Origin of the sequence: Streptomyces sp. 3214.6, from assembly GCF_900129855.1 — a bacterium.
Lineage (GTDB): Bacteria > Actinomycetota > Actinomycetes > Streptomycetales > Streptomycetaceae > Streptomyces > Streptomyces soliscabiei.
In genome coordinates, this window is record NZ_LT670819.1 from 2,113,057 (window position 1) to 2,170,727 (window position 57,671).

Sequence of the window (57,671 nt, forward strand, 5' to 3'; positions counted from 1 at the left end):
CGCGCGTCGAGGTAGACCACTCCGCCCAGGGTCCCGAAGGCGGCCCTGGGGACGGGGATTTCGAGATGGCTCTCGGCCTCGTCCAGGTTCCCCATCGCCGTGGCGGTGAGGACGAGGAGCGAAAGCGGGAGGACCACGGCCACTCCCCAGCCCTCGCGCGGCATCAGCGCGAGCGCGGCCTGTGCCTGTCTCCTGGCGTTCGGCAGGTCTCCGAGGCGGTAGTGGATCTGCGCCCGCGCCGACGTGAACATGGCGTTCCATACGAGACCGTGCGTCTCCCCCAGGGAGGCGAGAAGGGCATCGCACCAGGCCGACGCCTTGTCGAGGTGGTCGGCATAGACCAAGACCATGAGTGAGGCGAGCGACGACGCCGGGCTCGCCGCCCCGGCCAGGGCCTCCCGCAGGACGAGTTCCGCGGCGGGGACGGCTCCCTCCTCGTCGGCGCCCCGCAGGACCGCGCCCAGTGCGGCCGCGGACCGCTGCTCGGGCGTGCCGAGGCCGGCGTCGAGGGGGGCCGCCTCCTCGAATCCCAGGGCGGATGCGATTCCCGGATATGTGAGCGGAAGCCACAGGTGCAGCTGCTCGGCGTACGGGCCGGCGTCCGCACCCACCTGCGCGTGAGGATCGTCGCCGAGGCACGCCATCACGCGCGTCGCCTGCTCCACCTGGCCGTTCCACAGCAGGCTGCGGACGACGGGGAGCGACTGCCGCACGGAGAGCTCGCCCTGCTCGACGGCCGTGACCAGATCGGGCAGGTAGCTCTTCACCGCTGTGGGGTCGTGCCGCCAGGTGACGTCGGCGAGCTTCGCCGCGATGTCGATCCGCTCCCGCCCCTCCGCACACTGACGATGTGCTCTCTCGAGGTAGCGGACGGCCGCTTCGTGGTCTCCCCCGGCGAGGGCGCGGTCCGCTGCCTCGCACAGCACCTGTTTCGCCCAAGGAATCGTCTCGTCGATACGCATCAGGTGTTCGGCCGTCACCAGGGCGGGGGCGCCCTCCTGGTACAGCAGGCGGGCGACGCGAGACCGCAGGGCGTGGCGTTCTTCCTGGGGGATGCTGCCGAGCACGGCCTCACGCACGCTCGGCTGCCCGAGAAGGTCATGGTCCAGCAGTCCACCGACGCCGGGAGAGCCGGCGACCCGCGCGACGGTTTCCGAGTCCATGCCGCAGAGTCGCGCGACCACGGCCGCCGACCGGAACTCCCCCAGCGCGGCCCTCGCCCGCGCGATCTCGAGCACGACGGGCTCGGCCCGGTAGAGGCAGCTCAGGACGGCACGGCCGAAGGCTGGGCCGGCCAGTGGCCGCCGCGGCGCGGCCGGGACCGATGCGCTGTCGGCATGGTCCTCGGCCATGGCGTGCACCAGCAACGGCCGGCCGCCGCTGAGCTGCCTGCAGTCGGAAGCGATCCGGCCCGCCGCCTCAAGGGTGAAATACTCCTCGAGCACCGTCGCGACCCCCGTCTCCGAGAGCGGCTCGAGTTCCAGCTGGGTACAGTTCGGCATCCTGAGGATCTCGGCCTGGAGTATGCGCTGAACGCTGGTCCGGCCCATGTCGGGACAGTAGGTGAGGACGATCGATATCGGCGCGCTGCCCATCCGCCGCATGAGCGCGAGCAGGCTCTCCAGCGACTCGACGTCCATGAAATGCGCATCGTCGATGCAGAGGACCAGCGGCGGGCTGTGGGTCAGGTACTGGAAAGCACTGTGCAGCAGACCGAGGACCGACGGGGAGATCTCGCTGTGCGCGCCCGCTCCGCCGCCGCTCTCCAGCACGGCCCGGACCTCGAGTTCCGCGCTGTGGGAGTAGAGCCGACGCCCCCGCAGAAGCTGATCTATGATCCCCAGCGGCCGGTAACGCTCGAGACTCGAACCGGTGGCCTCCAGGACGGTCGCGCCCGCGTCGGCGGCGTCGTGGGCGAAGGAGTCCAGCAGGGCCGTCTTTCCGCTGGCGAGCGGTCCGCCGATGGCGACCGTCCGACTGCGGCCCAGCGAACACTCGCTCCAGATCTGGACCAGCGTCTTTTCTGCCTCGTCCCGTTCGACCAGCATCCCCATCACCTCTCACCTTCCGCGGCACAGGGACAGGTGTGGATCGACACCCGGCGAACACGGGGGCCGTGCGGGTGAGAGGTCGCGAACAGTTCCGCGCTGTGCGGACCGGTGCCGGGTCGCTCGGCGCAGACACCGTCTCCCGCCCGCGGTCGGTCGTGGTGGGATCGTGGGTGTTCACCGGCGCGCCGGCCATGGCCGGCCGCAGGGCGTCGGAACCGCCCCGCCGCACCGTCGCGTCGCCCGCGGCGGCCGTCCCGCCGATTCCGCACCCGAGGAGCCCGGCGACCGAGGCAGTGCAGGTCCGGTGCGGTCCACGGCGCGCGGTGACCCATGTCCCGGCCCGCCGCGAGCACGGGTGCCACCGGAATCTCACTCGACGCCACGACGCAGAAGAGGAGCGGGAGGGAACGGCGGTCGGTCCGCCGACCGTCCACGGCAGCGGGGCGCTGCGCCCCTGGGGCGATGCCCGGCATGAGGGGCGTCGCCTCGCCGGGTAAGAGGTGAGCTGTCGAATCGCCCGGGAACATGCCGCGCAGGCTCGTTCCGACGATGATGCCCACTGCGATCCGGCCGACCGCGGTCGGCTGCCCGATCCGGCGCGCGAGTGCGCCGAGCAGGCTCGACACCCCGAGCGCGAGGGCTAAATTGCCGATGACGTCGGCCGTCACCCCATCCATGGTCATAACCAACCCCCAATTGGTCGATGAAGTCGGCGAGCAGGACTTTCAAAGCCAGTGCGCATCCCTGGCGATCCGCAAGGCGTCGATGCGGTTACGCGCGCCGAGCTTCGCCACCAGGGACGAGAGGTAGTTGCGCACGGTCCCCTCGGAGAGGTGCAGCCGTGCCGCGATCTCGGCGATCGAGTCCCCGCGGGAGAAGCGCTCCAGCACCGCGAGTTGACGCGACGTCAGCGGGCAGCCGGCGTTGGACATGGCCGCGACCGTCAGATCGGCGTCGAAGACGCGTTCGCCCTGATACACCCGGTGCAGGGCCTCGAAGAAGCGACTGGCCGGCATGCTTCGCTGCAGCATGCCGTCGACCCCGCCGGAGAAGGCCTGGCGGACGATCGATCGGGTGAAGCACTCGGCCAGGACCAGGCTCCGGCACCCCGGAAGACTCGCGATCTTCTCGGCAAGGGTGATCGCACTGGTGTCGGCCCCGTCGAAGCTGATGATCGAGATATCGGGGTGATGAATCTCGGCGAATTCCAGCGCCTCCGCATCTCCGCCGACGGCCCCGACAACCTGGAGATCCTCGCGCTTCTCGATCAATGCGGCGAGCGCGCTTCGGGAAAGTAATAAAGCATCCGACAGCATCACTTGTATTCCCATTGTTCCCCCATGGCGTGAAAAACGCCCCACTGATAGTTGAGAACAGTTATGACCGAATATCGGGGCAGTAGTTCAATCCGCGATTACTGCGTCCAGCGCGAGGTCCGGTCCACCGACGCCGCCCGGGTCGATCCGAGGCCCGGCCTGACCAATGGCCGGACGGTGACCCGCGCCGCTCACCGCCGTGATGAGCGCCTCGGCCGTCCACGTCCCCGACGACACGCGAGCGACCCGCCGCCGCGCCGTAGCGTTGCCGACGCGGCGGGCGCCGGACGCCGTCCCGCACCCGGCGACCATGTCCGCCGTGAAACCACCGGCGAGTCGACCGATCTGCGGGTACCCGCCCGGCGACACCCCGATGACCCCGGTGACCTCGGTGAACCGGGGGGCGAAGGCGCCCGGACCGGAGCAGGCGGCGGCTTCGGCCACGTCACCGGCGCCTTGCTGGACGCACGAGGAGAGCAGCCGACGTCGCGCCTGCTCTCCTCGTACGGCCAGCAGAAACCCGCCAGGGACCAGTCCGTTCTCTTGGCGGAAAAAGCCGGCCGCGGGACAGGCACCGAATCTCGCCATACGCCTTAAGCGGGCGATTGACAAGTTGTTTTCGACCATGTGAATGCGCACAGCGCTCAGCCTTCCCCCGTTTTGAGCCGCGCATGACGATCAATGAACATAGCCAGTCCCGCTGCGACAGGTCAAGAAGCCCGGGTCAGAGGGCTGCGGCACCGAACTGATCAAACAGCGCGATGTGGCCGATACGCCCCGGGCCGTGCACTGGAGACGTCCATCGGAATACCAAGTCCCAGTCAAAAGCAGTACAACGCCGATGCGTGAATTGCCGTGGTCGATTCACCTCCGGCCACCACGGAGGCGAGGATTCCGCTCGGCGCGCGGAAGCAAGGCGTTGATTCTCGGCCAGTCGGCGGACCGCTTCGGTGAGATCGTCGGCGGGGAGCAGCTCGCCGACGGCTCGTGTGGTGGGGGGCGCGCCCGTCGCGGTGTGCAGCGCGGGGAGCACCCACCTCGGCGGGGGACGGAGGCGGGCTGCCATGGGACGGCCGGAGCACGCGCTCGCGGCGGGGCACGGCGACCCGTACGCCGATGCGCCGGGCCGTGCCCGGAGATCGGACGCGGACGCGGACAGCGGGGATCTGCCTGGTGGCCGCCGGGGTGGGGACAGCGGAGCCCAGCCGTTTCGTGCGAGCCCGTATGCCGCACGAGACCGCGAGACCGACGAGACCGCGAGACCGACGAGACCGCGAGACCGCGAGGCGGTGCTGGTTGGGGAGCTGTCGGCCCGGGTCGGCGGGACACGTCGCTGTGTTGCTGGGGGCCGAGGGTTCTCCTCGGCCGGCTCACGCATGATCGAGGGCGTCCGCCGCCTGGGTGGGGGCGCCCGGTTCCGCTACCTCAGTTCCCCACCCCCCGGCCGGGGAGTGACACCGCCCCTGCTTCCTCCTGCACCGGCCGGACCTCCTGGAGGCGGCAGAGCCCTTCGATGAAGATGTTCAACCCGTAGTCGAACCGTTCCGCCGGATCCGCGTCCGTCAGCGAGTCGAGTGCCGCCGCATACTGCGGTGACACATCGACGTTGAGCCCCTGGGTGCGGACTCGCCAGTCATGGTCGGGCGGCAACCGCAGCTGGGCCTGTTCCTCGATGGTGTGGCCGAGCACGTAGTAGAAGATGGCGAAGCTGACCCAGCCCGCCTGGGCGGGGGCCAGACCCGCCCGGCAGAGCACCTGGACCGCCGTGTCCGAGCCGATGACCGTGTTGGCTCCGGGTGCGAACGTGCCGGCAACCACCCGAGCGCCGTCGCGACGGCTGAGCAAGGCCGCGCGGAGCCGGCTGCCGACGATCCGGATCTGCTCCGGCCAGGAGACGTCGGGCAACGGGTCGCCGACGCCTTCGACGATCTTGTCGGCCACCGCGTCGAGCAAGGCCTCCTTGTTCTCGAAGTGCCGATACAGGGCGCCGCCTTGCACGTTGAGCGATGCGCCGAGCTTGCGCATCGTGAGCTGGTCCAGGCCCTCGGCGTCGAGAAGGCGCAGCGCTTCCTCGACCACGTCGGCTTTGCGCAGCGGCATCGGCTCTCCCTCGATTGACACCCTCCGGACAGCATTGTAGCGTGAACAGCGTTCACGTGAACGGTGTTCACATGAACTCGATTCAGTCGCGATCAGCCACTGAGGAGACTCCATGTCTGAGCCACGAGTCGCGTCCGCACCCCCTGTTCTCCGGCCGAATCTGCCACTGGGCGTCGTCGTGGCGATGTCCTGCCTCGCCCTGTTCATGGTCGTGCTCGACGCCACCATCGTCACCGTGGCCCTGCCGGACATGCGCACCGGGCTGAACCTGTCGAACGACCAGCAGCAGTGGGTCGTCAGCGGCTACCTGCTCACCCTGGGCGGCTTCCTGCTCCTGGCGGCCAGGGCCGGCGACCTCTTCGGGCACAAACGGGTGTTCCTGTTCGGGGTGGTCGTCTTCACCGCCGCCAGTCTGATCGGCGGCCTGGCATCCGACGCGGCCGTTCTGATCACGGCCCGGATCGCGCAGGGCGCCGGCGCTGCCGCGATGGCCCCCACCAGCCTGAGTCTCATCACCGCCAGCCACACCGACGAACACGAGCGCGAGCGCGCCCTGGCGCTGTGGAGCATGATGGGCGGGATCGCAGGCCTGATCGGCGTGGTCCTCGGCGGAGTGCTCACCGCCGAGCTGAACTGGCGCTGGGTGCTGTTCGTCAACGTCCCCCCGGGCGTCGCCCTGTTGGTCACCGGCGTGCTGTTCCTGCTGCCTTCGGCCAACACCGAGCGGACCCGGCTCGACCTGCCCGGCGCCCTCTGCGTCACCCTCGGAGTCGGTGCGCTGACCTACGGGCTCTCGGAGGCCTCCGCCAAGGGCTGGGGTTCGCCGAGCGTCGTGCTCCCGCTGGTCGCGGCCGTGGTCCTCATCGCCCTCTTCCTGGTGGCCGAGGCCAGGAGCTCCCACCCGCTCATCCCGCTCGACCTGATCCGGCCGCGGACCCTGCGGATCGCGAACCTGCTGATGTTCTTCCTGGGCGTGACGCTGACCGCCCTGCTCTTCTTCCTCTCGCTCTACTGCCAGCAGGTCCTCGGCTACAGCGCGCTGCGCACCGGCATGGCCATGCTGCCCATCACCGTCATCTTCATCGTCGGCGGCATCACCTCCCGGGTGCTCACGCCCAAGGTCGGCCCCCGCCGCATGCTGGTGGTCGGCGGCCTCATCGCCACCGCGGGCATCGCCTGGCTGACCACCATCCCCTCCCATCCCGCCTACGTGACCCACATCCTCGGCCCGAACGTGGTCGGCGGGTTCGGCGTCAGCCTCATGCTGCTCGCCGTCACCATCAGCGGCACCACCGATGTGGATCCCAAGAACGCCGGCGCCGCCTCCGGGCTGCTCAACACGTCCCGTCAGATCGGCGGAGCGATCGGTCTTGCCGTGCTCGTGAACGTCGCGTCCAGCGTGACCCGCAACGCGAGCCACGACAGCAGCCACCTCGACGCGCTGGTCCAGGGCTACCGCGTCGCGTTCCTCGTCAACGCGGGTCTCATGCTCGTCGCCGCGCTGGCCGCTCTGGCACTGCCGGCCATGGCACCGGGCAAGCAGACAACCGATGAAGCCCTCCAGGGCCGGCCGGCGACCACCCGACCGTAACCACGAGAACCTCACCCGCGCGGCGCGCCCATGGCCATGTCTCAGGCATGGCCATGGGCGCGCTCGGCAGCTACCGCGGACACTGCTCGACCCGGATCGGCGTGCCGCCGGATCTGGCCGAAGATCGCCTCCCTGGCACTTGACTTTCTGCCGCGGAGGTCATCGCTCACCATGACCGGCGACACTCTCCAACCCGCGGCCCGACAAGCTTCGGCTACGACTGTTCTCAGCCACGCTCGATTCGTCACCGCCGCCGCCGCTCGACCCCGGACCGGCATTCGGCACCGGACAAACGCGGGGCCCGCTCGGCGAACTGCGCGTACCTCCGGCGCGACGGCCCAATAGGGGTTGCCGACCGCTGGATAGGGGTTGCCGATAGGGGTAATCCATCGGTAACTTTTTTTCTCGGTTCTTCGTCTTATATTCCGGCGCTGCGGCCACCGAGCCCGCCGGCGGCCGCAGTTTCCAGCCTTATGCCGCTCTGAGCGACGCCTTCGAGCGAGATTAGGATCGAGGAGAAAACATGGCCCGTACGAAAACCTTCGCGCTGACCCCCGAAGAGCTGAAGCAGTTCGCTCGCGATGGCTACATCGGCCCTTTCGACCTCTACACCGAAGAAGAGATGGAAGGGCATCTCAGGGCGACCAGGCCGAAGCTACTCAGGACCAAAACGTCCATTTATCACGAGGGGCAGACGGAATCCGGAAACACAAACCTGGCGGCCAGTTACGACCGCCATCTCGACATCGACTTTCTCGCCGAGCACGTCACGAGGCCGGAGATCGTGGACAGGGTGTCGAGCATCCTCGGGCCCGACACGCTCTGCTGGCGCACCGAGCTCTTCCCGAAGTATCCGGGTGACGAGGGAACGGACTGGCACCAGGCGGACAACTTCTCCAGCGTCGACGGTTCGAAGCACCCGCACATCGTGTGGCCGGAGGACGCGGAGTTCGGGGGCACCATAACCGCCTGGACCGCTTTCACGGAGGCGTCGGTCAAGAATGGCTGCCTTCAGTTCATCCCGGGCACCCACACGTCGATGAATTACGATGAGTCAAAGATCATGGAATACAATCCGGACATCATCAACCAGGTAGAGAAGGACGGCGTCAAGCGCGGGCTCTTCGGCTACGACTACCGGCAGTTGCAGAAGGATCCGGACTGGACTCCCGACGAGTCGAAGGCCGTCTCCCAGGTCATGCGCCAGGGCCAGTTCATTCTCTTCTGGTCGACGCTCATGCACGCGTCTCATCCGCACAGCGGCGAAACCGACCAGATGCGGCTCGGCTTCGCCTCCCGTTACCTGCCGACGCAGGTCCAGGTCTACCCGTACTCCGACGAGCTCCAGGAATTCGGTGCGCGGGCGAGCCTTGAGAAATATGGCTGCGTATTGGTGTCCGGCGAGGACCGATACGGCCACAATCGATTTGTTGAGAGCACTGTCAACGGATTCCGCTTCCCGGTGCACCAGGAGAAATGACAAATGAGCGAGACGGACAACCGAATGACGTCGGAAACACTGCTGGTATGGGTCGTCGACGAGTGCAAGCAGCTCGGCCTGCGGGTGACGGGCGGCGAGGACGACTTCTTCGAAGCCGGCGGCACATCGCTCACTGCGGTGAAGCTGATCGAGCGGGCGGAACGAGAGTTCGGCGACGACTCGCTTCCCGCTGACGAACTGTTCACCGAGAGCCGCGTCACGGACATCGTGGCCAGCATCCAGCGGAACAGCAAGCACGCTGACGCGGCGTCGGACTAGCAGGGTCGGCGTGGCGGCAACGGCCGACAAGTGGGTGATGACCCTCAAGGCGGCGACGGCAGAGCCGGTCAGCACATTGTTCTGCTTTCCCTACGCGGGCGGGAGCCCCGAGACGTTCCGTGCCTGGTGTGACGGGATCGCGGACGACGTGGAGTTGGTGTGCGTGGTGCTCCCCGGCCGGGGACGCCGGCTCAAGGAACCACGCTACGACCGGTGGCAGCCCCTGGTGGACGATGTCTTCGAGGCGCTGTCGCCGTATCTGAACCGCCGCCACGCCTTCTACGGCCACAGTTTCGGTGGGCGGCTGGCCTACGAGCTGTCTCATCTGGCCACGGCCGAGTACCCGGGAAAGACGCGTCGGCTGTTCGTTTCCGGCTGCCGGAGCCCGGATGTGCCGCAGCTGCGCCCTTATATGCATCGGATGACGGAGAGCGATTTCCGCGATGCGGTGGCGAAGATGGGCGGCACCCCGGCGGAGCTCTTCGAACAGGAGGCGCTGATGCGCCTCCTCCTGCCGACGGTGCGAAGCGAAATCCACCTCGCCGAAATATGGGATCACCGCCACGCCACCGGCGTGGATGTTCCCATCACCGCGATATACAGCCTGGATGATGCGATCGACAGCTGGAGAACCATGCGCGGCTGGCACAGGTTCACCAAGCAGCATTGCGAGCTGATCGAAGTCCCCGGCGGACACTTCTTCGTGGACAGCCACCCGGAGCACGTAACAAGAATCGTCAACACACGGCTGGGGAACCTGAATGGATAAGATCGCCCTCTCCGAAGAGGCTCTGTCTGTTCATCAGAAGATCAACAGGACTGATGCTGTTCATCCGGTGGAGAGCCTGAAGGAGCTCTTCGAAGGCGCCGCCGGCCGTCATCCCGACTCCGTCGCCCTCGTCCATCAGGAGCGCAAGCTCACGTACCGCGAGCTCAACGGCCTGGCGAACAGCCTGAGCGTGCGGCTCCGCGAGGCCGGAGTACAGCCTGGCCAGGTCGTGGGACTGTGCGTCAGGCGCTCGCCGGAGATGATCATCGCAATGCTGGCGATCATCAAGTGCGGCGCCACCTACCTCCCGTTCGACCGCACCTGGCCGGATGAACGCCTGAGCGGGATATTCGGCCAGGCCGACTGCACGACCCTGCTCACCGACGCGTCCGGCGAAATGACGGTCCGCTTCGAGAGCATGCAGGTGATTCCCGTCGACCCGCACACTCTGAACGCGGACGAGAAGAATCCTGACCTGCGGGTCCAGCCGGACTCCATCGCCTACATCGTCTTCACGTCGGGATCGACAGGATCCCCCAAAGGCGTGCCGATCCGGCATGAGGGCGTCGTTCGCCTGGTGTTCAACGCCTGCTTCGTCGCCCTCGACGAGAATTCCGTCATCCCGCAGTTGGCGTCGATATTCTTCGACGCCGCGGTCTTCGAGATCTGGGGAGCGCTGCTGCACGGCGGGACGTGCGTGCTCTACCCGTCAGATTTCATCCGGCTGTCGGAACTGAAGCGGGTCGTGCGGCAGAACGGCGTCACGGCGATCTTTGTGACGACGGCACTGTTCAATGTGATAGTCGATGAGGCGCCCAGCACCCTGGATTCCGTGCAGACAATCCTCACGGGCGGCGAGGCGCATTCCCTGAGGCACATGGAAGACGCACGGGGCCATTACGGGAACGACAAGATAGTGAGCGTGTACGGGCCGACCGAGTGTTCGGTGTTCGCCACGTATTATCCCGTTCGGCATTCCGTCCTGGGGATGTCCGCGCTCCCGATCGGATTGCCCATTCAGAATACGTCTCTCTATGTCGTCCGGGACGGAGCGCTGTGCGCCCCCGGCGAGACCGGAGAGGTGTGCCTGGCGGGACCGGGGCTGTCGCCCGGCTATCTCGGCATGCTTGAGCTGACGAAAAAGAAATATGTCGAATACGACATCAATGGCGACAAGGTGCGGCTCTACCACACCGGAGACCGCGGATTCTTCCGGGAAGACGGAAATGTCGTCTTCCAGGGGCGGCTGGACGATCAGGTGAAGGTCAACGGTTTCCGGATCGAGCTCGGCGAAATCGCGCACTTCATGAATGAGGTTCCGTACGTCAAGCAAAGCTATGTCACCACCGGCGAGAAGGAGTCCGGCGAGAAGGTCGTGGTGGCGTTCGTGGTCCCCGCCGGCGAGGACTGCACACCCCAGGCGTGCCGCGACCATCTGGTCACGAAGGTTCCCAGCTACATGCTGCCCGGGGAGATTCATGTCTGCGACAGTCTGCCGCTGACCGGATCGGGCAAGGTGGACCGGAGAGCGCTTCTGTCACAACGGAATTACCAGGACGCCCCCAAGTCGTAGTGACCGGGCCCACGCGCGGAAATCCAGAATGAAGACGAGAGAAGGGCAAGGATCCAGTGACAGCGACCGAGCTGAGTATCAAGGCGGCGACCCTCCGGCTTCCGTCGGGCAAAGAAGGTCCTGCGGACGGTGAGCTCAGCTCAGCGGATATCGAACGCATCGGCGTGACGGAACTGTATGTCGCTCCGGACGATACAGCGCCGCCGCAGATGGCTGCGCTGGCCGCGAAAGACGTTCTGAAGTCGAGCGGAGTCGAGCCTGCCGCCATAGGCTGCCTGGTTCATTCCTTCAGTTACCACCAGGGCTTCGACATGTGGTCGCCGGCGCACTACATCGCCAACCAGGCCGGGATCATCGACGCGCTCCCCGTCAATGTCCAGCAACTCTGCAACGGCGGCGCCGTGGCGCTGCAACTCGCGGCCAAGTGGCTGGTCGCCACCCCTGAGGCGGGCGCGGCTCTCGTCACGGCCGCGGACCGCTTCTGCGCACCGGGATTCGATCGATGGGCAAGCGACGACGACGCGGCCTACTCGGACTCGGCGACCGCGGTCCTGCTCGGTCGGTCCGGTGAGGGCAGCGACTTTCTCCATCTGCGTTCGCTGGAGATGGAGACGGACACCGAGTGGGAATTCCAGATGCGCGGCGACGACGAGTTCACCTCCGTGCCACTGGGGCACGGCACTCCGATCGACCTCCGGCGCGCCAACAAGGCGTTCAGGGAGTCCGGTGCGGCAGCACGTATGGTCAAGCTCAGCGTTCCCAAGCTGTTTGGGCTTGTCCTGCGGGCTCTGCGGACGGCGAATGTCGAACCCAAGGACATCAGCTGCATTGCGCTGCCGCGTCTCACCAGGACCATGCGCGAGGGCATGTTCAAGCCGGCCATCAGTGAAGTCATCGGAGGAAACCCCCGCTATCTCGAGTGCAGCACCGGCTGCCTCGGGGCCGGAGACTTCCTCGCGAACCTGGTGGACATCGAGGCCGGCCTCAACCCGGGCGAATTCGGGATGCTCATCCAGGGCACCGGCGGATACACGTTCACGTGTTCCGTGGTCCAGGCCCCCGTGAAATAACGCGGGAAACGGGGAGACATGGCCATGACGCCGAGTACATGGGATCGTGAAACGTACCCCCTCTGGCACGGGACCCTACCCACGTCAGCGATCCTCGAGCAGAGCGAAACCAAGGACTTCTGGGTCAAGGGTGAGGGGTCCTGGCTGATCGACGCGTCGGGAAGCCGCGCGCTCGACGCCCGCGCCGGGGTGGGCAACATGATGCTCGGCTACGGCAGGAACGACGTCGTAGAGGCGATGTGCCGCCAGGCGCACGAGCTGCCCTATGTCTGCATGGTGCGGTGGGAACTGGCCGCTCCCGTGGTCGTCGAACTGGCGCAGGCACTTACCGCGATCGCCCCTGCCGGCCTCAGCCGTGTGCGGTTCTGCCATACGGGCGGCGCAGCGGTCGAGAGCGCGATTCTGATGGCCCGCTCCTATCACCGAAACCAGGGCCGGCGGGACAAGCGCCTGATCGTGGGTCTGCGGGACAGTTACCACGGCAGCCCGATGGCAGCCATGGCGGCGAGCGGGCAGCGCATCATGCATTGGCTCTTCGGTCCGATGCCGGACGGCTTCTGTCACCTTCCGGAGCCGACCGACGAATCCGGTACCGAACTCGCGGCCCAGTTGGACGCGCTGGGGCCGGAGCGCATCGCGGCGATGATCCTCGAGCCGGTGAAGGGACGAAACGGACAGCCTCTCCCTGCCGCGTACATACGAGCCGCACGTGAGTACTGCACAAAGAACGACATTCTGCTGATCTTTGACGAGGCGTTCACCGGATTCGGGCGCATGGGCGAGATGTTCGCGGCCGACATCTCCGGAGTCTCCCCGGACGTCATGTGCCTCGCGAAGGGCATCACCGCCGGCTACGCGGCGCTCGGTGCCGTCCTGGCGACCGACCGGATTTACCAGGCATTCGACACCGTCAGCACGGTGTTCGCCCATGCGTCGACCACGGACGGCCACCCCGTGGCCTGCGCTGCGGCGCTCGCAGCGATCCGCGCCTACACGTCCGAGGATCTGGTGGCCAACGGCCGGGCACTCGGTCGGCTCCTTCACGATCGGCTGAACGACCTGCTCGACAAGGCGCCCACGTTCGGGGGCGTCCGGGCTGTCGGCGCCTACGTGGCGATCGACCTCGTGGACGACGACGGCAGTCCGCTCTCCATGCAGGACCGACGTCACCTGGAGGCAGCATGCCGAGGGCAGGGCCTGCTGGTCCACTACACGCCCGACACCGTCGTGCTGATGCCTCCGCTGACGATGACCACACAGGAAGCGGAGTTCGCGGCGCAGAGATTCGCGAGCGTGGTGACCGGCCTCAGACCGGCCGGCCGTCACTAGGGCTCATCGGTCCTTCGGGACCGGTCCCGGACTGGGCTTACGTGCGAAATGCACGGACGGGGATGTGATCCTCATATCGCTCCGGTGCCGCTCCTGCCGCTACCGTGGCCGGTCGGTGGGGAGTCGAAAAAAGGTGCGGATCATGGAGAATTCGACGCGTTCACACGTCGCTGACCATCCTGAATGTCGATCCGGACGACGATGACGTCGGATTTCCGGCTGCACGGTCCGAGGAGCCCCCTGACGGCCCCTCAGGATCCGGCCGGTCCGCCCAACGTGGTCGTCGTCGGCTTCGTCGAACGGGGTGGCGTCGACACGGAGATCCTCGCCGGCGCCGTCATGGATGTCGTCGCTCACCATGCCCCCGAGATCGTCCGCGCCGAACACGACGGCGCGCCGGAGCACTTCGACGCCTGGGCGCGTCATACGGCGCGCCGGTTCGGGCAGCCTCCCTTCGACCCGTCCGCCGCGGCGTCGATGCGCTTCCTGCTGCTCTCGCACGAGGGCGCTCTTCGTGCGGTGGCCGTCGCGGCGCCCCGGTTTCTTCTCGACGCGCACGCCGTGGGGCGACTGTTCCGCGCCCTGTTCTCGCGCCATGACCGACTGTGCCTGGACGCACCGGCTGCCCGTGGCCGCGTCGGCGCGCAGAGGCGCCCCGACGACGAGCTGGAACGCCTCACGGCGTCGTGGGCGGACCGGCTGGCCGAGGTGCCGACGGTCCTCAAGATTCCCTCCGACCGGCCGCGCCCCTACCGCTACGACACGTCCGGCGCGCGGCTTCCCGTCGAACTCTCCGCCGAGGCGACGCAGGCCGTGCTCGAGCGGTCCCGGGCCCTGGGGGTGACCTCGTCCGCCTTCCTCCTCGCCGCGTTCGGTCTGATCCTGGGGCGGATGACCGGTGCCGACTCGCTGCTCGTGGGCATCGCCTCGCCGGCCGGCGAACTGCTCCCGGTCCGCATCGACATCGACGACGACCGCACCCCGGGCGCGTTCGTCCGGGCCGTCCATGAGTCGGTGGCCTGGAGCCTGGCCGCCGACGGCGTTCCGTTCCCACGGATCGTGGAGCGGATGGGCGTGGAGCGGTCCGGTCCGGGCCATCCCCTGGTGCAGACGTCCTTCAGTACGTACGGCGAGCCCGGCCCGGAGAGGATCGAGACCGGCACCGCGCGCATCCGGGTCGAGGAGGCGGACGGCGGCGGATCGCGATTCGACCTCAGCCTCCGGTTCGGCCGGGACGAGCCCTCCTACGCCGGCCACGCCGAATACGCGACGAGCCTGTGGAGCCGAGGCGAGGCGCAGCGCTTCGTCCTCGACTACGTGGCCGCCGTGCAGCAGCTCACCGACGCGGCGGCCGACGACGGCCGCACACTGGCGGACGTGCGGTGCATCTCCCCCGCCGGCCGCGAGGTCCTTGCCGGGCTCAACGAGACGGGCAGTGTCTTCCCCTCCTCCTCCCTGGACGAACTGTTCCGCGCCGTGGCGGCACGCCGGCCCGCGGCGGTGGCCGTACGCGACGCCGAGTCGGCGCTGACCTACTCCGAACTCGCCGCTGCCGCGGCCGAGCAGGCGCGGCTGCTGCGTGCCGCAGGCGTCCAGGGCGGCGACACCGTGCTGATCGGGGTCCAGCGGTCGGCGGCGGAGGCGGTGGCCGTCCTGGGCACACTCTGGGCGGGCGGTACCTACGTCGGTGTCGATCTCACCCAGCCTGCCGCCCACACCGCGGGGATCGTCGCCAAGGCAGCGCCGGCCGCCGCCATCGTCGGCGACGACGACGCCGGCGAGGTCGCCCGGCACGGAGTGCCCGTGGTCGGCCCCTGGCGGCCGGAGTGGACCGTCGGAGCGGAGCAGGTGCCGCCCGCCGCACCCGATCCCGACCGCCCGGCCTACATCGCCTTCACCTCGGGCACGACCGGCGAGCCGAAGGGAGTGGCGGTCCCGCACCGTGCGGTGATCCCGCTGTTCCAGGACACCGACCACCTCGTGTTCGGCCCGGGTGAACGCGTGCTCCGGCTGTCCTCGCTCGCCTTCGACGTCTCGGCGTTCGAACTCTGGGGCGCGCTGCTGTCCGGCGCGGTCCTCGAGGTGTGTCCGCCGGGGCTGCTGTCGCCGGGCGAGCTCGGCGCGTTCATCGAGGAGCGCGAGGTGACCGTGGCCTGGCTGGCGGCAGGTCACTTCCGGCTCGTCCAGGAGTTCGCGCCGACATCGCTGGGCACGCTGCGCCAGCTGTTGACCGGCGGGGACGTGGTCCCCCACGAGCATGTCGCGCGTGCGCTCGCCGACCACCCGGGCCTGACCGTCACGAACGGCTACGGGCCGACCGAGAACGCGATCTTCACGACGTTCCATTCGGTCCGCAGGCCGCAGGACGTCGACGGCCCGCTGCCGATCGGCACCCCCGTTCCCGGGACCCGGGTGTACGTCCTTGACCGGCGGGCGAGGCTGCTGCCGCCCGGCGCGGTCGGCGAGCTGTGCACGGGGGGCGAAGGCCTCGCGGTGGGGTACGTCGACGACGAGGAGGAGACCGACCGCCGCTTCGGCCGCTTCTCGCCCGATGTCCCGGAGCGGATCTACCGTACGGGCGATCTCGTCCGTATCGACCAGGACGGCCGCATCCACTTCGTCGGGCGGGTCGACCACCAGGTCAAGGTGCGCGGCTACCGTGTCGAACTCACCGCGATCAGCGACGCGTTGAACGGCTGTCCGGAGGTCGAGGAGACGGTCGTCACCGTCACCGACGGCATCTCCGACAAACGGCTGCTCGCCGCGGTCCGGCTCGCGCCGGGGACGGCCGTCACCCCGGTCGACCTCAGAGACCGCCTCGCCGAACGGTTCCCGTCCTTCATGGTGCCCTCGCTCTGGGCGGTCGTCGACCGGATGCCCCTCACCGCGAACGGGAAGGTCGACCGGCGTGCGCTCGCCGCCTCGGCCGTACCGGCCAACGTGTTCGCCAGGAGGAAGCGGACCCGCCGGGGAAGGTGAGCGCGTCCTCCGGGCCGGTGGGAGGCTTCCCCGGAGGGCCTGGGACCGTTCTCAGACGGCGGGGCCTGTCGCGCGTTCGGGTGTGCCGGTGGCTTCGGCGACGTCCGCGGCCGCACCGGGGCCGGTGGCGGTGAGGTCGTCGCCGCTCGGGCGGCCCAGGATCCAGGCAAGCAGCGGACCCGCCATCGCGGTCGTCACCACGGCCATGACGACCATCAGGGAGTACAGGCCCTGGCGGATGAAGCCCAGTTGCAGGCCCACGTTCAGGACGATGAGTTCCGTCAGCCCGCGCGTGTTCATCAGCGTGGCCAGCGCGGCGGACTGCCGGACCGGCATCCGGCTCAGCCGGGCGGCGGCGTACGCCCCGGTGAACTTCCCGCCCACGGCCACGAGCAGGATGAGCCCCAGGTCGCCGAGCCCGCTCGCGTCGAGCCCGGACAGGTCGACCTTGAGGCCGGCGACCAGGAAGAACACCGGCAGCAGCAGGGTCGCGCTGAGCTGGCCGAGGCGGTCGTGCACCTCACGGCGGAGCGGCGCGGTGCCCGAGCGCGGGAGGACGGCGCCGAAGAGGAAGGCGCCGAAGATGTAGTGCAGTCCCATCCATTCGGTGGCGGCGGCGGACAGCAGCAGGCCGGCGAGGATGCACGCGAAGACGGTGGGGGTCAGCCGGAGCGAGCCCCGCCGGCGGGCCAGCCGACGCAGTGCGGGGCGCAGGACGAACGCCATGCCGAGCAGATAGGGGACGGTGAGCAGGATCCGCCACTGGTCGGAGCCGGCCGATCCGCTGATGGCGACGACGGCGGCGAGCAGGGTCCAGGCGAGGACGTCGTCGATCGAGGCGCAGGCCAGCGCCACCACGCCCAGCGGCGTACGGGTCATGCCCCGGTCGGTGAGGATGCGGGCCAGGACCGGGAACGCGGTGATCGACATGGCGATGCCCATGAAGAGCATGAACGCCGTCCTGTCGCCCGTGCCGTGATCGTGCATCAGGTAGCCGCCGAGGGCCGTGCCGAGGCTGAACGGCAGGAGGACGGAGCTGATCGACACCGCGGGGGCGATGGCGCCGCTGCCCCGTATGAGGGTCGTGTCCCACTCGAGGCCGACGATGAACATGAAGATGGCGACGCCGACCGCGGCCAAGGCACTGAGCAGGGGGCGCGTCGTGTCGGGGAAGAGGGCATCGGATATCGCCCCGTGGAACAGGGTCGGTCCCAGCGCGATGCCGGCGAACACCTCACCGATCACCGGGGGTTGTCCCAGGCGCCGGGCCAGCGCGCCGAACGACCGGGCGAGCAGCACCATGACGGCCAGGCCGACGAGGAGTGAGGTGGTCTGTTGCGTGGTCATGCGGTCCGTCTCCGTTCTTCGTGGTCCCGCCCGCAGCCTCGTCCGCGGGGCATGGACGGGCAGGGTTGTCTTCCGGATCAGGCCGACCGCGGTCATGTCTGCCCGCGCGGCGTCGGGCCGGATGCTGCTCACCCGGCCCGACAGCCTCAAGGCCGATCACCACGGCCTTGTCGGACAGCGTCTTCCTCCGCCGTCACTGGGAGTGGGACAGGGCCGTCGGCTGGCCAGTCCTCGTGACGGGGCTCGTGGTGCTGGTCAGGTCGGTGAGCAGGTCGTCCAGGACCTCCTGGAAGTGGTGCCGGATGTAGAAGTGGTCGCCCGGGTAGCGGTGCGGCGTGAAGGCTTCCGTGCCCGCTGCCCACTGCTGCCATCCCGCCATGTCCTCCGGGTCGGCGATGGCGTCGTCGTCACCGGCGAAGGTGGCGACGGCGCAGCGCAGCGGGACGGGCGGCTGGATTCCGAGCCCGGTGTACAGACGGGCGTCGGCGCGTATCAGGGAGATGAAGGAGTCGACGGTGGCTTGGTCGTGTTCGATCTGTCCGGGGAGAGCCTCGCCGCCGAGCATGAGATAGGCGGTGACGGGATCGGTGAGCAGTTTCTCCGCGGTGCTGGTCCAGTACGGGTGGTCCGGCGCCGAGATCCCGGAGGGGCACAGCAGTGCGGGGCCGCGGTTGGCGCGTTCGAGCGCCCGGCAGACTTCGAAGGCGTAGCGGCCGCCGCCCGAGTGCCCGAACAGTGCCGTCGGGCGGCGCTCGCAGATCCCGGCGATCGCGTTCGCGGTCTGCCTGACCAGGCGGGGCAGGTCGGTGATGGGCAGCTCGGCGGTGCGGGCCTCGCGTCCCGGTGGCTGGACGGCGAGGATCTCGACGCCGCGGGCGTCGGCCCAGGGCGCGTAGAAGTTGGGGCCGCCGCCGGGGTGTGGCAGTCCGATAACGCAGACTGGCGCGTCCGGGTCGGGTGCGATGGGGACGATCCAGTCGTTCACGAGTGCTGCTCCTTGGCGTGACTGACCCCTGCGGCAGCCATGGCACGGTTGGCCAGGTCGCGTATGCCTTGGCTGGCAAGGATTTCCAGGGTGGGGATGTCGAGGTCGAGTTGGCGTCGCAGGGTGACGGCGAGCTCGGTCGCCAGAATCGAGTCGAGTCCGAGGCGGTTCAGCGGTACCGAGGGTGAGAGGCGTTCCGGTTCGGTCCGCAGGATGGCCGCGATGACATCGGTGAGCGCCTGGGTGGCCAGTTCCTCCGCGTCGGCTGCCTCGCCTGCCTGCAGTTGCTCGCGCAGGCTCGTGCCGGCCCGGTCCTGCTGCCCGGACGCCGAGGTGATGAGGTGGGAGAACCGGGTGGCGGCGCTGGCCGGGAACATGAGGCCGGCCCGCTCCCAGTCGACGCGTGCGATCACCGCGCTGTGGGGTGCGTCGCCGGTGAGGAGCCGGCCCAGACGGTCGAGGGCTTCGGCGGTGGAAATCGGCTCCAGTCCGAGCCTGGTCATGGATTCGGCGAGGTTGTCGCGGACGACGACTCCGGTGCCGGCGATGGCTCCCCAGCCGACGGCGAGTGCTGCCTGGCCGCGGTCGCGGCGCCGGCGGGCCAGGGTTTCCAGGCACAGGTTGGCGGCGGCGTAGGAGGCTTGGAGCCGGTTGCCGAGCAGCGCGGAGATGGAGGAGTAGAGGACGAAGTGGTCGAGGTCGCAGTCGCTGGTCAGCTCGTCGAGGAGGTGGGCGCCGGCGACCTTCGGGGCGAGGACGCCTTCGTACCGGTCGAGGGTCTGCTCTTCGACGGGTCCGTCGTCATAGCCGGCCGCGCAGTGGAACACTCCGCGCAGTCCGCCCGGCGCGCAGGTCCGGGCGTGGTCGATGACCTGGGTCATGGCAGCCCGGTCGGTGACGTCGGCGGCCATGAAGGTGATGCCGGCGCGGTCCGGCTGCTGAGCGGGCTCGTGGCGGCCGGTGACGATGACCCGGCCGGCGCCGTGGTCGGCGAGCCAGCGTGCGGTGGCGGCGCCGAAACCGGCGGTTCCGCCGGTCACGAGGTACACGCCTTCGGGGTCGAATGTCACGCGCTGGGCGGCGATGCCGGTGGTGTCGATGACGAGCTTGCCGATGTGCTCGGACCGCTTGAGCCGGTTGAACGCGTCATCGAGTGCGGCCGCCGGGTAGACGAGGTGCGGCAGCGGTTCGATACGGCCCTCTCCGGCCAGCCGGGCGATGTCGCTCAGGACCTCCCGGGCCCGCTCGGGACGCCGGTCGATGAGCTGGGCCAGGTCGACGGCGAAGTAGGACAGAGTGTTCAGGAAGGGGCGCAGCCGCAGTCCCGCATCGCCGTACAGGTCCCGCTTGCCGAGCTCGACGAAGCGTCCGTCGGGGGCGAGCAGTTCCAGACAGGCCGCGGCGGCCGTTCCGGTCAGGGAGTTGAGGACGATGTCCACGCCCCGTCCGCCGGTGAGTTCCCGGACCTGGTCGGGGAAGTCGCCGGAGCGTGAGTCGAGCGCGTGCTCGGCCCCTCGGTCCAGCAGGAGCTGCCGTTTCTCGGGTGTGCTGGCGAGGCCGATGACGCGCACGCCGGCCAGGCGTGCCAGGTTCAGGGCGGCCAGGCCGACACCGCCGGCGCCGCCGGGCAGGAGCAGGGTCTCGCCGGCCGACATGCCGGCGAGGACGTTGAGGCTGTAGTGGGCGGTCGCGTAGACCAGCGGCATGGTCGCGGCGTGCTGGAAGTCCATGCCTTCCGGGATGGGCGCGGTGACGGCCGCTTCGGCCTTGACGTGGCTGGCCAGAGAGCCGGACGCGACGGCCATGACGGCCTGGCCGACGTGCAGGCCGGTGACGCCGGGGCCGGTCCTGGCGATCACGCCGGCACATTCCTGGCCGATGAGCGGACCGGCGTTGACGCCTGCGCGCCAGTCGGCCTGGCTGGGCTCGATGGGCATCAGGCCGGTGGCCAGCATGACGTCCTTGTAGTTCAGTGCGGCGGCCTTGACCTCGATGACGACCTGGCCCGGGCCCGGTTCGGGCATCGGGATCGCGGCGGGCCCGAACTGTGGTGTCAGCGCGATCGTGCTGACCTGCAGGGCCGTCGCCTGGTCCGCGGGCCTGCCGCGCGGCGGGGTGGCCTCGGCTGTGGACGGTGGCAGGGGGGCGAGGCGCGGCACGCGTACCTGGTCCGCGAAGACGGCGAACTCGTCCTCCTGGCCGGTGTCGGCCGTGAGGACCTCGGCGACGCGTTCGGTCAGCGCGGTACTGAAGGAGGGTTCGACGGCGATCCGGCGGATGGCGATGCCGGGTATCTCGTTGGTGATGGTCCGTGCCGTGCCCCATGCCGACGCCGCCGCCATGCTGCCGGCTCCGTCCGTGCCGGGGTGTGCCATGGCGCCGCAGGGCCCGGTGATCAGCCACAGCGTCAGCCGTGCGTCGGGGGTGTCGGCGATGCGCTGCTGCCAGGCGACCGCCACGTCGCGGAGGATCTGTCCGGCGTGTGCCGCGGCCGCGACCGGGTCGTCGTTGTCGTTGTCGTCGGAGAGCACCAGGGCCACCGCGGTCGCGGCGTCGGGCCGGACCGCGTCGGTCCAGGCCGCGGTGTCACCGGGGGCGACGGCGGTGGGGGCCGTGGCGTCGAGCGTGTCGGCGAGTTGCCGCGCGAACGGCAGGCCGCCGTGATCCGCCATGACCGTCCAGGCCGTCGGGGTACCGACGGTGTCCGTGGGGAGCGGCGTGCCGGGCTCGTCCGTGAAGGCGGCTGCTTCCGACGTGGCCGCCCATACTCCCAGCGGGGGCTGTGGACGGCCCTCGATCAAGCGGAGCCGCATGTTCTTGATGGTGATGGCGACGGTGCCGTCCGGTGCGGCCAGCGTCACGTCCCACACGGCTTCCCGGCCGGTTTCGGAGTGGGCGACGACATGCACGATGCCTTGCGTGGGCGGCCGTGACCACGCGGTGAGCGCGCCGAACTCGACGGGCATGAACAGCATCGAGCCGTCGCGCAGGGCCGAGTTCAGCGGGCCGCCCGCGTGGAGCGCGACATCGAGGAGTACGGGGTGGGCGACGTAACGGCTGGTGGGTCCGGTCATCTCGGCGGCGGGTGCGGCGGGCATGGTGTACTCGGCGAGAAGCTCGCCGGTTCCGCCCACGTCGTCGCAGCGGAACCAGGCGCCGGTCACGGCACGGAAGTCGGAGCCGTAGACGGTGCCCGCGCGGTCGCTGATCGCGTAGAACTCGTCGTGGTTCAGGGTCATCGCCCCGTCGAGGCGGGCGCGGATGGCCGCGGCGTCGAGCGCCTGGGGGCTGGGGGCGGTGACGGCGCGCAGTCGGCCGCGGGCGTGCTGCTGCCACGGCTGGGCCGGGCCGCCGAGCCGGTCCCGCCGCGAGGAGATCGTGATGACGTCTCCCGACACGGCAGTGCTGAGGTGTACCTGCGCGGGGTCGCCGGGTGCGGGCATGGTGAGGCCGGACGTGACGGCCAGGTCGGTGACCTGGATCGCGTGGTCGCGGATCGCCGCGGGTCCTGCGACCAGAGCCATTTCGGCGAAGGCCGCGCCGGGCATGACGGTCGAGCCCGCCACTCGGTGTCCGCTCAACCAGGGCACCCGCGTTGTTTCGACCGTTCCTTCCCACTGCGGGTCCGGGACGGCCACCCGCTCGCCGAGCAGCGGGTGTACGAGCTTGCCGTCGCCGGGGCCGTGCCCCCACCAGGACGGTTCGCCGACCCACAGCCGTTCCCGCTGCCACGGGTAGGCGGGCAGGTCCGCGACGCGGCCGGGTGCGGCGAACCACGTCTGCATGTCGACGGCGCCGCCGGCCGCGAGTACCGCCGCGGCGTGCGCGTCGAGGTCCGGCTTCTGGTCGCGGCGCAGGGTCTCGGTCGCTGTGAAGGAAGGGCTGTCCGGCGACTGGGAGATGCGGCGCAGGTAGGTGGCGAGTACGGGGTGCGGGCCGATCTCGACGAGTACGCCCGCGCCGGCGGCGGTCATCGCCTGGACGGCCTCGGCCATCCTGACCGGCTCCCGGATGTTGCGCCACCAGTAGTCCGCGTTCATCGTCCGGCCGTCCGGCACGGCCGCGCCGGTCACCGTGGAGAACATGGGCAGCTTCGGGTCGTCGGTCGCGAGGTCGTCGAGTTCCTCGAGGATCTGGTCCCGGATCGGGTCCATCCTGGCGCTGTGAAAGGCGTAGTCGAGGGGCAGCAGCCGGAAGAACACGCCGCGGTCGGCGAGTATCTTGCCGATTTCCTCCAGCGCTTCGCGGTCGCCGGAGAGGGTGACGTCGCTGGGCGAGTTGACGGCGCTGATCTCCACCTCGGCCCCGCTGGACGCGATCAGCGCGTCCGCTTCCGCCGGGCCGACGGCGGCGGCGGCCATCATCCCGGTGCCGGCCGTGCGGCCCTGTGCGGCGCTGCGGATCGCCACCACCCGGCAGGCCGCCTCCATGCCGAGGATGCCTGCGGCGTAGGCGGCGGCGATCTCCCCGACGCTGTGCCCGGTGACCATCGACGGGGTGACTCCCCGCTCACGCAGCGAGGCCAGCAGCCCCACCTGGACGGCGAACAGAAGCGGTTGGGCGATCTCCGTGCGCGCCAGGTCGTACTGCCCGTCGGCGAGCGCGGCGGCCACCGACCAGCCGAGCAGCGGGGACAGATACGTGTCCGCCTCCTGCACGGCGGCGGTGAAGACGGCGTCGGCCCCGGCGCCGGCGCCCATCAACGCCGACCCCATGCCGGCCCATTGGGAGCCGTTGCCCGCGAACACGAACCCGACGGGTGTCCCTGCCGCCGCGGCTGCCTCGCAGCGGGCGGCGGCTGAGGGAAGCGTCCCGGCGGAGATGCTGTACAGGTCCTGAGCGGCACCGGCCGCGTCATCGGCGATCACCACAGCGGTGTGCTCGTAGCGTTGTCGCCGGCGCACTGAGGTGAACGCGGCGTCGTAGAAGCTGCCCGGGGTGTCCTCCAGGTACTCGGCCATCGCCCATGCGGCCTCGTTGAGCGCTTCCGGGGTTCGCGCGGAGACCAGCACCGGCAGCCGCCGGTCGGCCGTCGGGGGCCGGGTGTCGGTGTGCTCTGCCGTCGGCTCGGCGAGGATGACGTGGGCGTTCGCGCCGCCGATGCCGAACGAGTTGATCCCTGCCGCGGCACGGCCCGGGCCCCGCTCGATCGGGATCTCCCGGTCCGTGGGGAGGAGTCCCAGCCCGTCGAAGTCGATGGCGGAATTGCGGGGCAGGCCGTGCAGGGACGGGGGGATCCGGCCGCTGCGCAGGACGACCAGGCTCTTGAGCAGTCCGGCCATTCCGGAGGCGCACTCGAGGTGCCCGATGTTGGTCTTCACCGACCCGATCGGGAGCGGGCGGTCGGCGGCCCTGTGCGCGCCGAGCGCGGCGCCGAGCGCGGTGCATTCCACCGGGTCTCCGACCGGTGTGCCGGTCCCGTGGCATTCCAGGTAGACCAGCTCTTCGGGGCTGATACCGGCTTCCGCGTACACCTGCTCCAGGAGCGCCTGTTGGGTGACCGGGGACGGCTGGCTCATCACGTTCACCGACCGGCCGTCCGTGTTGGTGCCCGAGCCCGCGACGACCGCCAGGACCCGGTCCCCGTCCGCGAGCGCGTCATCGAGCCGCTTGAGCAGGACGACGCCGCCGCCCTCGCCTCGTACGAACCCGTCGGCGAGTTCCGAGAAGGCATGGCAGCGTCCGGTCGGCGACAGTACGGATGCCTCGGCGAATCCGATGTAGTCGACGGGGTTCAGCAGCAGGCCGACACCGGCGGCTATCGCGGTCCGTACCTTCCCGCTCGTCACCGCCTGGGCGGCCTGGTGCAGGGCGACCAGCGCCGACGAGCACGCCGTGTCGATCGAGTACGACGGGCCCCGCCAGTCCAGCAGGAACGACAGCCGGTTGGACGCGTTGCAGGTGAGGGTGCCCTGCAACGAATGGGCGTCGATCGCCTCGGGTCGCGCGGAGACCAGCTCCCAGTACCCGCGCGTGGAGGTCCCCACGTAGACGGCGCCGTCCTGCCCCTCCACCGCCGCCGGGTCGATGCCGGCGTGGTGGAACGCCTCTATCGTCATTTCCAGCAACAGCCGCTGCTGCGGGTCCATCTGGGCCGCCTCACGCGGCGAGATCCCGAAGAAACCGGGGTCGAAACCGGTGATGTCCTGCAGGAACCCGCCGGCGTTGGTGTAACTCATCCCCGGGCGGTGCTCGCCCGGGGCACACCACAGCGCCGGATCGAACCGGTCCGGCGGCACTTCGGTCACCAGGTCGAGGCCGGCGAACAGGGCCGCCTCCAGTTGATCCAGGTTGTTGATGCCGCCCGGCAGCCGACAGCCCACTCCCACGATTGCTGCGCAGTTCCCAAGATCGCCCACGAGTCTCTCCTCCCAGAATCCTGAAACAAAACGCATGGTGGTCAATTGCAGTGAACAGTGAGAATTTCACGTGCGGTGGCGAACTCGTTCACTCACCACTCCATTCACCGCTTCATTCACCGCTTCATTCATTCACTGCTGGATCGCAACGGCGAACGAAAGGTCTTCCTCGGAACGGATCCACACCGGTACCGTCACACCGCGATAGGACGCGATCAATGCATCGTCGGACCGATCGAGTTCGATCTTCCAGAACAGGAAGTGTTCCGGTGCACCGATGCCGTACAGCGCCTTGAAAGCAGCCTCCTTGGCCGAGAAGAGTTCCCGTGGGGTGAATTCCCCGGCGGGCGGGAGCAGCGTATTTCGCTCCCGTCCGCTCAGGACGAATCCGGCAACGCGCGGACCGATGACCGCGCTTTCGATGTCCACGCCGACCGCCGCGGCACCGGGAATCACCACCGCGACCGCCAGACGGTCGGTGTGGGAGATCGATCCGGCGAATCCCGGCGGGAAGAGCGGCCGTCCGTCTCGGTCACGGGGCACGGTCCGGTCGGCGGCGCCGGCCGCGGCCAGCGCCGCCGCGGCCGCCCGGCGGCCGGCCGTGAACTGCTGATGCGGCCCGTACGGCCGGCGCACCGCACGCCATTCGGTCCGCATTCCCGCGGCGGCGCGGGCGGGAACCGCCGGCTCGACAACCACGTCGGGCCGTCAACCGCGCAGTGCCACGACGTGGTCGGCCAGCGACTCGATCGAGCGCAGCGCCTCCGGCTGGACGTCGTCGTCCCATTCGAAGTCGAACGCGTCCTCCATCGCCACCAGCAGAGCGACCAGCGCGTTCGAGGACATCCCCGCCTGGCGGAGCGACTCGGTGTCCGACACCGTGCTCACGAACCGGTCGCCGCCCTGCTGCTCCCGCAGCAGTTCACGGATGCTCCGCCGCACCTCGAATGCTTCATCAGGCACGTGATTCCACTTCTTCGACGAACTTTCGGACGATCGACTGGAAGCCCTCGGAATCGTCGATGAAGGGGATGTGCCCGGCCTTCGGAATGATCTCGCAGCGGCCGTCCGGGAAGAGGCCGGCCAGTTCCTTGGCGCCGGTCGGGCTGAGCAGGAAGTCGTCGTCGCCGACGACGACCAGCGTCGGCGCCTCGATCCGGGCCAGCATCTCGGGGCTGCTCTTGTCCTGCATGGCGCGCTTCAGACCGTTGGTCATCTCCTCGACGGTGGCGAGCGCGCTGAAGCTCTCCCGGAAGCCCAGGAAGCCGGGCGCACCGATCGCCTCGTTCATTTCCGCGCTGAACACCTCGGGGTACAGATGCTCGTACAGGCCCTCAAGGCCGTGGCTCTCCAGCGTCCGCAGCCACGCCCGCTGGATCTGCCGCTGCCGCCGCATGCCGCGCGGGCCGAAGGCCGGGCCGGTCAGCACCAGACCCTTGACGCGATCGGGGTACCGCAGCGCCACTTCCCTGGCGAACACGGTGGAGGTCGACAGGCCGACCAGATACGTCGACTCGATCTCCAGGGCGTCGAGCAGGGCGATCAGGTCAACCGTGTGCTCGTCCCAGGTGGGTTCCTCCGCGACCTTCGAGGAGTGGCCGTGATTGCACAGGTCGAAACTCAGCACGCGGTAATGCTGTTCGAGTTCCTCGGTGTACACCCGCCACGCCGGGACGGGCAGGAAGAAGGTGTTGAGCAGCGTGAGGGCAGTGCCTTCACCACGGGACTCGTAGTAGAGTTCGACGCCCTCCCTGGTGCGAATTCGCGGAGTGTCGTGGTAGGTCATATCCAGCCGGGACAGTTCTTCATAGCTTGCCATGCGATTCCTCCACATTCTCTGTTCCCACAGTGCCGGAACCCGGCAGAATGCGGGCAAATTCGGCGACGATGTCGGCCGCCGGGCGTTCGCCGGAAATGGCGCCGCAGGACAGTCCGCAGTACATCGCCATCTCTTCAATGCGGCCGCTGGTGGTGACGGTGGGCACCGCGGCGCTGAAGCGCGGCACCACGTATTGCTTCCCCTCGACCACGGTGCGGCCGATGAATTTCTTCGGCTGGTCGGAGTCGCGGGTGACGGCCGTCGCGAGGACGCGGTGCCGTCGGCCGGACCAGCCGATCTCGTACACGTCGGTGATCACCGTGTCGGCCTCGTCGGAGGCGCAGACCGCGGTCTTGAAGTAGGGGTGGGCCATCGACTCGCGGGCGACCACGAAGGCAGTGCCGAGCAGCACGCCGTCGGCTCCGGCGGCGATCGCCCGGCCCGCCTCGGCCGGTGAGCCGATGCCGCCGGCCGCGACGAGGCAGGCGTCGGGCAGCAGGGCGCGCAGCTCCGCGACCAGCTCGTCACGGTGCGCCGTGCCGAGGAGATGACCGCCCGCCTCGGTGCCCTGCACCACCACGATCGCGCCCTGTCCGGCCGCGTGCACGCCGTCCCGTACGGTCCCGATCTGGACGACGAGCTGCCGCCCCGCACCGGTGATCCGCTCGCACACGGCATCGTCCGGCATGCCGAACAGCGACAGGTACACCTGCTGGGGCGTCTCGTCGAGCACCTGCGTGACCTGCCGGTCGAGCTCCTCCGGTCCGACGACCTCCGGGATGAGGTTCACGCCGACAGCGCGGTCGGTGCCCGCGACCAGCCGTTTCAGCGCTGCCGACAGCGCCTCGCCGACCAGCTTGTAGCCGCCGAGGCAGCCCGCCGCGCCCGCCTCCGACACCGCGCACGCCAGGTCCGGGCCTGCGACGCCGCCCATTCCCGACTGGAGCAGGCTCACCCTGATCCCGAGCGCCTCCGCCAATGTGGCGCGCATCAGCCCAGACTCTCCACTGCGGACAGCGCGGCGGCGGTGTCGCCGAAGTGCCGGGTCAGGGTGTGCACCCATCGCTCCAGGCCGAAGGCGAGGCAGCTGGTGTGCGCCGTGTCGTCGCCGGCCTGGATGGCGCATCGCTCGCCGAAGAAGTTCCGGTGGTAGTTGACCGAGCCGATCGCCAGGCCGTCGACGACGAACTCCTCCTTCACCGGGAACAGCCGCTGCATCTTGGCCTTGCTGCTGTTCTTGTCGAAGAAGGGATCGGTCGCGACCTCGATCTGGACGTCCAGCCCGAGTCCGGCGCAGAGCGTCAGTACGGCGTCCTTGGCGTTCAGCAGATGCTGCTTGGCGCCGTCCTCCGGGCCGATGAAGACGATCTCCCGCATGGAGAAGCCCAGCAGCCGCTGGAGGCCGTCGTAGTGGTCCTCGTTGCGGAAGCAGGTGGCGACCGTGGTCCGCAGCAGCCCGGCGTCGGGCAGCGTCCGGCCTGCCAGATTGACGTAGATCGCGTAACAGGCGGCCGACGGCAGTGCGAAGGCGGTCGTCTCCATGATCTCGGGCGGCACGCGGTCGATCGGCCGCTCCGCCTCGGTGAGCAACTTGCCGAGGCGTGGCGGGTCGAGCCGGGTCGCGGCCAGGCCCAGTTGCGGGAAGTTGTCGAAGTAGTCGAACCTGTCCAGATCCTCACACCGGATCAGGAACGGGAACCGGAACTCCGGGGCCTGCCATCCTTCGGCCAAACGCTGGAACACCGCGTCGAGCGCCCGCAGCAGACGCAGTTGGCCACCGTCGAGAACTCCCAGGCCGTTGTCGGTTGCTGTGGTCATCACGCCGCCTTCTGCTTGAAGAATCGCGCTTCGATCGCGTGGAGCGTGCGGAAGTCGTCCAGATCCAGGTCTTCTGGGTCGATCGGCTCGCCGGTCAACTCCTCGAGCAGGAAGATGAATTCGACGAAGGCCAGCGAGTTGATGGCCCGGCTGTCGATCAGGTCGAGGTCGCCGTCCAGCCGGTCGATCTTGGGATTGCGGCCCAGGATGAACTCCCGAACCGCCTGCATGGGCTCGGTCATCACTTGATCAGTTCCCTGCCTGCGCCTGCCTTGGACAGGAACTTCCGCGTCCGCTTGAGTATCCGGTCGTGCGCCTCCACCCGCGCGGGGTGTTCCAGCGCGCGCCGCCGCAGCGCCAGCGCGTCCGGGATGCCGGCGTCGCGGTAGGCGGCCGGGTTGTAGAGGGTGCCGATGCTGTACTGCAGGTAGTTCTCGAGATACTCGGCGACCACCGGCACCTCGTCCGGATCACGCCTGGCCACCTGGCCGAGCAGGTTGGTGAAGACCATCCGGCCGAACGCGACGTGCCGGCTCTCGTCCTGGTGGTGCACCCGGTTGATCTCACGGGCGATGTGCGGCAACGACGGGTCGGTCGCCATGTGCGCGTTGTAGTGGTCGACGATCTCCTCGAAGATCAGGATGCGCGCGAACACGATGACCTCGCGAGCCACCGTGGAGAGGTGGGCGACCGAGTCGGCCTTGAGCGTCGGCTGTGCCGGATACAGCTTGCCGCCGTAGCGCAGGCAGAACTGCGCGAAGAACCACATGTGCTCGTTTTCCTCACCGATGAAGTGGTGCAGGAATTCCGAGACGTCGGCGTAGGTCCGCTCGTGGATGCGCATCACGACGTCGCTCATCAGCTCGCGGATGCCATGGATGTTGAGGCTGAAGAAATTGATCGCCTCGTATTTGGTCAGCGCGATCTGCTGTTCACGCGTCAACTCGTCCCACATCGGCGTGCCGGCCAGCGTGGTCAGGCTCTCGCTCATCCACGGCAGGTCGGGCTCGATTGTCTCGGGCCAGTCGAACATCGTATACGGGTTGTAATAGCCGGACTCGGCCAGCTGTTCCAACCGGTCGAGTTCGAGCACTACCGGCTCGATTTCGCGTACAGCCATGTGCAGTCGTCTCCTCAACGCACCGATCGGATATCCGCACGCACGTGGACCGGCGTCCGTGAGCCGCACTCGTGATGGCCCAGGGCGGCGTTACCGGAAGCGGTGGACGGAATGACTTTGTTGTAGATCGAGCCAAGGCACAGCTCCTGGAACTCGGCGGTGCTCGCGGAGAGGCGGGCGGCCAGCTGGGCCTTGGCGATGTCGATGGTCTTGAGCCTGCCGTCGTCGTCCTCGACCTCGACGCAGGCGTGCGGCAGGTCGAGGGCGCCGCCGAGTACGCCGCAGAACCAGCCCCGCTTCGCCTCGGCCCGGTACCCGGCGTCCCGGAAGCGCTCCGCCAGCAGCAGGCTGGCCGCGATGCAGCTCGTCGCGCCCAGTTCGTGCACCAGGCCGTAGTCGGCCTGCATGGGTACCGGGATCATCTGCCAGCGGTATCCGGCGGCCAGGTATTCGCCGGTCAGGCGCCGCAGCACCGGAGAGATCACCGGGGTGCGCGCACCGGTCGTGGTGACCGTGGCCGTGTACTGCGCGGATCCCGAGCCCGGGGCCGGCGCCGTCACGGCGGCGACGCTCCCGCCGAACCGGACGATGTCCGGTTCCTCCAGGCGCCACGGTGCCTCGCCCGCGCAGTCGGGGCACTCCAGCCGGACCTGGAAATCCCAGGTCTTGGTGCGCAGCAGGTCGTCCACGGGCCGGCCCGCGAACCGGAACAGCATGCGGAACGCGAGCTCCGGTTGCGTCTTCGAGGTGTTCGAGTACATGCCGAGGTTGTAGAGATCGTTCACGTCGAAGTGACGGACGCCGGATCGCTCCTCGAACGGCAGCCCGGCGGCGACGAGCCGATCGATCTCCGCCGGTCCGCAACGCAGCATCTCCTGCGCGACCGATTCCTGCTCGGTCTTGCCGGAATATTCGGCGGGAATGAATTCAATGGAATCGGCGACCTTTTCCCAGGGCGTATCCATCACTACAGGCGGATCCGACACAATCCATCTCCCGAGGCAGCATCGAACGGTGATCGTCGACGGACTTTCTCGACGCTAGCAGCGGGAGGCCGGCCATGGCAGATCAACGCCACACCTTTCCCCGTGCATTCTTCACCGCATAAAAGGACAAGAATGATCGCCCCGCCGTGGTCCGGCCGCCTCGGCAGGTAATGAGTGGGGGGTTCAGCTCACCGACCACCGGCGCATCCATCAGGACCCGGCCGGCTCACCCCGTCACGGTCTTCGGTCTACCCGACCCGGGAGGCCACCTCAACCCCTATCGCACCCTTAGCCGATGTGCTTAGGGGTGTGCGTAGGGGTGGAGGTGGGGTACCAGGGGACCACGCCCGCACAGTAAGGTCGACCGGGAATTATGCTGAAGTGAAAAATATGCGTCCCCGGGCCTGCGAATTTGAATTGCCGACAATTACAGGGAGCCGTACGACGAATGGCTGATGAAGAAAAGCTGCGTCAGTACCTGAAGAAGGCCACCGGCGAACTGCAGCGCACCGCCCGGAGACTGCGCGAGATCGAGCTGAAGGATTCCGAGCCCATCGCGATCGTCGGCATGGGCTGCCGGTTTCCGCCCGATCTGCGTTCCGCGGCGGATCTCTGGCGGTTCGTCGTCGGCGAAGGCGACGGCATCTCGCCGTTCCCCGCCGACCGCGGATGGGGCGCCGTCGACCTGCCCGGCGGCACGGACGCGCCGGCGCTGCCCACGGCGGCCCAGGGGGGCTTCGTCGCCGGAGCCGACCGGTTCGATGCCGAGTTCTTCGGGATCGGCGAGCACGAGGCGCTGGCGATGGATCCGCAGCAACGGCTGCTCCTGGAGACCGCTTGGCACGCGGTCGAGCACGCCGGCCTGGATCCGGCCGGTCTGCGCGGGACCCTGACGGGCGTCTACGCAGGGGTGTCCTACTCCCACTACGCCGGGGAGCCTCGGGCGGGGCTCCCGGCGGGCGTCGAGGAGCAGCTGATTGTCGGCGGAGCGCCGAGCACGACGTCGGGCCGGGTCTCCTACGTCATGGGACTGCGCGGTCCGGCCATCAGCGTCGACACGGCCTGCTCGTCCTCCCTGGTCGGCATCCATCTGGCGTGTCAGGGACTGCGGCGCGGCGACTGCGAGCTCGCGCTGGCCGGCGGCGTCACGGTCATGGCCACACCGGACGTCATCGTCGAGTTCGGCCGCCGCGGCGCTCTCGCCGGGGACGGCAGATGCAAGCCCTTCTCGGCCGCCGCGGACGGCATGGGGTTCGGTGAAGGTGCCGGGCTGCTGGTGCTGGAGCGCCTGTCCGCGGCTCGGCGCAACGGCCACTCGGTGCTCGCGGTGATCCGCGGGTCGGCCGTCAACCAGGACGGCGCGACGAACGGGCTGACCTCGCCGAGCCGCGCGGCCCAGGAGGCGGTCATCCGGCAGGCGCTGGCCGACGCCGGGCTCACCCCCGACCAGGTGGACGCGGTGGAAGGACACGGGACCGGCACGGCGCTGGGTGACTCGATCGAGGCCGAGGCCGTCATCGCCGTCTACGGCGAGAGCAGGACGGCCGAGCGGCCCCTGCGGCTGAGCTCGGTCAAATCGAACATCGGCCATACCCAGACGGCGTCCGGGGTGGCGAGCGTGATCAAGACGGTCATGTCCATCCGCGCGGGCACCCACGCGCGGACGCTCCACTTCGACCGGCCGTCCCCGCACGTGGACTGGTCCGGCGCAACGGTCGCGCCGACGACCGAGACGGTTCCGTGGCCCGCCGACGGTCGTCCCCGGCGGGCCGGCGTGTCCTCCTTCGGCATCAGCGGCACCAACGCCCATCTGATCCTCGAGGAGTCGGCCGCGCAGGACGGCGGATCCGACCCGGCGCCGGACGGCGCCGACGGCATCGCCACGCCCTGGGTGCTGTCCGCGAAGTCGGAGCCGGCGCTGCGTGCCATGGCCGCGGAGCTGGGCGGCTTCCTGGCCGCACGACCGTCCCGCGCGACGGAGGTCGGGGGGTCGCTCGCCCGCACGAGGGCGGGCTTCAGACACCGCGCGGTCAGCGTGGGCGTCTCCGCCGACGACCATCTCGCCGCGCTCGCGGCTCTCGCCCGCGGCGAGGACGCGCCCGGCCTGTTCACCGGTGCGGTCACCGCCGCGAAAACGGCCGTGGTGTTCACCGGCGCCGAGGCGGCCGACGATGACTCGATCCGACGGCTGGCGGAACGCTTCCCCGTCTTCGCCGAGGCGTACGACGACGTTCGCACCTGTCTTGAGTCCCATCTCGACCGGCCGCCGGCAACGTACCGCCACGCCGCCGTCTTCGCCGTCCAGGTGGCGCTGTACCGCTTGGCCCTTTCGTGCGGAGTGGCGCCGGATCTTGTCGCCGGTTCGGGGGTCGGCGAGATCACGGCCGCTCTTGCCGCCGGTGTCCTGTCGCCTGCGGATGCCGGGGCGCTCGCGGCGGCCGTCGCGCGCGTGTACGACACCGAGGGCCGCGGGGACATCGGGGGCCGCGGGGCCGAGGACGGGCTGCGGGCCACCGCGGAACGGATCGGTTACGCGAAGCCGCGCATCCCGTTCGTCTCCCCCGGCCGACCCGGCCAACCCGACCACCCCGGCCGCCTCGACCACCCCGAGCACTGGGCAGCGGGTGACTTCCTGCGGGCCGGCGGCGGGGACCTCCTCGCCCGGGTGCGGTCGCAGGGCGCGACGGCCTGTCTGGAGCTGGATCCCGCAGCCGTCGTCACGACGGAAGGGCTCCTGACACGCCTCGCGGCGGCGTACACGGCTGGTGCGACGGTGTCGTGGGAGGCCGCCTTCACCGGGACGGACGCCAGGGGGATGCGTCTGCCCGGCTACCCGTTCCGCGGCAAGCGGTACTGGCTCGACGCGCCGAGCTCCCGGGGCCGCGGGGGCGACGAGCTCGTCGGGGAGCCCGTGCACCCCCTGCTCGGAGGCCCGATCGACCTCGCCGACCCGGGCGAACGGCGGTTCACCCGGACACCGGCGGCGCGGGAACCCTGGTACGTCGCGCAGTACCGGTTGCGCGGCACGCGGGCCCTGCCACCCGCCGCCGTCGCCGAATGGGCGCTGGCGGCCGCACGCCGGGGAGCCCGCGAGGGCGACGACGCCCGGACGATCGGGGATCTCGCCTTCGGCGAGCCCACCACGCTGCCCGGCACGCTCCCGCCGGCCCTTCAGACAGCGGCGCAAACCCACGGCGCGGTCCGCCGGATCAGGGGATTCAGCGCCGATCCCGGGGACGACGGTCCCGGGGAGGGCGGCGGCTGGGCCCTGCGGTTCACCGCGTCGAGCACCGAGGAGACCGTCCCGGTCCCTTCCTGCGCAGACCTCGACCGGCTGCGCTCCCGGATGACCGAGCAGGGTCCGCAGGAACTGTTCGCGCGGCTCGCGGACGCCGGAATCGCCTGCGGCCCGGCCTTCCGTGAGGTCGCCTGCCGCTGGTGGCGGGGCGACGAGGAAGCGCTGACCCTCCTCGAGACCGACGCGGTCGCCGCTGACGGCGATCAGTACGTCGTGCACCCCGTGGTGCTCGAGACCTGCTTCCTGACCGCCCTGCCGCTCGTCGCCGACGCCGACGCCGACGCCCGCCTGTGGCTTCCGTCGGGCCTGTCCCGGCTCACCTGGCACCGCGAGCTGCCACGACGGCTGTGGTGCCATGTCCGCCGTAGCCCCGGCGGCCCGATCGACCTGGAGCTGTACTCCGACGCCGGCGAACCGCTCGTCACCGTCGCGGGGCTCACGTACGCCGCATCCGATCCGGCCTGGCAGGCGGCGGCCGTCGCCGAGCCGGAGGCCGTCGAGCCGTGGGACGCCGACGAATTGTCGCGGCTCGCCGTCGAGGAGCCGCAGGAGGCACGGCAAGCCCTCACGGACATCCTGTTCACCCGGATGACTGTGCTGGTCCCGGGGCTCGCGGACGAGGCGGAGAGCCTGCGCGCACGGTTCACCGGCACCCGGCTGGGTGATCTCGGCCTGGACTCGCTGCGCGCGATGCGGCTCAGGGAGCAGTTCCGCACGGCGCTTCTCGTGGACGTCCCGCCCCAGCGCCTCCTCGGCGACACCACCGTGGCGGACATCGTCGACCTGGTCTGCCGGTCCCTCGCCGCCCGAAGCCTCGTCCTGACCGGCGACGAGGAGCCGGCGACCGCCGAACCCCTCGAAGAACTCATCCTGTAACCCGCCAGGAAGGCAGGCACGATGACCACGGATCTCTTCGCCGAGCTGTACCGCCGGGGGGTCAGATTACGGCTGGCCGACGGCCGGCTTCATGTGACGGCCCCGCCCGACGCCCTGACCCCCGAACTGCGCGAGGAGATGAAGCTCCGCCGGGACGAGCTCATCGAGATCATCTCGCGCTCCGGGAACACGGACGAGCCGGCCGGTCTGGTTCCACGGCCCGAGGAGCGGCATGACCCGTTCCCGCTGACGGACATCCAGCACGCGTACTGGGTGGGGCGGACACCGGCGGTGGAGCTCGGCGGGAACTCGACCCACTGCTACCTCGAGTTCGATGCCATGGATCTCGACGTGCCGAGGCTGGGCCAAAGCCTCGACCAGGTCGTCCGGCGCCACGACATGCTCAGGGCGATCATCCAGCCCGACGGCCGTCAGCGTGTCCTGCCCGAGGTCGCGCCGTACGACATCCGGGTCACCGACCTGTCCGGGCTCGACGACGCGGCGCGGGAGAGCGGGATCGCGCGGATCCGGGAAGAGCTGGCACACCAGGTGCTGCCCGCCGACCGATGTCCGCTGTTCGAAGTCCGCGCGACCCGGCTGGACGACCGGCGATGGCGTCTGCACCTCAGCCTGGACATGCTGGTCATGGACGGGTTCAGCTTCGGAATCTTCCAGCGCGACTGGTTCCGCTTCTACAGCCGGCCGGACTCCCCGCCCGAGCCCATCGACGTCACGTTCCGGGACTACGTTCTCGCCGAGCAGCGGCAGCAGAGCGAGCAGCTGTTCGAAGCCGACAAGAAGTACTGGCTGGACCGGCTCGACCGACTGCCCCCCGCTCCCGAACTGCCCCTGGCCGTCCAGCCCGGGCAGCTCTCCCGCCCCAGGTTCGCCCGGCGTGACGGCCGGCTGTCCCGCGATCAGTGGTCCGCCGTCAAGGAGACCGCCCGCCGCCGGGGCCTCACTCCGTCCGCCGTGCTCATCACCGCCTACGCCGATGTGCTCCGGCGCTGGTCGAAGCGGCCCGAGTTCACTCTCAACCTGACGCTGTTCAACCGTCGGCCGCTCCATCCCCGGATCGGCGAGGTGATCGGCGACTTCACCTCGCTGATCCCCCTCGAGGCGCGGCCCGAGCCGGAGGACTCCTTCACGGCGCGGGCGAAACGCCTGCACCACCAGCTGATGGACGATCTCGGGCACTCCGCCTACTCCGGGGTCCGCGTCCTGCGGGAGCGCGCCAGGCGCCTGGGGGGTCGGCTGGGGGCCGCGATGCCGGTCGTCTTCACGAGCATGATCGGCTTCGACTCCGCGACCGACCTCGCCGAGACCGCCCAGGTGTTCGGCGACGTCGTGTACGGCGTCAGCCAGACGCCCCAGGTCTGGCTGGACTACCAGGTGCTCGAGGACCGGGGCGAGCTGCTGGTCAACTGGGACTTCGTCGACGAACTCTTCCCCGCCGGCATGATCGAGGAGATGTTCCTCGCCCACCGCGCGTGCCTGGAACGCCTCGGCGAGAGCGAAGCCGCGTGGGACGAGCGGGAGCTCGTCACGCTCCCCGCCGCCCAGGCCGACGAGCGCCGCCGGGCCAACGCGACCGAGGCCCCCCTCCCTGAGCGGACGCTCTGCGGCCTGGTCGAGGAACAGGCCGAACGGACCCCGGACGCGATCGCCGTGATCTCGGCCGACGGCGAGCACACCTACCGCGAGCTGGTCGACGACGCCTACCGGCTGGCCCACGTTCTGCAGTCGATGGACGCGACCCGGGACACCCTGATCGGCGTCATCACCGAGAAGGGGTACGAGCAGGTGGCGGCGGCCCTCGGCGTCACCCGGTCCGGGGCCGCGTATCTGCCGATCCAGCCGCGCTGGCCGGCCGCCCGGCGGACGCAGCTCCTCCAGCAGGGCCGGGTCGGGGTCGTGGTCACGACACCGCAGCTGCGGGACGAGCTGACCTGGCCCGACGGCATCCGGCTGGTGACCCTCGCCGACGCAGGGGTACGGTCCGCGCCGCCCACCCCGCCGCCGGCCGGTCCCGCCCCGGACGACCTGGCATACGTGATCTTCACCTCCGGGTCGACCGGCACGCCGAAGGGCGTCATGATCGACCATCGGGCCGCGGCCAACACGGTCCAGGACCTCAACGACCGCTACCGTGTCACCCCGGACGACCGGGTGCTGGCCCTGTCCGCCCTCAGCTTCGACCTCTCCGTGTACGACATCTTCGGTCTGCCGGCGGCGGGCGGCGCCGTCGTCATGCCGGAGCCGAGCAGGGCGCAGGAGCCAGGGCACTGGAGCGAACTGGTGGACCGGCACCGGGTGACGATCTGGAACACTGTGCCGGCCCTGATGCAGGCGTGGATCGACGCGCACGATCCGGTCGCTCTCCCGCCCGGACACGGGCTGCGGCTGGTCATGATGAGCGGCGACTGGATCCCCGTCGCGCTGCCGGACCGGATCCGCGCGTTCTACCCCGAGGCCGAGGTGATGAGCCTGGGCGGCGCCACCGAGGCGTCCATCTGGTCGATCCACTACCCGATCGGCGCGGTGCCCCCGCACTGGTCACGGATCCCCTACGGCAAGCCGCTCGCCAACCAGACCATGCATGTGTACGACCAGTGGCTCGAACCGAGTCCGGTCTGGGCGACGGGTGAGATCTACATCGGCGGAAGCGGTGTGGCCCGTGGCTACTGGGCCGATCCCGAGCGGACGGCGGAGCGGTTCGTCGTGCATCCCCGGACCAAGGCCCGCCTGTACCGGACCGGCGACCTCGGCCGCTATCTGCCCGGCGGGGACATCGAGTTCCTGGGACGCGAGGACTCGCAGATCAAGCTCAACGGCTACCGCATCGAGCTCGGAGAGATCGCGGCCCCGCTGCTGCGGCATCCGGGCGTCCGTGACGCACTGGTCTCCGTGGACACCAACCCCAGGACGGGCCGCCGCCAACTGGTCGCCTACCTGGTTCCGGCGGCAGGCGAGGCCGTCACGGGGCCGACGCATCCCGACGCCGACGCGCTGCGGGCCGAGCTCGAACAGGTCCTGCCGGAATACATGGTGCCGCGCCACTATCTCGTCATCCCCAGGGTGCCGCTCAGCGCGAACGGCAAAGTAGACGTGTCGGCTCTGCCCGCCCCGAGGGACCACCAGACCCCCGGTCGGCCGTCCGTTCCGCAGGACGAGCTGGAGCGCACGCTGCTGCGGGTGTGGCAAGAGGTCCTGGAGCGCGACGACTTCGGGACGGAGGAGAACTTCTTCGAGCTCGGCGGGGACTCCCTGCACGCGATCGGTGTCCTGGAGCGCATCGGCAAGGAGTTCGGGACGAGCGAGAGTCAGGACGACGGTCTGCGCAGGCTCTTCGACCACCCCACGGTCGCCGGGCTGGCCGCCGTCATACGGGCCGAGGGCCAGGGGTCCTGACCTGCTCCTCCCGGTGATCCCGGCCTGACGGGGGAGAGCGACCGCCGCCGGACAGCCGGTGGCGGTTTCCCTTGCAGGGGTCAGCGGGGGTCAGCCCTGCTTGCTGTAGAGGCGGAGCGTGATCGGGCCGCATACGAGGGTGAGGACGGCGATCGCGCCGAGCGACCAGAGGACGTCGCCACCGGCGCCTCCGGTGTCGTTCATCAGGGCGCGGGCCGCGCTCGACACATGGCTGAGCGGGTTGACGTCGACGAAGGCCTGGAGCCAGCCGGGCATGGTGCTCGGCTGGACGAAGATGTTGCTGGCGAACGACAGGGGCATCAGCACGGCGTTGGCGATGCTGAGGACGACGGCCTGGTCGCGGACGGCCAGCGCGACCGCGGCCCACACCAGGGACAGCGAGAGTCCGAAGGCGACGACCAGGGCGACCGCGGGGAGCACGCCCAGCACACCGCCGTCGGGGCGGTAGCCCATGATCATGCCGAGGACGAGCACGATGGCGGAGGCGAACAGATAGCGGGCGATATCGCTGAGCAGCCCGCCGAGCACGAAGGCGCCGCGCCAGACCGGCAGGCCGCGGAAGCGGTCGAAGGCTCCGCTGCGCACGTCCTGGGCGAGACGGCCGCCCCCGTACATGGTGACGATCGCGATGCTCATGCTGAGCACGCCGGGCAGCAGGACCTTGAGGTATTCGCTGGTCGAACCGCTGATGGCGCCGCCGAAGAGGTAGGTGAACAGCACCGTCAGCAGGATCGGGATGGCGGACGAGTCCACGAGCTGCTTGGGGTCGTGCTTGAGCTTCAGCATGGCGCGCCTGCCGAAGGTGGCCGAGGCGGCGAAGGCGCCGGCACGACCGCGTACGCGTCCCTCGGCGAGGAGCGCGTCGATCGGGTCCTCCGGCGCAGCGGGGCGCGTGGACACGGCGGGAGTACTCATGCGTTCAGTTCCTCGTGGTCGATGGTGGCCGGACCGGCTCCGTGGCCGGTCAGGGCGAGGAAGGCCTCGTCCAGGCTGGGCTGGCCGAGGGAGAGATCGGCGATGCCCACCCCGGCGTCGGCGAGCTGGGTCGCGGCGCGCCCGACCAGCCGGCCCACGTCCGTCTCGTCGGGCCGGCCGGCGAGCAGCACGGACACGGAAAGGGGGTCGGCGGCGGCCTGGACCGTCCCCTCCAGGACGTCGGCCAGGATCTGCAGCGCGCGCGGACGCTGCTCGCCGTCGAGGAGCCGGACGTGCAGGGTGCCCGAGCCGACCCGGGACTTGAGCTGGGCGCTGGTGCCTTCGGCCACGATCCGGCCGTTGTCGATGACCGCGATCCGCTCGGCGAGCTGGTCGGCCTCCTCGAGGTACTGGGTGGTGAGCAGCACCGTGGTGCCGGCCGCGGCGACCCGACGGACCAGGTCCCACACCTGGTTGCGGCTGCGCGGGTCGAGTCCGGTGGTCGGCTCGTCGAGGAACAGCAGGTCGGGGGTCACGATCAGGCTCGCGCCGATGTCGAGCCGGCGGCGCATGCCGCCGGAGTAGCCGCCCACCGGCCGGTCGGCCGCGCCGGTCAGGTCGAACGCGGCGAGCAGGTCGTCGGCGCGCTTCCTGGTGGCCGCCCGGGACAGTCCGTTGAGCCGGCCGAGGATCAGCAGGTTCTCGTGTCCGGTGAGATCTTCGTCGAGGGAGGCGAACTGGCCGGTCACCGCCACCCGGGACCGGATCGCGTCCGTCTCGGTCAGCACGTCGTGGCCGAGGACGCGGGCGGTGCCGCCGTCCGGACGGGCCAGGGTGGCCAGGATGCGGATCGTTGTGGTCTTGCCCGCACCGTTGGGGCCGAGGAACCCGAACACCTGACCGCGCCCGATCGTGAGGTCGATCCCGTCCAGCGCCCGGTTCTCGCCGTAGACCTTGACCAGGCCGCGCGCCTCGACCGCCGGATGATCCGCACCCGAACTTTTCTTTGACATGCCGTAAGAGTTAGCCAAACTCTTACAGCTTGTCAAGGTTATGGCCGTACGCGTATCTTCTGGGAATGGCCGAATCGCACGACACCATCACGCCGCCACGCCGCCGCCGGGCCGACGCCCGGCGCAGCATCGACGCCATCCTCAACGCGGCCCGGGTCGTGCTCGGCGAGCGGCCCGACGCGAGCATGGACGACGTCGCCGCCACGGCCGGCGTCACCCGCCAGACGGTCTACGCGCATTTCCCTTCCCGCGACGCGCTGGTCGCCGCCCTCATCGAGGCCGCGGCCGCCGAATACATCGCCGCGCTCGACAGCGCCGGCCTCGACACCGACCCGCCCGCCGAGGCGCTGGCCCAGTTCCTCGACGCCGGCTGGCGGTTCCTTCGCCGCAACCCCCTCCTGCTCAACCCCGCCGGACCCGGGGCTCCGCGCCCGGACCGCAACGCTCTGTCCGACGTCGTGCCCCCGCGGCTCGAACGGCTCATCCGGCGAGGGCAGCACACGGGCGACTTCGGTGCGCCCCTGCCCGCCGCCTGGCTCGCCGCAGCCGTCATCGGACTGCAGCACGCCGCCGCGGCAGAGGTCACCGCCGAGCGCCTCACCACCGACGCGGCGGACGCGCTGTGCCTGGAAAGCGCACTGCGCCTCTGCGGTGGCGAGGCGCCGGCGTCGCGGTAGTCCGTGCCCGGTCCCAGCACGCCGTGGACCGGCGAGAGGACTGATGACCGGCCGGGGCCACGGCCTCCACCGGATGACCGGCCTGCCCGTGTCCAGGGGCAGGCCGCCCGTCATGCGGTGTCGGGGAGGTCTGCGTCGATGAGCGCGAACAGCTCGTCGTCGGTGGCGGATTCGAGGGTTGAATCAAGGGCGATCTCCGCGCCGTCGTGGGACGGCGCCCCGCTCTCCGGGTGAGCGTCGTCCCATCGGCTCAGCAACGTGCGAAGGCGCCGGGCGATCCTGTCCCGCAGTTCCTCGCCCGGCTCGATCCGCAGGAGCCCCCTCTCCAGGCTGTCGATCTCGTCGAGCACCGGCACGGACTGCGGCGCCGCCTCGGAGGTGAGCCTGGTGCGCAGGTGCTCGGCGAGTTCGGCCGGAGTGGGATGGTCGAAGACCAGCGTCGCCGGGAACCGGCAGCCGGTCGCGCCGGCCAGCCTGTTGCGGAAGTCGACGGCGGTGAGGGAATCGAACCCGATGTCCCGGAACGGGCTGTCCGGGTCCATGCTCTCCGCGTCACCGCCGCCCAGCGCGACGACCGCGTGCGACCGGACGAGGTGGAGCAGGAACTGCCGCTGATCGGCTTCGCTCAGCGAGGCCAGTTGCCTCGCCACACCGGTGGCGGGGTCGGAGGCGACGATCCGCGGCTGCGCCGGCGTGTTGATCAGTGCGCGCCAGAGCGCCGGGAGCGAACCGTCACGGGCAAGGGTCCGGAGCAGGCCGGTGCGGATACCGGTGGCCAGCAGGAGAGGTTCGGCGGAGCCGCGAGCGGCGTCGAACAGGGCCAGCGCCTGCTGGGTGGGCAAGGGGGCGAAGTACCCGCTCATGCGTGCCCGGTTGGAGCTGGTGATGCCGGCGGTCAGCTCGCTGGTCTGCGCCCACAGGCCCCACGCCATCGACGTCGCAGGCAGGCCCGTGGCCCGCCGGTGACAGGCGAGCGCGTCGAGGAACACGTTGGCGGCCGCGTAGTTGCCCTGCCCGGGTGCGCCGGTCAGCCCGGCGCCGGAGGAGAACAGAACGAACGAAGCGAGGTCGGCCCCGGCAGTGAGCTCGTGCAGATGCAGGGCCGCGTCGACCTTGGGCCGCATGACCGTGTCGATCTTGCCCGGGGTGAGCGAGGGCAGGATCCCGTCGTCGAGGACTCCGGCCGCGTGCACGACCGCCGTGAGGGGATGATCAGCCGAAACCGTGGCCAGCGTCCGGGCGAGGTCGGCTCGGTCGGCGACGTCACAGGCGACGATCTCCACCCGGGCGCCCCGCTCGGCCAGTTCGTCGTGAAGGGCCTGCGCACCGGGTGCTTCGGGGCCGCGGCGGCTCAGCAACATGAAGTGCCTGGCTCCGTGCTCGGCGAGATGGCGCACGACGAGGCCGGCCAGGGTCCCGGTGCCGCCGGTGACGAGCACCGTCCCCTCGGGGTCCAGCGCCGGCGGAACGGTCAGCACGATCTTGCCGACGTGCCGGGCCTGGCTCATGAACCGGAACGCCGGTATCGCGTCGCGGACATCCCAGGTGGTCACCGGCGGCAACGTCAGCGAACCCGCGTGGAACAGGCTCATGATCTCGGACAGCATCTCCTTGATGCGGTCCGGTCCCGCCTCGTTCAGTTCGAATGCCCGGTAGTCGGCCCCGGGGTGACTGCCGGACACGTCGGCGCCGTCGCGGATGTCGGTCTTCCCCATCTCGACGAAGCGTCCGCCGGGTCGTAGCAGCCGCAGTGAGGCGTCGACGAAGTCTCCGGCCAACGAGTTCAGCACGACGTCGACGCCCTGCCCGGCGCTCACGTCGCCGAACTGCCGCTCGAACTCGAGCGTGCGGCTGGACGCGATGTGCGCGTCGTCCAGTCCGGCGGACCTCAGGACCGGCCACTTGCCCTGACTGGCGGTCGCGAACACCTGTGCGCCGCGGTGCTTCGCGAGCTGTACGGCCGCCATGCCGACCCCACCGGCCGCCGCGTGCACGAGCACGGACTCGCCGGGTCGCAGCCCGGCCAGGTCGGACAGCGCGTAGTGCGCGGTGAGGAAGGCGACCGGCACCGAAGCGGCCTGCTCGAACGACCATCCCTCGGGGATCTTGGCCAGCAGCCGGTGATCGGTCACCGAGAGCGGCCCGAACGCGTGGGTCAGCAGACCCAGGACCCGGTCCCCGGGCACCAGGTCATGTACGTCGCTGCCGACGGCGGTCACCGTTCCCGCGCCCTCGCCGCCGAGATCCGTCTCACCGGGGATCAGCCCCAGCGCGACGACCACGTCATGGAAGTTGAGACCGGCCGCCCGCACGGCCACCCGTACCTCGCGCGGGCCGAGTGGGCCGGTCGGCCGCGAGCATTCCGCCGCCGTCAGTCCCTCCAGCGTCCCGGTGCCGGTGCATTCCAGGCGCCAGGCGGCCGCCCGGGCGGGCGGCGTCAGGCTTTCGCCGTCGGCGGCCCGGGCCAGCCGCGGCGCCAGCAGCTCGCCGGAACGGACGGCGAGCTGTGGTTCCCCGCAGGCCGCTGCCGCCGCCCAGGCCTCCCCCGGTCCAGCATCGTCCGGGCAGGTGCCGTCGTCGACCAGGACGAACCGGCCCGGGTGCTCCGTCTGCGCCGTGCGCACCAGCCCCCACACGGCGGCCGACGCCAGGTTCGCGACGTCGTCCCCCTCCCGTGCCGCGACCGCGCCCTGGGTCCTGATCACCAGCCGGCCGGCGGCGAGGTCGTCGTCCGCCAGCCATGCCTGCACCACGCCCAACGCAGCCGCGGTGACCGTCCGGACGTGGGCGGGCAGGTCGGCGGAGCCGTTGCCGCGGACGGCGTCGGGGGCGCTCCACAGCACCAGGTCGGGCACCGGGATCCCCTCGGCGATCGCGGCCCGCAGCCCGTCCGGGTCGCGGTACGTGTCGACGGCCGCGCCGGCGTCACCGAGCCGCCGCGCGACCGCCGCCGCGTCCGTGCCCAGGACCGCCCAGCGCTCCCGCGCCGCGGCCGGCCCGGACCCGGGCCGGGTCACGGGGACCCAGTCGACCCTGAACAGCGCGTCGCGGAGCGCGCCCGACTGCGTCGCGCGCACCTGCTCCGCCGACACCGGCCGTACGACGAGGGCGCCGACCGAGACGACGGGGCGCCCGTCGAGGTCCGCGGCCGTCAGCGACACCCGGTCCGGGCCGTTGCGCCGCACCCGGACCCGCAGATCGGCCGCGCCCGACGCGACGAGGGCGACCTCGCTGAACACGAACGGCAGCAGAAGTCCGGCACCCGTCGGCGGGCCCTCCGGCGCCATGAGGATGCCGGCCGCCTGCACCGCCGCGTCCAGCAGGGCAGGGTGGACGCCGAACCGCCCGGCCTCGCCGCGCTGCGCGGAAGGCAGGCGGACCTCGGCGTACACGTCGTCGCCGAGGCGCCATGCCCGGCGGATCCCACGGAACGCCGGTCCATACGTGAATCCGCGCTCCGCGTACCCCTCGTAGAGCCGCTCCGTGGGCAGTTGCTCCGCGCCGGCCGGCGGCCAGATCACGAGGTCGCCGAAGTCCTCCGCGAACGGCGTGCCGGTCAGCTCGCCCACGGCGTTCGACGTCCATCCGCCGTCCACGGATGTTTCCTCCGGCCGCGAGTACACGGTCACTCGTCGGTTGCCCGAGTCGTCCGGGGCGCCGGCGACCACCTGAACCTGGACCGCGCCCTGCGACGGGACCACCATGGGGGCTTCCAGCGCGAGTTCCCCGATTCCGGAGCAGCCGGTTTCGGCGGCGGCGCGCAGGGCCAGCTCCACGAACCCGGTGCCGGGAAGCAGCACCTGGTCCTCGACCACGTGATCGGCCAGCCACCCGTGGGTCTGCGGCGACAGACGGCCGGACAGCAGCACGGCGGCGCTGTCGGCGACGTCCGTCGCGGCACCGAGCATGGGATGCTCACCGGCCCGCAGTCCCGCCTTGCCGAGGGCGTCCGCGGAAGGGGCCGTCGGGTCCTGCCAGTAGCTCTGCCGCTGGAACGCGTACGACGGAAGGCCCGGGGTGTCGTTCCCGCGCCGCCCCAGCACGCTCTCCCAGGCGACCGGCACGCCGCCGACGTAGGCCTGCGCGACCGAGCCGAGGAAGTCGTCGAGGCCGCCGCGGTTGCGGTGCAGCGTGCCGAGGACCAGTGCGGAGGCGTCCGCGTCGGCGATCGTGTCCTGCAGTCCCATGGTCAGCACCGGGTGCGGGCTCGCCTCCACGAACAGCTCGTAGCCCCGGTCGAGCAGGGTCCGGGTGACCTCGTCGAAGCGCACCGGCTGGCGGAGGTTGCGGTACCAGTAGTCCGCGTCGAGCTCGGCGGTGTCCAACTGCCCGCCGGTGACCGCCGAGTAGAAGGGGATCCGCGAGGGGCCGGGGGTGACGCCGTCGAGCTGCGCGAGCACTTCGGCCCGGATCCGCTCGACGTGCGGCGAGTGCGAGGCGTAGTCGACCGGGAGGAGCCGTGCCCGGACGTCCGAGTCCTGGTGTTCGGCCACCAGAGCGGCTGTCGCGGCGGCGTCGCCCGACACCACCACCGACCCGGGCCCGTTGACGACGGCGATCGTCAGCCGGCCGTCCCACCGGGACAGCAGGGCCTCGGCGTCCTCACGTCCCAGGCCCAGCGACGCCATCGCCCCCTGCCCGGACAGCGACGCCAGGGCCCGGCTGCGCAGCGCCACGACCCGTGCCGCGTCCTCCAGGGACAGTCCGCCCGCCACACAGGCGGCCGCGATCTCGCCCTGGGAGTGTCCGACCACCGCGGCGGGCACGATCCCCGCGTGCTGCCACAAGGCGGCCAACGACACCATGACCGCGAACAGCACCGGCTGGACGACGTCCACCCGGTCCAGGTCCGGGGCGCCGGGCGCACCACGGAGCACGTCGCGCACCGACCAGCCGGTGAACGCCGCCAGCGCCTGGTCGCATTCGGTGAGCCGGTCGCGGAACACCGGAGCCGTCTCCAGCAGCCCGAGCGCCATCCCCGGCCACTGGGACCCCTGTCCGGGGAACACCAGCACCGCCTCGCCGGAGCGGCTGCGGGCCGTGCCCTGGATCAGCCCGGGCGCGGGCCGTCCCGCTGTCAGGGCGTGCAGTCCGCTCAGCAGCCCGGTCCGGCCGGTGCCGAGCAGCACGGCCCGGTGGGGCAGCGCCGCGCGCCGGGCCAGCGAGTGTGCGGTGTCGCGCGCGTCGAGGTCCGGGTGGGCCTCGACGAACTCCGCCAGCCGGGCGGCCTGCCCGCGCAGTCCGGCCTCCCCCCTTCCGGACACCACCCACGGCAGCACCGGCACGGCGTCTTCCGGCCCGGACGGCCGGGGGGCCGGGTCCGCGCCGTCGTGGGCCGGGGGCTGTTCGAGGACGAGGTGGGCGTTGGTGCCGCTGACCCCGAAGGAGGACACCCCCGCACGCCGTGGATGCCCCGAGTCGGGCCACGGCGACGCCTTCACGGCCAGCTCGGCCTCACCCGCCGACCAGTCCACATGACGGCTCGGCTCGTCCACGTGCAGCGTCGCCGGCACCGTCCCGTGACGCATCGCCAGCACCATCTTCATCACGCCGACCGCACCGGCCGCCGCCTGCGTATGACCGATGTTGGACTTCACCGACCCCAGCAGCACCGGCCTGCCCTCGGGACGCTCCTGCCCGTACGTCGCCAACAGCGCCTGCGCCTCGATCGGGTCCCCCAGCGACGTCCCCGTGCCGTGCGCCTCCACCACGTCCACGTCCCGCAGCGACAGGCCCGCGTTCGCCACCGCCTGCCGGATCACCCGCTCCTGCGACGGCCCGTTCGGCGCCGTCAGACCGCTCGACGCGCCGTCCTGGTTGACCGCCGAGCCCCGGATGACCGCGAGCACCTCGTGCCCCCGGCGCCGGGCCTGCGACAGCGGCTCGAGCAGCAGCAGCCCGACGCCCTCGGCGAACCCGAATCCGTCCGCCGCCTCGGAGAACGCCTTGCACCGTCCGTCCGCCGACAGCGCGCGCTGCCGGCTGAACTCGACGATCACCTTCGGGCTCGACATCACGGCCACCCCGCCGGCCAGCGCCATCGAGCACTCACCGGCCCGCAGCGCCTGACACGCCATGTGCAGCGCCACCAGGGACGACGAACACGCCGTGTCGATCGTCACCGCCGGGCCCTCCAGCCCGAACACGTACGACAGCCGCCCCGACAGCACACTCGGGGTGGTCCCGGCCACCGCATAGCCCTCCACGCCGTGCGGGTAGTCCGTCGGACCGGCCCCGACGAACACCCCGGTCCGGCTGCCCTTGAGGCCGAGCGGATCCACTCCGGCCGCCTCGAACAGCTCCCAGGACGTCTCCAGCAGCAGCCGCTGCCTCGGGTCCATGGCCAGCGCCTCGCGCGGGGAGATCCCGAAGAACTCCGCGTCGAACCCGGCGACCTGGTCCAGGAAACCGCCCTCGCGGACATACGACGTCCCCAGGTGATCGGGGTCCGGATCGAACAGCCCGGCCAGATCCCAGCCCCGGTCCGCGGGGAAGGCGGACACCGCGTCCCGGCCCTCGGACAGCAGCCGCCAGAACTCCTCCGGCGACGTCACACCCCCCGGCAGGCGGCACGACATCCCCACGATCGCGACCGGCTCGCGGAGCGTCGCCTCCAGCTCGTCGTTCCGCAGCCGCAGCCGCCGGGTCTCCTTGACCGATTCCCGCAGTGCTCTGGTGATCTCGTCGATTGACGCAGTCATCGGGGCCTCACTCTCCGGAGTTCTGCTCGTGGCCTTCGGCACCGTGCACCGCGCGGATCAGTTCGTCCACGTCCATGTCGTCGACGGCACTGGTCTCCTCGTCGACGCGCTGCCGGTGGTCGTCGTCGTCGCCGCCGTCCGCCGCGCTCGGGACGTCACTCACCGGACTGAACCGCTCTTCGAGGCCGCGTGCGAGGTCCAAGGGCGTCGGGCAGTCGAAGATGACGGTCGCGGGCAGCCGCAGACCGGTGGCCGTGGCCAGCCGGTTGCGCAGTTCGACGGCTGTCAGGGAGTCGAATCCCATCTCCAGGAACCCGCGGTCGACGTCCAGCGAACTCGCCGAGCCATGGCCCAGCACCGCGGCGGCCTGTTTCCGCACGAGGTTCACCAGCGCCTGGCGCCGCTCGGCCGGGGACATCCCGGCGAGCCGGCCGGCCAGTCCTTCGGAGGTGCCGCTGTCGCCCGCGGTGTGCTCGGGCCGACCGCGGCGCGGCGCCAGCCCGCGCATGACGGGCGGGAGCGTCCCCTGGCTGTCCTGGGCGCGCAGCGCCGCGCGGTCGATGTGCGCCGCCACGACCAGCGGCTCCCCGGACCTGACCCCTTGGTCGAACAGGGCGAGGCCTTCCGCGGCGGACATGGCCTGCGCCCCTCCCCGGGAGAGCCGATCGCGGTCCACGGCGTTCATCTGCCCCGTCAGTGCGCTGTCGGGCGCCCACAGGCCCCAGGCGATCGACGTGGCGGCCTGCCCGCGCGAGCGCCTGACCGCGGCAAGCGTGTCGAGGAACACGTTGGCCGCGCCGTAGTTGGCCTGCCCGGGGTTGCCGAGCAGGCCGGCCGCGGAGGAGTACAGGGCGAACATGCCGAGGTCGAGGTCGGCGGTGAGCTGGTCGAGGTGGACGGCGGCATCGACCTTGGGACGCAGCACCGGCGCCAGGCGTTCGCCGGTGAGGGAGGTGAACACCGTGTCGTCCAGCACCCCCGCCGTGTGGACCACGGCGGTGAGCGGGTGGTCGGCCGCGATCCCGTCCAGCAGGTCCGCCAGGGCCTCGCGGTCGGCGATGTCGCAGGCGGCGAGCCGCACGTCGGCGCCCAGCCCGGCGAGTTCCGCCCGCAGTTCCCCGGCGCCCGGCGCGGTGGCGCCCTGGCGGCTCGCCAGCAGGATGTGGCGCATCCCCCAGGGGCCGGCCAGGTGCTTCGCCACCAAGGCGCCCAGTGTCCCGGTGCCGCCGGTGATCAGTACCGTGCCCTCCGGATCGGGAACGGGCGGAATCGTCAGGACGAGTTTGCCGATGTGCTTGGCCTGGGCCATGTGCCGGAATGCCTCGGGCGCGTCACGAACGTCCCAGGTGCGGACGGGCAGCGGCTGTACGGCGCCGTCCCGCAGCAGCCCGACGACCTCGGTCAGCATGGTCCCGATCGACTCCGGGCTGGTGTCCGGCACCAGGTCCACCGGCCGGTACACCACGCCGGGACAGGCCGCGGCGACCTCTTCCGGGTCCCGGCGATCGGTCTTGCCCAGCTCGATGAAGTGACCGCCCTTGGGCAGCAGGCGCAGCGAGGCGTCGATGAGTTCGCCGGCCAGCGAGTTGACGACGACGTCGACTCCCGCACCGTCGGTGGCGGCGAGCACCCGGTCGGCGAACGCGGAGTCCCGTGACGAGGAGATGTGAGCGTCGTCCAGGCCCATCCGCCGTAGCGCGTCGTGCTTGGCCGGGGCGGCCGTGGCAAACACCTCGGCGCCCAGGTGGCGGGCGATCTGGACCGCCGCCGTGCCGACTCCGCCGGCCGCCGCGTGCACGAGGACTCGTTGTCCGGCGCGCAGGCCGGCCGCCTCGTGCAGAGCGAAGTGGGCGGTCAGGAAGGCGGAGGGGACCGAGGCCGCCTGCTCGAACGACCAGTCCCGCGGGATCGGGACCAGCCAGCGGTGGTCGGTGACCGCTTCGGTGCCGAACGCCTGTGGCATCAGCCCCATGACCCTGTCCCCGGGCTTCAGCCCACTCACGCCGGGGCCGGTCGCCCGGATCACCCCGGATCCTTCGCCGCCGATGAACAGGCCGTCGTCCGGCGGCAGCCCCAGGGCGACGAGGAGATCGTGGAAGCTGATCCCGGCGGCACGGACCCGCACCCGCACCTGGCCCGCTGCCAGGGGCTCTCCGGTCTCCGGGCACGCCACCACGGACATGGCGTCCAGGACACCGGCCGGGTCCGGTTCGAGCCTCCACCGGCCGCCGAGCGGCGGCGTCAGCCTGCCCGGCGGCAGGCCCGCCGCGGCCAGCCTGGGGATCAGCAGCGCGCCCCGCCGGATCGCGATCTGCGGCTCGTCGCCGGCCAGCGCGAGCGCGGCCGTGCCGTCGTTGTCGTCCAGGTCGGCGAGGACGATGCGGCCCGGGTTCTCGGCCTGCGCCGAGCGAAGCAGCCCCCACACCGGGGCCGCGGCGAGGTCGTGCACGTCTCCGGGGTCCCCGACCGCGAGCGCGCGGCGGGTGACCACGACCAGCCGTGTGTCGAGCGTCCGGTCGTCGGCCAGCCAGGCCTGGACGTCATGCAGCACCCTGTCGGTCAGGTCGAGGGCGGAACCGGGCAGCCCGACGCCCGCCGTCGTCGTACAGGGGAGGACCGCTGTGCGGGGGGTCGGCGCACCGTCGGCCAGGGCGCTGAGCAGGGTGGCCACATCGGGGTAGGTGTGCACGGGGGTTCCCGACGCCGTCAGCGAGTCGGCGAGGCCGAAGGTGTCCTCGCCGAGTACGGCCCAGTCGCCGTCGACGCGATGGTCCTGCGCCGCCAGCGGAACCCAGTCCAGGTGGAACAGGGAGCGGTTGGCGGGGCTCGCGGCCACGGAGAGCTGCTCGACCGGGACCGGCCGGGTGACCAGGCGTTCGATCACCAACACCGGGTCGCCGGTCTCGTCCGCCGCGGTCAACGCCACCGCATCCGGGCCGGCCGGCGCGATGCGCACCCGCAGGGCTCGTGAACCGGGCGCGAACAGTGACACGCCGGACAGGCTGAACGGCAGCCGCACCGTCCTGTCGGGGCCGTCGCCCTGCGCGGCGGACGGGGCCAGGACCATCGCGTGCAGCGCCGCGTCGAGCAGCGCGGGATGGATGCCGTACCGACCCGCCTCCTCTCTCACCTGGGCAGGCGGCGATATCTCGGCGTAGACCTCGTCGCCGCTCCGCCACGCCCGGGCCAGACCCTGGAACGACGGCCCGTAGGTGTAGCCGGCCTCCGCTCCCGCCGCGTAGAAGGAGTCGGGGTCCATCGGCACGGGTTCGGCACCGGGCGGCGGCCACTCGGCCGGCGTGGCCGAAGCCGTGCGGCCGGCCGCCGCCAGGGCCGCCGACGCGTGCCGCGTCCACTCACCGCCCTGGCTGTTCTCACCGTCCGGGCGTGAGTAGACGGCCAGGGGCCGATGCCCGGCATCGTCGGGCGGGCCCACGATCAGTTGGAGGCTCACCGGATCGTCGCCGTGCAGCAGCAACGGCGCTTCCAGGGTCAGTTCCTCGACACATGGGCAGCCTGCCTCGGCTCCGGCGCGCAGAGCCAGCTCGGCGAACCCCGTGCCCGGCAGCAGACACACGCCGTCGACCGAGTGATCGGCCAGCCATGGCAGGGTGCGGGCCGACAGCCGCCCGGTGAGCACCAGGCCGCCGCTGTCGGCGAGTTCCACCGCGGCGCCGAGCAGCGGGTGGTCCGGTGCCGTCACGCCGAGGGTGGCCGGGTCCGCGGCGGCGCTCTCGTCGTCCATCCAGAACCGCCGCTGGTCGAAGGCGTAGGTGGGCAGGGGGACCCGGCTGCCGCCGGGGATCAGCTTGGCCCAGTCCAGGTCCGCGCCGTTCACCCATGCCTGTGCGAGCGAGGTGGTGAAGCGGGCCATGCCGCCCTCGTCGCGGCGCAGCGAGCCCACCGTCACCGGCTCGGTCGCGACGTCCGCCGACGTGGCGGTGTCCAGCACCGCGGCGGCCAGCACGGGGTGCGGGCTCGCCTCGACGAACATGGTGAAGCCGTTGTCGAGCAGCTTCTTGGTGGTGCGCGCGAACAGCACCGGTTCCCGCAGGTTCCGGTACCAGTACTCCGCGTCCAGCCCGGTGGTGTCGATCGGCTCCGCGGTCACCGCGGAGTAGAACGGGATGCGCGCGCGCCGGGGCGCGATGGCGGCCAGCTCGGTGAGGAGGCCGTCGCGCATCGGCTCGACCTGCGGCGAGTGCGAGGCGTAGCTGACCTCGATCCGCCGGATCCGGATCCCGCGCCGTTCGCACTCTGCGCTCAGCTCGTCCAGCGCGTCGGTGTCACCGGCCACGACGACCTGCGAGGGGCTGTTGACGGTCGCGATCGACACCCGCCCCTGCCAAGGGGCGAGGAGGGTCGCCGCCTGGTCCTCGTCGGCGTGCAGCGAGGCCATCCCCGCGGAGCCGGTCAGCCTGGCCAGTGCCGCGGCCCGTACGGCCACCACCTTGGCGGCGTCCTCCAGCGACAGCGCGCCGGCCACGTACGCGGCGGCGATCTCGCCCTGGGAGTGCCCGACGACGGCCGCGGGGTGCACGCCGTGGTGCTGCCACAGGCGGGCCAGCGAGACCATCACTGCGAACAGGGCCGGCTGCACCACGTCGACCCGTTCCAGGCCGGGCGCCCCGTCCGAGCGGCGGAGCACGTCGGTCAACGACCAGTCGGTGTACGGAGCCAGCGCCTGCTCGCATTCCCGGACGTAGCCGGCGAACTCCGGGGAGGTGTCGAGCAGTTCCGCGGCCATCCCGGACCACTGGCTGCCCTGTCCCGGGAAGACGAACACGACCCGTGGCTTGCGCCGTGCGGTGCCGCACACCAGCGCGGGGTCCGGCTCCTCGTCGGCGAGCCGGGTGAGCGGGCGCGGGTAGTCGTCGCGGCCCGCTCCGAGGACCACCGCGCGGTACGGCAGCGCCGACCGGGTGGCGGCCAGGCTCCAGCCGATGTCGCGCGGCCGCACGTCCGACTCGTCCGCGAGCAGCCGGTGCAGCCTGCCGGCCTGTTGCCGCAGCGAAGCGGGGGACGCCGCCGAGACGGGCCAGGGAAGCGGCGAGTTCGCCGCATCCGGACCGGGGGTACCCTCCTGCTCGGGCTGCTCGGGCTGCTCCTGCGGCTCTTGCGGCTCAGCCGGTGGCTCTTCGACGATCAGGTGGACGTTGGTGCCGCTGACGCCGAACGCGGAGACCCCCGCGCGCCGGGGATGTTCCGCGTCGGGCCACGGCAGCGCCTTGACCGCGAGCTCGACCTCACCGGCCGACCAGTCCACCTTCCGGCTCGGCTCGTCGACATGCAGCGTGGCGGGCACCGTCCCATGGCGCATCGCCAGCACCATCTTCATCACGCCGACCGCACCGGCCGCCGCCTGCGTATGACCGATGTTGGACTTCACCGACCCCAGCAGCACCGGCCTGCCCTCGGGACGCTCCTGCCCGTACGTCGCCAACAGCGCCTGCGCCTCGATCGGGTCCCCCAGCATCGTGCCCGTGCCGTGCGCCTCCACCACGTCCACGTCCCGCAGCGACAGGCCCGCGTTCGCCACCGCCTGGCGGATCACCCGTTGCTGGGACGGGCCGTTCGGCGCCGTCAGTCCGTTCGACGCGCCGTCCTGGTTGACCGCCGAGCCCCGGATGACGGCGAGCACCTCGTGTCCCTGGCGCCGGGCCTGCGACAGCGGTTCGACCAGCAGCAGGCCGACGCCCTCGGCGAACCCGGTGCCGTCGGCGGCCTCGGCGAACGCCTTGCACCGTCCGTCCGCCGACAGCGCGCGCTGCCGGCTGAACTCGACGAACACCTTCGGACTCGATATCACCGAGACGCCGCCGGCCACCGCCATCGAGCACTCACCGGCCCGCAGCGCCTGACACGCCATGTGCAGCGCCACCAGAGCGGACGAACACGCCGTGTCGATCGTCACCGCCGGGCCCTCCAGCCCGAAGAAGTACGACACACGACCCGATATCACGGCCGGTGTGCTTCCGGTCACCGCATATCCCTCGGCGCTGCGCGGTGCCAGCGGCGCCCCGGTCGCGTAGTCCGTCGGACCGGCGCCCACGAACACCCCCGTCGGGCTGCCCTTGAGGCCGAGCGGGTCCACTCCGGCGTTCTCGAACAGTTCCCAGGAGGTCTCCAGCAGCAGCCGCTGCCTCGGGTCCATGGTCAGCGCCTCACGCGGGGAGATCCCGAAGAACTCCGCGTCGAACTCCCCCACCCCGTCCAGGAACCCGCTCTCGCGGACATACGACGTCCCCAGGTGATCGGGGTCCGGATCGAACAGCCCGGCCAGATCCCAGCCCCGGTCCGCGGGGAAGGCGGACACGCCGTCCCGGCCCTCGGACAGCAGCCGCCAGAACTCCTCCGGCGACGTCACACCCCCCGGCAGGCGGCACGACATCCCCACGATCGCGATCGGCTCGTCGACGGCCGGCGGGTTCCCGGACGGCACGGCGGATTCGCCGGAGGCGAGCTCGAGCAGGCAGCCTGCGACGGCCGTGGCGGTGGGGTAGTCGAACGCGAGGGACGCCGGCAGGCGCAGCCCGGTGGCCGTGTTCAGGCGGGTGCGGAACTCGACCGCCGTGACGGAGTCGGACCCCATCTCGGTGAAGGGCCGGTCGGGGTCCAGGTCGCCGGCCCGGCCGTAGCCCAGTACGACTGCGGCCTCGGTCCTGACCAGGTCCAGCACCGCCCACTCGCGCTCGGACTCCGGCGTCCGCGCCAGCAGTTGGGCGAGGGCGCTCTCCCCCGCCTCCTGGTCGCCCTGCCCCGGCGTCCCACCCGCGACACCCCGCACGTCCGACAGTTCGTCGAGGAGCGGCCGGGAGCGGGCCGCCGTGTAGAGCTGGGCGAACCGCTCCCACTCGACGTCGGCGACGGCCACGGAGGTCTCGTCCCTGTCGAGCACATGCCGCAGCGCCCGCAGCGCCTGCCCGGGCTCCAGGAGGGGCAGGCCCTGCCGTTCCGACTGGCTGGTGAACATGTCGCGCACCGCCGCGTCGTCGGCGTCGTCCCCGAACGCGTTCCAGAAGCTCCAGGCGATCGTGGTGCCCGCCCGGCCCCTGGCGCGGCGCTGGACGGCCAGGGCGTCCACGTGTGCGTCGGCGGCCGCGAAAACGCCGTTCTCGGCCGCCCCCCAGACGCCCGCGACGGACGAGAACAGGACGAAGGCGTCCACATCGTCCTCGCCGTCCTCAAGATCCTCGCTCAGCAGCTCGTCCAGGACGCGCGCGCCTGTCACCTTGGCGTGCAGGGTGCCGGCGAGCTGCGCCAACGTCGTCCCGGACAGCGGGCCGGGCTCGGGGACGACCGCCGCGTGAAGGACCGTACGGACCGGCCGTCCCGCGGATCGGGCCGCGCGCAGCAGCTCCCCCATCGCGGCCCGGTCGGCCACGTCGCAGGCCGCCATCGTCACCGACGTACCGGACCGCACGAGTTCGGTCTCGAACTCGGCCGCGCCCGGTGCGTTTCGGCCCCGCCGGCCGACGAGGATGATGTGCTCCGCGCCGGAGGCCGCCAGCCACCGGGCGATCCGCCGGCCGAGCCGGCCGGTGCCGCCGGTGATCAGCACGCTGCCGCCCGGCTCCCATGTGCGGGTCACGGGCCGGTCGGCCACCGGATCACGCACCAGTCGCCGCACGTGCACACCGCTGTCGCGTACGGCGATCTGGTCCTCCGCGCCCAGACCGCCGCCCAGCACGGCACACAGCCGTTGAAGCGCGTCGTCGCCCGATGAGCCGGGCAGGTCGATCAGGCCGCCCCAGCGTTGCGGAACCTCCAGGCCGGCCACCCGCCCCAGGCCCCAGACCTGGGCCTGCGCCGGTGAACGAAGATCGCCGCCGTCCACGGGGACCGCACCGGCGGTCACGAGCCACATCGGGATGTCGGCCCCCACGTCGCCCAGCGCCTGCACCAGGGCCAGGGTGGCGGCCGAACCCGCCGGGACGTCCGGGAACTCCTGGTGCGGGCGCTCGTCCAGCGCCAGCAGGGACAGCACACCCGCCGCGTCCGCGGCCGACGCGCCGCGGAGCAGGCCGGCGAGGTGATCCCGGCCGTCGCGCGCCGCGTCCAGGGTGAGCTGCCGCGCGTCCGCGCCCCGAGCGGCGAGCACCCGGCACACGTCCGCCGCGCGGTCCTGTCCCGGGCCGGTGCCGGGAGCCAGGACCAGCCAGGTTCCACTCAGCGGCGGTTCTCCGGGGTCGGCGGCGGGCCGCCAGTCGACGCGGTAGCGCCAGGCGTCCAGTTCGTGGGCGGCGACGTCCGGGATCGCGGCCGGCTCCGCGTCGCGCCCGGCGAAGACCGGCTGCCAGTCCACGTCGGCGCCCCGCGTGTACGCCTCGGCGAGGGAGGCCAGGAAGCGTCCGGTGCCGCCGTCGTTCTTGCGCAGCGTGCCCAGTGCCCTCGCGTCGCTGCCGGTCTGCTCGACCGTCTCCTCGATCGCCGGGGTGAGCACCGGGTGCGGGCTGGACTCGATGAACAGGGTGTGCCCGTCCGCGAGCAGCGCGCGGACCGACTCCTCGAACCGCACCTGCCGGCGAAGGCTGTGGTACCAGTACTCCGGACCGAGTTCGGCGGTGTCGAGCAGGCCGCCGGTGGCCGAGGAGTAGAACGGCGCGCTCCCCTGGCGGGGCCTGATGCCCGCGAGGACGTGCCCGAGCCGCTCACGGATCTGCTCCACGTGCGGCGAGTGCGAGGCGTAGTCGACGTCGACGCGCCGGAACCGGACGCCGTCGCGCTCGCAGACGGCCGCCAGTTCCTCCAGAGCGGCGACGTCACCCGCCACCACGACGCTGCTCGGACCGTTGATCGCGGCGATGGACAGCCGGTCGGCGAAGCGGCGAAGCATGCCGGTGACCGCCTCCGCGCCGAGCGCGACCGAGGCCATGCCGCCCCGGCCGGACAGTCGCGACAGCTCCGCGCTGCGCAGCGCCACGACCCGGGCCGCATCGCTCAGCGACAGCGCGCCGACCACACAGGCGGCGGCGATCTCGCCCTGCGAGTGACCGACCACGGCCGCGGGCACGACCCCGTAGGAGCGCCAGAGTTCGGCGAGCGAGACCATCACGGCGAAGAGCGTGGGCTGAACGACGTCGACCCGGTCGAGCGACGCGGCGCCGGGCTCACCCGCGATCACCGCGCCGAGCGACCAGTCGGTGTACTCGGCCAGCGCCTCCCCGCAGGCGCGCATCCGCTCGGCGAAGGCCGGTTCGGCCGCCATGAGCTCCGCGGCCATCCCCTGCCACTGGGCGCCCTGTCCCGGGAAGACCAGCGCGGTTTTCGGCTCGGCCGCGGCCGTGCCCCGGATCAGGTTCGCCGCGGTCCGGCCCTCCGTCAGCGCGCTCAACGCGTCGCCGAAGCCCCCGGCGTCGCCGGCCAGCAGGACGGCGCGGTGTGCGGCGGAGTGCGGCAGCGCGGCCAGGGAGGAGCCCACGCCGAGGGGGCTGAGGTCCTGGCTCCGTGCCGTGAGGTCTCGTACCGCGGCGGCGCGTGCCCGTAGACCGGTGGTGCTGGCGGCGGCCATCACCCACGGAATCGCCGGCTGGTCGCCGCGGACGTCGGCGGCCTCCCGGTACCAGTGGCGCTGACGCTGCCACGGATAGCCGGGCAGGCTGACGGGCCGGCGTGCCGCCTCGGCCGGAGCGGGGACGGCGCCGGTGGCGAACAGGTCGGCCGCCGCGGCCGCGATCCGGTCCAGCGGATCGTCGGGGCCCGTCTCCGCCCGCGACCGGCCGGCCGGCCGATCGGGCAGGTCCTCCCGCGGCAGGATGTCGAGGAGCGTGTCCACGCCCGCGGCCGAG

The 57,671-nt window shown here is 71.0% G+C and carries 30 protein-coding genes (2 of these 30 only partly in view); 11 read left to right on the forward strand and 19 right to left on the reverse strand.

Translation table 11 applies throughout. The features are described 5' to 3' along the window. The 4 genes from B5557_RS09510 to B5557_RS09525 form a co-directional block, all read right to left on the reverse strand. Positions 1-2,054, reverse strand: partial view of a helix-turn-helix transcriptional regulator gene (locus tag B5557_RS09510; protein WP_079658708.1) — the 5' portion only. 706 nt of this gene lie to the left of the window's left edge; only the first 2,054 of its 2,760 coding nucleotides appear in the window; it begins with the start codon at positions 2,052-2,054; its stop codon lies beyond the left edge, outside the window. Between the two features lie 722 nt (positions 2,055-2,776). After that, positions 2,777-3,367 (reverse strand): response regulator transcription factor, encoded by a 591-nt coding sequence (locus tag B5557_RS09515; protein ID WP_180291504.1) that lies wholly within the window; start codon positions 3,365-3,367, stop codon positions 2,777-2,779. 87 nt (positions 3,368-3,454) lie between these two features. Further along, positions 3,455-3,811: a hypothetical protein gene (locus B5557_RS43590; protein ID WP_143688154.1), complete on the reverse strand. Its 357-nt coding sequence runs from the start codon at positions 3,809-3,811 to the stop codon at positions 3,455-3,457. A gap of 981 nt (positions 3,812-4,792) precedes the next feature. Beyond that, positions 4,793-5,467, reverse strand: coding sequence for a TetR/AcrR family transcriptional regulator C-terminal domain-containing protein (locus B5557_RS09525; protein WP_159424355.1), 675 nt, complete (start codon positions 5,465-5,467; stop codon positions 4,793-4,795). 112 nt (positions 5,468-5,579) lie between these two features. On the opposite strand from B5557_RS09525, the gene B5557_RS09530 reads away from it, so the two are divergent. From B5557_RS09530 to B5557_RS09565, 8 genes are all read left to right on the forward strand, one after another. Next, positions 5,580-7,058: an MFS transporter gene (locus B5557_RS09530; RefSeq protein WP_079658711.1), complete on the forward strand. Its 1,479-nt coding sequence runs from the start codon at positions 5,580-5,582 to the stop codon at positions 7,056-7,058. Positions 7,059-7,581: 523 nt separating this feature from the next. After that, positions 7,582-8,538 carry a chlorinating enzyme gene (locus tag B5557_RS09535; RefSeq protein ID WP_079658712.1) on the forward strand — a complete coding sequence of 319 codons (957 nt, stop codon included), beginning with the start codon at positions 7,582-7,584 and terminating at the stop codon, positions 8,536-8,538. Positions 8,539-8,541: 3 nt separating this feature from the next. Beyond that, positions 8,542-8,817 (forward strand): phosphopantetheine-binding protein, encoded by a 276-nt coding sequence (locus B5557_RS09540; protein ID WP_173877655.1) that lies wholly within the window; start codon positions 8,542-8,544, stop codon positions 8,815-8,817. A 10-nt stretch (positions 8,818-8,827) separates the two neighbouring features. After that, positions 8,828-9,586, forward strand: coding sequence for a thioesterase II family protein (locus B5557_RS09545; RefSeq protein WP_079658713.1), 759 nt, complete (start codon positions 8,828-8,830; stop codon positions 9,584-9,586). Continuing rightward, entirely contained in the window at positions 9,579-11,159 is a 1,581-nt protein-coding gene (locus tag B5557_RS09550; RefSeq protein ID WP_079658714.1) for an amino acid adenylation domain-containing protein, read from the forward strand. The genes B5557_RS09545 and B5557_RS09550 overlap by 8 nt, the downstream gene beginning before the upstream one ends. Before the next feature lie 56 nt (positions 11,160-11,215). Beyond that, positions 11,216-12,229, forward strand: coding sequence for a ketoacyl-ACP synthase III family protein (locus B5557_RS09555; protein ID WP_079658715.1), 1,014 nt, complete (start codon positions 11,216-11,218; stop codon positions 12,227-12,229). Between the two features lie 18 nt (positions 12,230-12,247). After that, positions 12,248-13,558 (forward strand): aminotransferase family protein, encoded by a 1,311-nt coding sequence (locus B5557_RS09560; protein WP_079658716.1) that lies wholly within the window; start codon positions 12,248-12,250, stop codon positions 13,556-13,558. Between the two features lie 201 nt (positions 13,559-13,759). Beyond that, positions 13,760-16,537: an amino acid adenylation domain-containing protein gene (locus B5557_RS09565; protein ID WP_197697296.1), complete on the forward strand. Its 2,778-nt coding sequence runs from the start codon at positions 13,760-13,762 to the stop codon at positions 16,535-16,537. Positions 16,538-16,588: 51 nt separating this feature from the next. Here the strand turns inward: B5557_RS09565 and B5557_RS09570 are convergent, their stop codons facing one another. The 11 genes from B5557_RS09570 to B5557_RS09615 all read right to left on the reverse strand — a co-directional run bounded on the left by B5557_RS09570 (position 16,589) and on the right by B5557_RS09615 (position 30,971). Continuing rightward, complete coding sequence (locus B5557_RS09570; RefSeq protein WP_079658717.1) at positions 16,589-17,884, reverse strand: cation:proton antiporter; 1,296 nt, start codon at positions 17,882-17,884, stop codon at positions 16,589-16,591. 193 nt (positions 17,885-18,077) lie between these two features. Next, positions 18,078-18,869, reverse strand: coding sequence for a thioesterase II family protein (locus B5557_RS09575; RefSeq protein ID WP_079658718.1), 792 nt, complete (start codon positions 18,867-18,869; stop codon positions 18,078-18,080). Beyond that, positions 18,866-25,228 carry a type I polyketide synthase gene (locus B5557_RS09580; RefSeq protein WP_159424356.1) on the reverse strand — a complete coding sequence of 2,121 codons (6,363 nt, stop codon included), beginning with the start codon at positions 25,226-25,228 and terminating at the stop codon, positions 18,866-18,868. The genes B5557_RS09575 and B5557_RS09580 overlap by 4 nt, the downstream gene beginning before the upstream one ends. Before the next feature lie 132 nt (positions 25,229-25,360). Beyond that, entirely contained in the window at positions 25,361-25,927 is a 567-nt protein-coding gene (locus B5557_RS09585; protein ID WP_143688156.1) for a 4'-phosphopantetheinyl transferase superfamily protein, read from the reverse strand. 9 nt (positions 25,928-25,936) lie between these two features. After that, positions 25,937-26,191 (reverse strand): phosphopantetheine-binding protein, encoded by a 255-nt coding sequence (locus tag B5557_RS09590; protein ID WP_143688157.1) that lies wholly within the window; start codon positions 26,189-26,191, stop codon positions 25,937-25,939. After that, positions 26,184-27,047, reverse strand: coding sequence for an alpha/beta fold hydrolase (locus tag B5557_RS09595; protein WP_159424357.1), 864 nt, complete (start codon positions 27,045-27,047; stop codon positions 26,184-26,186). Before B5557_RS09595 ends, B5557_RS09590 begins: the two co-directional genes overlap by 8 nt. Continuing rightward, on the reverse strand, positions 27,034-28,038 hold the full coding sequence (locus B5557_RS09600; protein ID WP_159424358.1) for an NAD(P)H-dependent flavin oxidoreductase: 1,005 nt from the start codon (positions 28,036-28,038) through the stop codon (positions 27,034-27,036). The genes B5557_RS09595 and B5557_RS09600 overlap by 14 nt, the downstream gene beginning before the upstream one ends. Next, positions 28,038-28,865, reverse strand: coding sequence for a hypothetical protein (locus B5557_RS43595; RefSeq protein ID WP_159424359.1), 828 nt, complete (start codon positions 28,863-28,865; stop codon positions 28,038-28,040). The genes B5557_RS09600 and B5557_RS43595 overlap by 1 nt, the downstream gene beginning before the upstream one ends. Next, the gene (locus tag B5557_RS09605) at positions 28,865-29,107 is read right to left on the reverse strand and encodes an acetyl xylan esterase (protein ID WP_079658724.1); all 243 of its coding nucleotides are present in this window, start codon (positions 29,105-29,107) and stop codon (positions 28,865-28,867) included. The genes B5557_RS43595 and B5557_RS09605 overlap by 1 nt, the downstream gene beginning before the upstream one ends. After that, complete coding sequence (locus B5557_RS09610; RefSeq protein WP_231976318.1) at positions 29,107-29,958, reverse strand: diiron oxygenase; 852 nt, start codon at positions 29,956-29,958, stop codon at positions 29,107-29,109. Before B5557_RS09610 ends, B5557_RS09605 begins: the two co-directional genes overlap by 1 nt. A gap of 41 nt (positions 29,959-29,999) precedes the next feature. After that, the gene (locus B5557_RS09615) at positions 30,000-30,971 is read right to left on the reverse strand and encodes a hypothetical protein (protein WP_159424360.1); all 972 of its coding nucleotides are present in this window, start codon (positions 30,969-30,971) and stop codon (positions 30,000-30,002) included. A gap of 448 nt (positions 30,972-31,419) precedes the next feature. Between B5557_RS09615 and B5557_RS09620 the strand changes: the two genes are divergently transcribed. Continuing rightward, entirely contained in the window at positions 31,420-35,145 is a 3,726-nt protein-coding gene (locus tag B5557_RS09620) for a type I polyketide synthase (RefSeq protein ID WP_079658727.1), read from the forward strand. 21 nt (positions 35,146-35,166) lie between these two features. Beyond that, on the forward strand, positions 35,167-38,556 hold the full coding sequence (locus tag B5557_RS09625; protein WP_159424361.1) for a non-ribosomal peptide synthetase: 3,390 nt from the start codon (positions 35,167-35,169) through the stop codon (positions 38,554-38,556). A gap of 90 nt (positions 38,557-38,646) precedes the next feature. On the opposite strand, the gene B5557_RS09630 is transcribed toward B5557_RS09625, so the two are convergent. After that, positions 38,647-39,492, reverse strand: a complete 846-nt coding sequence (locus B5557_RS09630) for an ABC transporter permease (RefSeq protein ID WP_079658728.1) — start codon at positions 39,490-39,492, stop codon at positions 38,647-38,649. Then, complete coding sequence (locus B5557_RS09635; protein WP_079658729.1) at positions 39,489-40,505, reverse strand: ATP-binding cassette domain-containing protein; 1,017 nt, start codon at positions 40,503-40,505, stop codon at positions 39,489-39,491. The genes B5557_RS09630 and B5557_RS09635 overlap by 4 nt, the downstream gene beginning before the upstream one ends. Before the next feature lie 65 nt (positions 40,506-40,570). On the opposite strand from B5557_RS09635, the gene B5557_RS09640 reads away from it, so the two are divergent. Then, positions 40,571-41,182 (forward strand): TetR/AcrR family transcriptional regulator, encoded by a 612-nt coding sequence (locus B5557_RS09640; RefSeq protein WP_079658730.1) that lies wholly within the window; start codon positions 40,571-40,573, stop codon positions 41,180-41,182. A 110-nt stretch (positions 41,183-41,292) separates the two neighbouring features. On the opposite strand, the gene B5557_RS09645 is transcribed toward B5557_RS09640, so the two are convergent. Together B5557_RS09645 and B5557_RS42730 are read right to left on the reverse strand one after the other, a co-directional pair. Beyond that, positions 41,293-47,883: a type I polyketide synthase gene (locus tag B5557_RS09645; protein ID WP_079658731.1), complete on the reverse strand. Its 6,591-nt coding sequence runs from the start codon at positions 47,881-47,883 to the stop codon at positions 41,293-41,295. Between the two features lie 7 nt (positions 47,884-47,890). After that, positions 47,891-57,671, reverse strand: partial view of a type I polyketide synthase gene (locus tag B5557_RS42730; RefSeq protein ID WP_159424362.1) — the 3' portion only. The gene runs 5,237 nt beyond the window's last position; only the last 9,781 of its 15,018 coding nucleotides appear in the window; the start codon falls outside the window, past its right edge; its stop codon occupies positions 47,891-47,893.

Excerpts from the sequence above, each read along its gene's own strand:
- B5557_RS09595 (WP_159424357.1), bottom strand. The coding sequence starts at position 27,047 with ATGGCAAGCTATGAAGAACTGTCCCGGCTGGATATGACCTACCACGAC.
- B5557_RS09640 (WP_079658730.1), top strand. The coding sequence starts at position 40,571 with ATGGCCGAATCGCACGACACCATCACGCCGCCACGCCGCCGCCGGGCC.
- B5557_RS09600 (WP_159424358.1), bottom strand. The coding sequence starts at position 28,038 with ATGCGCGCCACATTGGCGGAGGCGCTCGGGATCAGGGTGAGCCTGCTC.
- B5557_RS09560 (WP_079658716.1), top strand. The coding sequence starts at position 12,248 with ATGGCCATGACGCCGAGTACATGGGATCGTGAAACGTACCCCCTCTGG.
- B5557_RS09515 (WP_180291504.1), bottom strand. The coding sequence starts at position 3,367 with ATGCTGTCGGATGCTTTATTACTTTCCCGAAGCGCGCTCGCCGCATTG.
- B5557_RS09625 (WP_159424361.1), top strand. The coding sequence starts at position 35,167 with ATGACCACGGATCTCTTCGCCGAGCTGTACCGCCGGGGGGTCAGATTA.
- B5557_RS09630 (WP_079658728.1), bottom strand. The coding sequence starts at position 39,492 with ATGAGTACTCCCGCCGTGTCCACGCGCCCCGCTGCGCCGGAGGACCCG.
- B5557_RS09620 (WP_079658727.1), top strand. The coding sequence starts at position 31,420 with ATGGCTGATGAAGAAAAGCTGCGTCAGTACCTGAAGAAGGCCACCGGC.
- B5557_RS09635 (WP_079658729.1), bottom strand. The coding sequence starts at position 40,505 with ATGTCAAAGAAAAGTTCGGGTGCGGATCATCCGGCGGTCGAGGCGCGC.
- B5557_RS09570 (WP_079658717.1), bottom strand. The coding sequence starts at position 17,884 with ATGACCACGCAACAGACCACCTCACTCCTCGTCGGCCTGGCCGTCATG.
- B5557_RS09535 (WP_079658712.1), top strand. The coding sequence starts at position 7,582 with ATGGCCCGTACGAAAACCTTCGCGCTGACCCCCGAAGAGCTGAAGCAG.
- B5557_RS09645 (WP_079658731.1), bottom strand. The coding sequence starts at position 47,883 with ATGACTGCGTCAATCGACGAGATCACCAGAGCACTGCGGGAATCGGTC.
- B5557_RS09540 (WP_173877655.1), top strand. The coding sequence starts at position 8,542 with ATGAGCGAGACGGACAACCGAATGACGTCGGAAACACTGCTGGTATGG.
- B5557_RS09550 (WP_079658714.1), top strand. The coding sequence starts at position 9,579 with ATGGATAAGATCGCCCTCTCCGAAGAGGCTCTGTCTGTTCATCAGAAG.
- B5557_RS09565 (WP_197697296.1), top strand. The coding sequence starts at position 13,760 with ATGACGTCGGATTTCCGGCTGCACGGTCCGAGGAGCCCCCTGACGGCC.
- B5557_RS09525 (WP_159424355.1), bottom strand. The coding sequence starts at position 5,467 with ATGCCGCTGCGCAAAGCCGACGTGGTCGAGGAAGCGCTGCGCCTTCTC.
- B5557_RS43595 (WP_159424359.1), bottom strand. The coding sequence starts at position 28,865 with ATGACCACAGCAACCGACAACGGCCTGGGAGTTCTCGACGGTGGCCAA.
- B5557_RS09530 (WP_079658711.1), top strand. The coding sequence starts at position 5,580 with ATGTCTGAGCCACGAGTCGCGTCCGCACCCCCTGTTCTCCGGCCGAAT.
- B5557_RS09605 (WP_079658724.1), bottom strand. The coding sequence starts at position 29,107 with ATGACCGAGCCCATGCAGGCGGTTCGGGAGTTCATCCTGGGCCGCAAT.